This window comes from Psychromonas aquatilis (assembly GCF_038155185.1).
In the GTDB taxonomy this organism is placed as follows: domain Bacteria; phylum Pseudomonadota; class Gammaproteobacteria; order Enterobacterales; family Psychromonadaceae; genus Psychromonas; species Psychromonas aquatilis.
Window position 1 is genome coordinate 1 of sequence record NZ_JBAKAZ010000016.1, and the last position, 54,258, is coordinate 54,258.

45 protein-coding genes and 1 pseudogene are annotated in these 54,258 nt (G+C 38.0%); 35 read left to right on the top strand and 11 right to left on the bottom strand.

From position 1 onward, the window contains the following. Positions 1-430: 430 nt before the first annotated feature. The 18 genes and pseudogenes from V6256_RS05995 (at position 431) to V6256_RS06075 (ending at position 19,060) form a co-directional block, all read left to right on the top strand. The gene (locus V6256_RS05995) at positions 431-1,858 is read left to right on the top strand and encodes an MDR family MFS transporter (RefSeq protein ID WP_341597167.1); all 1,428 of its coding nucleotides are present in this window, start codon (positions 431-433) and stop codon (positions 1,856-1,858) included. Positions 1,859-2,053: 195 nt separating this feature from the next. After that, positions 2,054-3,226: an NRAMP family divalent metal transporter gene (locus tag V6256_RS06000; protein ID WP_341597211.1), complete on the top strand. Its 1,173-nt coding sequence runs from the start codon at positions 2,054-2,056 to the stop codon at positions 3,224-3,226. A 112-nt stretch (positions 3,227-3,338) separates the two neighbouring features. Beyond that, a complete protein-coding gene (locus V6256_RS06005; protein WP_341597168.1) occupies positions 3,339-3,902 on the top strand; it encodes a DUF6795 domain-containing protein in 564 nt (187 codons plus the stop codon). Positions 3,903-4,156: 254 nt separating this feature from the next. After that, entirely contained in the window at positions 4,157-5,506 is a 1,350-nt protein-coding gene (locus V6256_RS06010) for an ABC transporter substrate-binding protein (protein WP_341597169.1), read from the top strand. 29 nt (positions 5,507-5,535) lie between these two features. After that, on the top strand, positions 5,536-6,435 hold the full coding sequence (locus V6256_RS06015) for a carbohydrate ABC transporter permease (protein ID WP_341597170.1): 900 nt from the start codon (positions 5,536-5,538) through the stop codon (positions 6,433-6,435). 6 nt (positions 6,436-6,441) lie between these two features. Continuing rightward, on the top strand, positions 6,442-7,404 hold the full coding sequence (locus V6256_RS06020) for a carbohydrate ABC transporter permease (protein ID WP_341597171.1): 963 nt from the start codon (positions 6,442-6,444) through the stop codon (positions 7,402-7,404). A 2-nt stretch (positions 7,405-7,406) separates the two neighbouring features. Further along, on the top strand, positions 7,407-8,504 hold the full coding sequence (locus V6256_RS06025; RefSeq protein WP_341597172.1) for an ABC transporter ATP-binding protein: 1,098 nt from the start codon (positions 7,407-7,409) through the stop codon (positions 8,502-8,504). 40 nt (positions 8,505-8,544) lie between these two features. Continuing rightward, entirely contained in the window at positions 8,545-9,564 is a 1,020-nt protein-coding gene (locus V6256_RS06030) for a LacI family DNA-binding transcriptional regulator (protein WP_341597173.1), read from the top strand. A 423-nt stretch (positions 9,565-9,987) separates the two neighbouring features. Beyond that, positions 9,988-11,601: a glycerol-3-phosphate dehydrogenase/oxidase gene (locus V6256_RS06035; RefSeq protein ID WP_341597174.1), complete on the top strand. Its 1,614-nt coding sequence runs from the start codon at positions 9,988-9,990 to the stop codon at positions 11,599-11,601. A 279-nt stretch (positions 11,602-11,880) separates the two neighbouring features. Beyond that, positions 11,881-12,690, top strand: a complete 810-nt coding sequence (locus tag V6256_RS06040; RefSeq protein WP_341597175.1) for a helix-turn-helix transcriptional regulator — start codon at positions 11,881-11,883, stop codon at positions 12,688-12,690. A gap of 87 nt (positions 12,691-12,777) precedes the next feature. Next, the gene (locus V6256_RS06045; protein ID WP_341597176.1) at positions 12,778-14,013 is read left to right on the top strand and encodes a Zn-dependent hydrolase; all 1,236 of its coding nucleotides are present in this window, start codon (positions 12,778-12,780) and stop codon (positions 14,011-14,013) included. 2 nt (positions 14,014-14,015) lie between these two features. Then, positions 14,016-14,924: a dimethylarginine dimethylaminohydrolase family protein gene (locus V6256_RS06050; protein ID WP_341597177.1), complete on the top strand. Its 909-nt coding sequence runs from the start codon at positions 14,016-14,018 to the stop codon at positions 14,922-14,924. Positions 14,925-15,011: 87 nt separating this feature from the next. After that, the gene (locus V6256_RS06055) at positions 15,012-15,812 is read left to right on the top strand and encodes a transporter substrate-binding domain-containing protein (RefSeq protein ID WP_341597178.1); all 801 of its coding nucleotides are present in this window, start codon (positions 15,012-15,014) and stop codon (positions 15,810-15,812) included. Between the two features lie 89 nt (positions 15,813-15,901). Next, a complete protein-coding gene (locus tag V6256_RS06060; RefSeq protein WP_341597179.1) occupies positions 15,902-16,111 on the top strand; it encodes a hypothetical protein in 210 nt (69 codons plus the stop codon). Then, positions 16,099-16,500: pseudogene (locus V6256_RS16420) on the top strand (ABC transporter permease subunit); the annotation flags it as partial. The gene V6256_RS06060 and the pseudogene V6256_RS16420, both read left to right, overlap by 13 nt. 168 nt (positions 16,501-16,668) lie before the next feature. After that, entirely contained in the window at positions 16,669-17,430 is a 762-nt protein-coding gene (locus tag V6256_RS16425) for an amino acid ABC transporter ATP-binding protein (protein ID WP_424141049.1), read from the top strand. After that, complete coding sequence (locus V6256_RS06070) at positions 17,430-18,161, top strand: class II aldolase/adducin family protein (RefSeq protein WP_341597181.1); 732 nt, start codon at positions 17,430-17,432, stop codon at positions 18,159-18,161. The genes V6256_RS16425 and V6256_RS06070 overlap by 1 nt, the downstream gene beginning before the upstream one ends. A 5-nt stretch (positions 18,162-18,166) precedes the next feature. Continuing rightward, a complete protein-coding gene (locus tag V6256_RS06075; protein ID WP_341597182.1) occupies positions 18,167-19,060 on the top strand; it encodes a 2-hydroxyacid dehydrogenase in 894 nt (297 codons plus the stop codon). Between the two features lie 31 nt (positions 19,061-19,091). Here V6256_RS06075 and V6256_RS06080 read toward each other — a convergent pair whose 3' ends face one another. Beyond that, positions 19,092-20,015 carry a LysR family transcriptional regulator gene (locus tag V6256_RS06080; protein WP_341597183.1) on the bottom strand — a complete coding sequence of 308 codons (924 nt, stop codon included), beginning with the start codon at positions 20,013-20,015 and terminating at the stop codon, positions 19,092-19,094. Between the two features lie 106 nt (positions 20,016-20,121). Between V6256_RS06080 and V6256_RS06085 the strand changes: the two genes are divergently transcribed. Then, positions 20,122-21,594, top strand: coding sequence for an NAD-dependent succinate-semialdehyde dehydrogenase (locus tag V6256_RS06085; protein ID WP_341597184.1), 1,473 nt, complete (start codon positions 20,122-20,124; stop codon positions 21,592-21,594). 55 nt (positions 21,595-21,649) lie between these two features. Then, positions 21,650-22,927: a 4-aminobutyrate--2-oxoglutarate transaminase gene (gene gabT, locus V6256_RS06090; RefSeq protein WP_341597185.1), complete on the top strand. Its 1,278-nt coding sequence runs from the start codon at positions 21,650-21,652 to the stop codon at positions 22,925-22,927. A gap of 137 nt (positions 22,928-23,064) precedes the next feature. Here gabT and V6256_RS06095 read toward each other — a convergent pair whose 3' ends face one another. Then, on the bottom strand, positions 23,065-23,796 hold the full coding sequence (locus tag V6256_RS06095) for a DeoR/GlpR family DNA-binding transcription regulator (RefSeq protein WP_341597186.1): 732 nt from the start codon (positions 23,794-23,796) through the stop codon (positions 23,065-23,067). After that, positions 23,793-24,506: a glycerophosphodiester phosphodiesterase family protein gene (locus V6256_RS06100; protein WP_341597187.1), complete on the bottom strand. Its 714-nt coding sequence runs from the start codon at positions 24,504-24,506 to the stop codon at positions 23,793-23,795. The genes V6256_RS06095 and V6256_RS06100 overlap by 4 nt, the downstream gene beginning before the upstream one ends. A gap of 286 nt (positions 24,507-24,792) precedes the next feature. Here V6256_RS06100 and V6256_RS06105 point away from each other — a divergent pair, with 286 nt between their 5' ends. The 4 genes from V6256_RS06105 (at position 24,793) to V6256_RS06120 (ending at position 28,729) form a co-directional block, all read left to right on the top strand. Next, positions 24,793-25,815 carry a C4-dicarboxylate TRAP transporter substrate-binding protein gene (locus V6256_RS06105; protein ID WP_341597188.1) on the top strand — a complete coding sequence of 341 codons (1,023 nt, stop codon included), beginning with the start codon at positions 24,793-24,795 and terminating at the stop codon, positions 25,813-25,815. Positions 25,816-26,069: 254 nt separating this feature from the next. Continuing rightward, positions 26,070-26,573 (top strand): TRAP transporter small permease, encoded by a 504-nt coding sequence (locus tag V6256_RS06110; protein WP_341597189.1) that lies wholly within the window; start codon positions 26,070-26,072, stop codon positions 26,571-26,573. Between the two features lie 8 nt (positions 26,574-26,581). Continuing rightward, the gene (locus tag V6256_RS06115) at positions 26,582-27,865 is read left to right on the top strand and encodes a TRAP transporter large permease (RefSeq protein ID WP_341597190.1); all 1,284 of its coding nucleotides are present in this window, start codon (positions 26,582-26,584) and stop codon (positions 27,863-27,865) included. A 69-nt stretch (positions 27,866-27,934) separates the two neighbouring features. Further along, a complete protein-coding gene (locus V6256_RS06120) occupies positions 27,935-28,729 on the top strand; it encodes an HAD-IIB family hydrolase (protein ID WP_341597191.1) in 795 nt (264 codons plus the stop codon). Positions 28,730-28,832: 103 nt separating this feature from the next. Here the strand turns inward: V6256_RS06120 and V6256_RS06125 are convergent, their stop codons facing one another. The 6 genes from V6256_RS06125 to rhlB all read right to left on the bottom strand — a co-directional run bounded on the left by V6256_RS06125 (position 28,833) and on the right by rhlB (position 36,659). After that, positions 28,833-29,615 (bottom strand): DeoR/GlpR family transcriptional regulator, encoded by a 783-nt coding sequence (locus tag V6256_RS06125; RefSeq protein ID WP_341597192.1) that lies wholly within the window; start codon positions 29,613-29,615, stop codon positions 28,833-28,835. Between the two features lie 209 nt (positions 29,616-29,824). After that, positions 29,825-31,357: a glycerol kinase GlpK gene (gene glpK / locus V6256_RS06130; protein ID WP_341597193.1), complete on the bottom strand. Its 1,533-nt coding sequence runs from the start codon at positions 31,355-31,357 to the stop codon at positions 29,825-29,827. Between the two features lie 85 nt (positions 31,358-31,442). Continuing rightward, positions 31,443-32,261 (bottom strand): MIP/aquaporin family protein, encoded by an 819-nt coding sequence (locus tag V6256_RS06135; RefSeq protein WP_341597194.1) that lies wholly within the window; start codon positions 32,259-32,261, stop codon positions 31,443-31,445. Between the two features lie 1,488 nt (positions 32,262-33,749). After that, a complete protein-coding gene (locus V6256_RS06140) occupies positions 33,750-34,367 on the bottom strand; it encodes a hypothetical protein (protein WP_341597195.1) in 618 nt (205 codons plus the stop codon). Positions 34,368-34,483: 116 nt separating this feature from the next. Continuing rightward, positions 34,484-35,401 carry a Ppx/GppA phosphatase family protein gene (locus tag V6256_RS06145; RefSeq protein WP_341597196.1) on the bottom strand — a complete coding sequence of 306 codons (918 nt, stop codon included), beginning with the start codon at positions 35,399-35,401 and terminating at the stop codon, positions 34,484-34,486. Position 35,402: 1 nt separating this feature from the next. Next, a complete protein-coding gene (gene rhlB / locus V6256_RS06150) occupies positions 35,403-36,659 on the bottom strand; it encodes an ATP-dependent RNA helicase RhlB (protein ID WP_341597197.1) in 1,257 nt (418 codons plus the stop codon). 123 nt (positions 36,660-36,782) lie between these two features. On the opposite strand from rhlB, the gene trxA reads away from it, so the two are divergent. The 6 genes from trxA to polA all read left to right on the top strand — a co-directional run bounded on the left by trxA (position 36,783) and on the right by polA (position 45,422). Continuing rightward, positions 36,783-37,115 (top strand): thioredoxin TrxA, encoded by a 333-nt coding sequence (gene trxA, locus V6256_RS06155; protein ID WP_341597198.1) that lies wholly within the window; start codon positions 36,783-36,785, stop codon positions 37,113-37,115. Between the two features lie 164 nt (positions 37,116-37,279). Next, the gene (gene rho, locus V6256_RS06160; protein ID WP_341597199.1) at positions 37,280-38,548 is read left to right on the top strand and encodes a transcription termination factor Rho; all 1,269 of its coding nucleotides are present in this window, start codon (positions 37,280-37,282) and stop codon (positions 38,546-38,548) included. Positions 38,549-38,681: 133 nt separating this feature from the next. Then, on the top strand, positions 38,682-40,148 hold the full coding sequence (ubiD, locus tag V6256_RS06165) for a 4-hydroxy-3-polyprenylbenzoate decarboxylase (RefSeq protein WP_341597200.1): 1,467 nt from the start codon (positions 38,682-38,684) through the stop codon (positions 40,146-40,148). Positions 40,149-40,217: 69 nt separating this feature from the next. Beyond that, positions 40,218-40,913 carry an NAD(P)H-flavin reductase gene (gene fre, locus V6256_RS06170; protein ID WP_341597201.1) on the top strand — a complete coding sequence of 232 codons (696 nt, stop codon included), beginning with the start codon at positions 40,218-40,220 and terminating at the stop codon, positions 40,911-40,913. Between the two features lie 237 nt (positions 40,914-41,150). Next, positions 41,151-42,260: a 1-acyl-sn-glycerol-3-phosphate acyltransferase gene (locus V6256_RS06175; protein WP_341597202.1), complete on the top strand. Its 1,110-nt coding sequence runs from the start codon at positions 41,151-41,153 to the stop codon at positions 42,258-42,260. Positions 42,261-42,623: 363 nt separating this feature from the next. Beyond that, on the top strand, positions 42,624-45,422 hold the full coding sequence (polA, locus tag V6256_RS06180) for a DNA polymerase I (protein WP_341597203.1): 2,799 nt from the start codon (positions 42,624-42,626) through the stop codon (positions 45,420-45,422). Positions 45,423-45,567: 145 nt separating this feature from the next. Here the strand turns inward: polA and V6256_RS06185 are convergent, their stop codons facing one another. After that, positions 45,568-45,996, bottom strand: coding sequence for a transcriptional repressor (locus V6256_RS06185; protein WP_341597204.1), 429 nt, complete (start codon positions 45,994-45,996; stop codon positions 45,568-45,570). Positions 45,997-46,113: 117 nt separating this feature from the next. After that, complete coding sequence (locus V6256_RS06190; protein ID WP_341597205.1) at positions 46,114-47,160, bottom strand: helix-turn-helix domain-containing protein; 1,047 nt, start codon at positions 47,158-47,160, stop codon at positions 46,114-46,116. A 172-nt stretch (positions 47,161-47,332) separates the two neighbouring features. Between V6256_RS06190 and V6256_RS06195 the strand changes: the two genes are divergently transcribed. The 5 genes from V6256_RS06195 to V6256_RS06215 all read left to right on the top strand — a co-directional run. Beyond that, entirely contained in the window at positions 47,333-48,733 is a 1,401-nt protein-coding gene (locus V6256_RS06195; protein WP_341597206.1) for an ethanolamine ammonia-lyase subunit EutB, read from the top strand. Next, entirely contained in the window at positions 48,730-49,581 is an 852-nt protein-coding gene (gene eutC, locus V6256_RS06200) for an ethanolamine ammonia-lyase subunit EutC (protein ID WP_341597207.1), read from the top strand. Before V6256_RS06195 ends, eutC begins: the two co-directional genes overlap by 4 nt. Before the next feature lie 81 nt (positions 49,582-49,662). Beyond that, positions 49,663-51,054, top strand: a complete 1,392-nt coding sequence (gene eat, locus V6256_RS06205; protein WP_341597208.1) for an ethanolamine permease — start codon at positions 49,663-49,665, stop codon at positions 51,052-51,054. Between the two features lie 472 nt (positions 51,055-51,526). Further along, positions 51,527-53,113 (top strand): BCCT family transporter, encoded by a 1,587-nt coding sequence (locus V6256_RS06210; RefSeq protein ID WP_341597209.1) that lies wholly within the window; start codon positions 51,527-51,529, stop codon positions 53,111-53,113. Positions 53,114-53,805: 692 nt separating this feature from the next. Further along, positions 53,806-54,258: hypothetical protein (locus tag V6256_RS06215; protein ID WP_341597210.1), on the top strand; the 453-nt coding region annotated here is incomplete at its 3' end.

The following is a 54,258-nucleotide window of genomic DNA, read 5'->3' on the forward strand; positions in this document are numbered from 1 at the left end:
CTCATACTAGCTCCTTTGTAAGAACCTTAATTAGATCACATATTTATCGGAAATGATATTACCTATAAAATTAATTACCCTGACATTTAATCTACGAGAAATATTATTACCCTCCTTTTACTGTTATGAATGAAAGGGTTTAAGTTAATGTAAGTGCCAATAAGTATGTGGTTTTATCATTTTTAAAATAAACAGTTTAATGAGGCTAACCAAGCCAGTTCTATCGTTATTAGATGAAGTTAGAAGAAATAGGTATCAAGCCAAATAGCAATTTAGTGGATTAGTATTATTTAACTCGGTTATTTATACTGTAAATCTTGTAGTATAAAGTTAAGCAGTATTTATCTTGGGCAATTATCCTATTGCGCTAAAAGTAATTTTATAAAGAGGGCTGGATGTTAAGTATATATTTTAGAGGCTGTTGTCATAAATGAATAAGCCATTAACTCGTAGTACTTTTTTAGTCTTTTTCTCAGCTGTCTTCCTACCTATGTTTTTGGCTGCAGTGGATCAAACCATTTTAGCAACGGCAACTCCTAGTATTGTTGGTGATCTCGGACAGTTACACCTATCCTCTTGGATCGCGATTGGCTATTTGTTAGCAACTGCTGCGTCTGTGCCTATTTATGGTTGGTTAGGTGATCGTTATGGTCGCCGAAATATGCTTCTTTGGGCATTAGGCATTTTTTGTATCGGATCTATTATTGGTGCTATTGCGAGTAATATGAGTGAGTTAATCATGGGACGCGTTATCCAAGGGTTGGGGGGCGGTGGACTGATGAGTTTATCTCAAGCATTAATCGCTGAACTGATCCCACCAAGGCAACGTGCTAAGTATCAAGGTTACTTTGCTTCAATGTTTGCTTGTGCAAGTATTGGCGGGCCAGTGATTGGTGGCTTTGTTGTAACTCATTATACTTGGCATTGGTTATTTTGGGCAAATATCCCACTGGCGATGATTGCCGTGTGGCGTTTGCTTTGTTTAACGCCATCACCGACGCTAGAGCATAGAAATAAACCGATTGATTGGGTTGGTTTAGCAGTCTTTCCGACTCTTTGTACCGTCTTTTTATATTGGGCTTCTGTGGGCGGAGAAAACTTTGCATGGTTTTCTTTAACTAGTGCTCTTTATCTTTTAGTGGTTACTGTATTGAGCATTATTTTCTATCAAAACCAACGCCGCCATAAAACACCTTTCTTACCTAACGAATTACTAGCTAATAGAGCAATATACATTCCCTTAATTACTTCAATGATGTTTGCGGCGTGTATGTTTGCTTTGGTTTTCTTTTTGCCAATATATCTTCAATTAGGTTTAAAAACCAATGCGGCTACATCCGGTTTATTATTACTACCGCTAACCGTTGGGCAAATATCAGGGGCATTGATCAGTGGTCAAATAATGCTAAGAACAGGCATTCCTAAATGGATACCTGTAGTGGGTTTATCATTATCAAGCTGTGGCTTTATTGCGTTAGGCACATTACCTCCTGAGCCGACTTTAGTTGGAGCTTTAGGTCTATTATGTGGTTTAGGCTTTGGTACGGTTATGCCAACCACTCAACTGGTTATTCAAACAATTGGCGGTAAAGCGAATGTAGGGTCAGTGACGGCTTTAGCTTCGTTATCCAGAAACCTAGGTGCTGCTGTAGGAACTGCCTTTTTTGGTGTGTTGATTTATACCCTGTTACCTAATTTTGATCATAATACGAGTATTGAAGTATTACAGAGTGGCCCACAAGCGCCGGTTATTGCTGCTTTTCAAACAAGCTTTTACGTTGCTGCAGTTATTGCTGCTTTAGGGGCAATGAATGCCGCTCGAGCACCGCTTATTCATCTCGCGAATGAGTTGGATTAAGCTTATATTCTGCATTAAACCGCTTAATACGTAAAAATGTGAGTTTTATACATCGAAAGCTATAATTGCTCTTCTTTTAATCGTTTTATTTCTGTATGTTATGGTCCCCCATAATTGTAATATTTAGAGATTTAAATGAACCAGTCAGTAGCAAGTTTAAAATCAAGATTAAATGCTTTTGGTCCCGGCATATTAATGGCGACCGCATCCATTGGTGGGTCACACTTAGTGGCTTCAACACAAGCAGGCGCTATATTTGGCTGGCAATTAATTTGGTTAATTGTCGCTGTAAATGTGCTTAAGTATCCTTTCTTTCGGTTTGGTGTGGAATATACATTAGCAACCGGTAATAACTTAATCGAAGGATATAAAAGTAAAGGACCTTGGTACTTTTACTGTTTTGCTGGCTTAAATGTTATTGCTGCGATAGTCAGTACTGCAGGTGTATTATTGCTTACTGCGAGTTTATTACATTATGCGCTGCCGGTGAATGTCTCTGTTACTTTGTTATGTTGGTTAATACTTGGTGTCTGTTTAATGATTTTGTTACTTGGTCATTTTAAAGCATTAGATAATGTTGCAAAAATTATCATGGTTGTTTTAACCATTACCACGGTTGCCGCTTTTATTATTGCCTTTCATAATGGACCAATGACCCCTGCTGACTTTGAAGGTCCTTCTCCTTATAAATTAGCGATGCTTGGCTTTATGGTTGCACTAATGGGGTGGATGCCAGCACCTATCGAAGTTTCTGCTTTAAGTTCGTTATGGTTAAAAGCAAAACAGCAACAACAAAAGATCACAACCAAACAAGGCCTATTAGACTTTAACGTTGGCTTTTGGCTAACTGCTGCTCTAGCTTTGGTTTTCTTTGGTTTAGGTGTTTTGGTTCAATATGGGCAAAGTAATAGCACAGTTTTAGGTGGAGTTGCTTTTGCACAACGCTTAATTGATATGTATGCATTAACTATTGGTGATTGGTCTCGTCCACTCGTATCGGCTATCGCTTTTCTATGTTTATTTGGTACTACATTAACCGTGTTAGATGGTTACTCTAGAACACTAAATGAATCACATAAGTTATTTGGCTTTAAGCAATCAAAACACAGCTTAAACATTTGGTTACTTATACAATCTGTAGCAGGCATGATCGTTATTTTATTCTTTAAATCTGCGCTTTCACCTATGCTTACTTTTGCAATGACATTAGCTTTTGTAACAACACCAGTATTTGCCTGGTTGAACTTTAGGTTAGTGCGTTCAGAGCCTAGTATTAAGCACGGCCCTATATTACGTATATTAACTTGGGCGGGGATGATTTATCTGGTTGGTTTTGCATTAACCTTTATGGTTTGGAAGTTTTTCTAGCCCCTAACTTCTTTACCAATAGATGCCGCTTTTAAGCGGCATTTTTATATGGCAGTAAATAGCTTATACTCAATGCTAAAGCAGTAGCTTGAGCATACAAAGGAGTGTGGAAATGTATTTACTGACGATAAAAAAATTTATTTTATATGTATTGTCAGTTACGTTACTTTTATGTTTTTCATCACAAGGGCATACGGGCGTGTTTGGTTTTTTTAATAAACAAGACTTTCTATTATCACCTTCTATACAAGGTCGCCTTGTCCGTGAAGGTAAACCTATCGCTGGTGAAACGATATCGAGAAGACTTTTTTATGGTAAAGAATATATCGATAAAGCAGTGACAGATTCAGCAGGGTATTTTTCATTTCCTCGTTGGAGCATTAGTACTTCAAAACCTTCTCGTATGTTTGATGGCGATTCATTGAGTCAGCATATTTATATTGAGCAACCAGATTCAGAAGAATTTATACTGTGGACTGCGCAGTTCTTTTTCTTTGGCGATCAAAACTCTCCGCAATTAGCTAGTATATTCTCAGATTTGCATTGTGATATTAACGCTACTTTAACTACCTACGACATTCCGACTGCAGTAAATCCCGATAAGGAGTTTGTCGCTTATACTTTGTGTGAATTTAATTTTCCAACGGTTACAGAGGCGACTACCAAAGAAAATTAAAGCTATATTTGTTAACAACTTCTTCTATTTATCTTCTTTAATATAAATTCACCTCCCAATTAACACTACTAATTGGTTAAAATTTGACCTCGATCCAATCTATCAAAACCGGTTTTGTAAAAGCTAAATAACGTGAGGCGGTTCAAATATTTAATATGTATTCCGCGTAGACTAAAAAATGAACAATGAAAATATTAATAACTAGTATCACTTTAAATGCATAAATCATGGATTAGTCATATAAGGAAGGCCAGATGAGACTGAATAATTTGATCATAAAACTCGCCGCTGTTGGCGTATCATTTTCAAGTGTCGTAAATGCAACAACTGTTGAGTATTGGACCGTTCAAACACAATCAGACCGCTTACAAACAATTGAAATTATGGCGGATGTGTTCGAAGCTTTAAATCCAGGCATTGAGGTTAACATTATCGGTGTCGATGAGAATGATATGGCGAAGCAAATTGCCGCTGCAGCAGCAGCTAATACTTTACCTGATTTAATTGAAGTGGGCTCAGAGCTTTCATTAGCTTTTGCTGAGGAAGGGATTGTTGATACTACGGCTAATACTGAGGTTATCAATAAAATTGGTAAACAACGCTTCTATAATGGTGCGCTTGGTTTAGTAGAAAACCCTGACTTACAAGAATATGTAGCTGTTCCTTATAGTGGTTGGGTACAAGGGATCTGGTACCGTGCTGACTGGTTTGAAAAAGCGGGATTAGCACCACCAACGACTTGGCAGAATATTGAAAAAGCAGCGAAGTACTTTTATAAACCTGAACAAAACCAATACGGCATTTTAGTGGGTACTAAAGCAGATAGCTATGCAGAGCAATGTTATACACAGTTTGCATTGTCTAATGATGCTGGGCAGTTTAATAAAGATGGTGAATTGATTTTTAATTCAAATGCCCAAAAAGAAGTATTAGATTTTTACAAAAACTTAGCTCAATACAATCCTCCTGGTCCACAAACATGGCGCGCTCGCGATTATTATCTGCAAGGTAAGTTAGCGATGTTCTTTTATTCTTCTTATATTTTAGATGATATTGCATTGGCAGAAGCCGCAGCAAGTTCATTAAGCTCGGAGAACTTTAAAGACCTGAAAGGCGCAACCTTTGATCCAAACTTAGCTAAACATACACGTTTAGCGACAACTATCACTAAAACTTCCCCATCCTCATTCGGCACATTAGTCGGCCTAACCATCATGAAAAATGACAATAAAGAAGAAGTCGAAGCAACCAAGTCTTTTATTGAATATATGAACGAGAAAGATCAAGTTGTTGCTTACTCTCATATGGCTGTTGGTGGACACTTACCAATGTTGCGTGATATTGCTGAAACCGATGAATTCTTAAATGATCCAAAAGGAATCTTTACTCAATATGGGAAGGAATCGATAAAAGAGATTGTTGCAGGTTTCGACAATATTAGAAACTTCTCGGTTGTTGATGGCAAAACGTTTCCTAAATCGGGTGAGATATTCGCTAAGCAAATTATTCCTCGTATGGTTTATCAAGCAACGATAGAAAATGAAGACACACAAAAATCATTAGATTGGGCAGAGCAAGAGATGAATAAAGTGATTGCCGAATAATTTATCTTATATTTGTATAGGTACGCCTAATGATCGGTGTATCTATACAATCGACAGGTGAGTATATGACCCCATTAGAAAAAGCCGAGGCAAGATTTGGGTGGAAGTTGGTTGCACCTACTATTTTGATACTTAGCTTACTTATTTTATACCCGTTAACCTATAACGTTTATTTAAGCTTTTTTGATGTTCAATTAAATGGATCTAAAACCTTTGTTGGTTTTGAGAATTACCTAAAACTAGTTTCAAATCCTGATTACTATGCCGCTATATGGACGACGACCTTATATTTATTTGGAACTGTTGTCGGTACCACGTTATTGGGACTAGCAATGGCTTTGTTATTGCGTGATCCTTTCAAAGGACGCGGTCTCGTTAATGCAGCAATTATGTTGCCCTATGTTGCACCAGTGATCTCAGTTGTATTTGGTTGGCAGTTTTTATTTGATCCAATCTCTGGGGTTGTGAATTACCTTTTTGTCGATGTATTGCCCATTTGGAGTGAGCGAAGTAATTTAATTGGTGATCCTGATTCTGCATTATGGGTTGTTGTTATTTTTGATGTTTGGAAGCATGCGCCCATTGCATACTTATTGATTTTGTCGAAATTAGTTTCTATTTCTTCAGAGCAATATGAAGCTGCTGCTATTGATGGCTATGGACCTATTGGACGTTTTTTTCATGTGACGTTACCTGAATTATATTTTGTGTTAGCAACAGTGGTCTTATTAAGACTGATTTGGAATCTTAACCGTTTTGAAGATGTTTACCTGCTTGCCCCAAATGTAGAAACATTACCTATTTTTACCTATTACCAAGCTTTTACCGGGGTGATTGATCAAGGGTTAGCTGCAGCAACATCTGTTATACAGCTCGCAGTGTTATCCGTATTCATTTGGTTTTATATTAAAAAAGTCATGAAGTGGTGATCTAATATGTTAGGGAAAAAAACAATAAAAGGACGCATTGGTTTCTTATTAGCTATCTTGTTACTTGTCAGCTTTAGCTTGTTACCTTTCGCACAAATCTTATCAACGTCATTAAAGCACCAGTATGATTGGGGTAACCCTTCGCTCATTCCACAAACCATTAACTTTGATGCGTATAAAGAGTTATTAGGTTTAACGGAAGCTAAGCAAGTAGAGATCCCTGCTGCTATTCAAAAAATTCTTAATAACCCCAAGTTACCTCAAGATAAAAAAGAGGCTATTGCGGCTAAATATACGGCTAACGATAATCTATTCCCATTTGGCAAGTACATGCTCAATAGTGTCATTTTCTCTGTAGGCGCGGCGACTTTTTCACTTGTATTTTCTGTTATGGGTGCTTATTCAATCAGCCGTTTACGTTTTAAGGGCCAAGTCGTTATTCAGCGATCCGTGTTATTTGTGTATATGGTCGGTGGCGTTCTATTAATGGTGCCACTTTATCAAATGGCAATGAATATTGGTTTAGCTTCATCGTTATGGGGAAGTGCTTTGTGTATTTTCCTTATCTATATAGTGCAAACCTTACCTGTGGGTATGTATATGCTGGGGAATTATTTCCGAGGCATTCCGTTTGCTTTAGAGGAAGCTGCCATGATGGATGGCTGTTCACGTCAAGAAGCGATTATTAAAGTAGTATTACCGTTATCATTGCCTATGCTAGCCACGGTCTTTATTTATTGTTTTATTATTGGTTGGAATGAGTATTTATTTGCATCCGTATTCCTTAAGCAATATCCAGAGTTCCACACCTTACCATTGGCTCTTCAAGAGTTATTTGTTTCGAAAAATGCAATCTGGGACCGTATTATGGCAGCGTCTATGCTGACATTAGCACCGATTGTTATTTGTTTCTTATTTGCATCTCGCTTTATGAAAGGCGGAAAAACAGACGGCGGGGTTAAAGGATAATTATGGCAGCGATTAAACTCAATAATATTATAAAAAACTTCGACAAGACCGAGGTAGTAAAAGGTATTGATTTAGATATAAAAGACGGTGAGTTCGTCGTGTTAGTGGGGCCATCAGGGTGCGGAAAATCCACTATTTTAAGAATGATAGCGGGGTTAGAGCAAGCGACAGCTGGTGAGATAGTTATTGGTGAAAGAGTGGTAAATGATATTGAGCCACAAAATCGTAATATCGCCATGGTATTTCAAAACTATGCGCTTTACCCACATAAATCAGTTAAAGAAAATATCGTCTTTGCATTACGCCGTTTGAAAGTAGATCAAGATGAAATTGAACGACGTTTAAAAGAGATTTCTGAAATGTTACAACTGGACGCATTATTGGATAGAAAGCCTGCTGATTTATCTGGTGGTCAACGCCAACGTGTTGCGATGGGGCGTGCAATTATTCGTGAAGCAGATGTGTTTTTGTTTGATGAGCCATTATCGAACCTCGACTCCAAACTCAGAAGTCATATGCGCACAGAGATTGGTAAAATTCATAATAAATTTGGACGTACTAGTGTCTATGTGACTCATGACCAAGTGGAAGCAATGACATTAGCAGATAAAGTGGTGGTGTTACACGGTGGGCATATCGCGCAAGTCGGCACACCGATGGAGATTTATTTAAACCCTGTTAATATTTTTGTTGCGCAGTTTATTGGTTCCCCGTCTATGAATATTGTTGAAGGTACTTTGTTTAATGATCACTTAGAAATTGATGGTTACAAACTGCCTAGAAACAAACTCACCAATGTGGCTTATCAATCAAACATTGAAGGCACAGGCATGTTAGTAAAAGTGGGCATTCGACCTGACTTTTTTAATGACAAAGCGCATTTCCCTGCGAGTGAAGAAACCTTTGATTTTAAAAACATCAAAATAGATTTAATTGAGCCAATGGGGTTCGATAAAGAAGTCTTATTCACCTTATCTGGTCAACCGGTTAAAGCAAGGTTAGACTTGCGCTCTGAAATTAAAATAGGCCAAAATATTGATTTGCTGGTGGATTTATCTCAAGTCTTAATTTTTGACAGAGAAACAGAACAGCGCCTTTAATTTAGGCGCTTCAAGCGGGCATTATTTTTATGGAGTTGTAATGTCGATAAAGAAATTAGCTGAATACTTAGGGTTGTCAAAATCGACCGTATCAAGAGCACTTAATGGTTATTTAGATGTGAATAAAGATACGCGAGAAAAGGTACTTAAAGCCGCACAAGAGTTAGGTTATAAAGCCAACCCAACAGCGAAAAGGTTGGCATCAGGAAAGTCTCGCACATTAGGTATTATTCTACCTTCTGATTCCAATATGTTTGTCTCTCCTGCTTTTGCCAAGGTCTTAGTTAGCCTTTCTGAATTTTTAGCACAACAAGACTACCAGTTAATTGTTACCACAATATTTGATTGGCAAGATGAAACACAGGTTTACCTAGATCTTATTACCAGTGGTTTAGTTGATGGTATCTTTATCGCGCGTACTCGCTGTAATGATCTACGCTTAACATTATTAGAAAAGCACCGATTTCCTTATGTTTGTTTTGGTTTCGAAGAAGGGTTCTCTAAAGAGAGTTTTATCGATGTTGATAACCAACAAGCATTCTATCAATTAACACAACGCCAAATATCCTTAGGTCATACTCAAATCGCTTTTATTAATGCGTCTGCTGAGCTTACTTTATCGCAAGCACGAAAAGAGGGTTACTTAAGGGCAATGAAAGAAGCAGGCCTGGTTATTGAAAGTGATTGGATTCTACATGCAGAGTTAAAGCAAGAAAACGCACTGTTAATGACCGAACAACTTATGCAGTCAAATAACCCGCCCACTTCTATCTTATGTGCAGATGATTCTATGGCATTAGGCGCTATTGCTTCCTGCGAAGCATTGGGTTACAAACCAGGTATTAATATCGCGATAACAGGCTATGGGGACTATCAGCATAGCCGCTATGTAAAACCTGCGATTACCACAATTAAGTATGATACTAGTGCAGTTGGTAAAGAGATGGCGAAGTTGATGTTAAACAAGCTCGAGAACACCGCCTTTCATATTCAAAATTGGCATCAAACAGAAATGCTCGTACGCCAATCAGATTGTCACGCTCGCGCATCGAAAATATAGTTTTTAATCAGAGCATAGAATGAGCGCTATTAATCGTTTGTCTAATTGCGAAGTTGTCACCTATTGATTGGAGGTGAAATGTTATTGCAACGTCGCTTGCTCTTTGTATATCAAACCTGCTTTTATCTTCATTTCCCTTTCTTAGACTCACTGTCGATATAATAAGTAACGCAAATCCCCTTATAACAATAAAACCGTCAATAATATCAATTAATCTAGACATTGTTCGCTTTTGAAATTGTCACTGATTGTTATTGCGTGGTCTGATCTCTGACGGTGAGTAATGTTGTTTAGTTAACATATTCGCAGTTTATTGATTATTTTTAATATTAAATAGCGAATCATTATATTAATTAGAAAACTAATGTGTTCTAATTTGAACAATTAAATTGCGTTATCGAACATTATGGTGGGAATTATAGAATGAGCTTCAATCGTGCAAACAACATTAAGCAACTTGCTAAAGAAGAATTAGATGTACTTATTTTGGGAGGCGGTATTAATGGTGCTGTTGCTGCTGCATCTTTAGCGGCCAAAGGAGTTAAAGTTGGCTTGATTGATAAAGGAGACTTTGCAGGTGCAACCAGCTCTAACTCTTCTAATCTTGCATGGGGCGGAATTAAATATTTAGAAAGCCATGAATACAAATTAGTTAATAAATTGTGTAAAAGCCGTAATAATCTAATGAAGCATTACCCTTCATCAGTGACTGAAGTTCGTTTCTTAACAACTATCCAAAAAGGCTTTCGTTTTCCTGTTTGGTTTGTATTTATGGGTACATTAGCTTATTGGTTATTTGGTCGACTGTTTACAATGGCGCCTAAGTACCTAACACGTAAGGCAATTAAACAACTTGAACCTAATATTGAAGTAAGTGGTGCTCAAGCGGGCTTTGAATATTCTGATGCTTTCTTAAAAGATAATGACTCACGTTTTGTATTCAATTTTATTGCCACCGCAGCCAAAAAATCTGCGATCGTTGCTAACTATGTTGAATCGGTAAAAGCTGTTCGTGAAAATAACCAATGGGTTATTGATGCAAAAGATAACACCACAGAAGAAACGTTTACGATCAAAGCGAAAACGTTAATTAATGCTTGTGGGCCATTAGTAGACCAAGTTAATAAAAGTACTAAACAAAAAACATCACACCATCATCTATTTTCTAAAGGTGTGCATTTAACGGTTGAACGTATTTCAAAAGAGCATCGTGTATTAGCGTTCTTTGCTAGTGACGGACGTTTATTCTTTGTTTTACCAATGGGTTCTAAAACTTGTATCGGTACAACAGATAACCAAGTAAAAAGTCATAATGCGACGGTAACAGATGAAGATCGCCAGTTCATTCTTGATAATGCTAATACCTTACTAGCATTAGATAAGCCATTAACGAAAGAAGATATTATTGCGGAAAGATGTGGAGTACGTCCATTAGCGATTGAAGCTGAAGAAGGCGTAGCAGATTGGGTTGCATTATCTCGTAAGCATGCGATTGATGTTAATAAACAAGATAAGCATATTAGTATTTTCGGTGGCAAATTAACTGACTGTATTAACGTTGGTGACGAAGTTGCAGATATTGTAAAAGATCTAGGCGTGTCGATGCAAAAGAACGACTCTCTTTGGTATGGTGAGCCTAGTGATACTGTTAAATCTAGATTTATGAAGGCGATGGTAGAAGTTGATAAGTTGACACCAAAAGGTGCATTAGAGCCTTTATCAACTCGTTTCTGGCGCCGTTATGCCGAAGATGCTTTCACTTTATTAGAAGCAATTAAGAAAGATCCTAGTAAAGCAGAACTTGCTCTTGAGCATACTGAATTTACTTGGGCTGAGATTGATTGGGTTGCTGAGAATGAGATGATTGTAAATCTTGATGACCTATTACGTAGACGTTCTAAAGCAACACTAGTGATTCGTAAAGAAGACTTAGATAATGCCAAAGGCTTAGAAGCAGTAAGCAAACGCCTATTTGGTGAAAAAGCTGAGCAGAAAGTTGCTGAATTCCGTAACTCAACAAACTTTAATAGAATCTAACTAAACAGCTATTTTTTCATGTTATCAATAAGTCACTTATTCATTCTCTTTATGGATAAGTGACTTACTTCTTTTATAAATGCTTTTAATCGAAGCAATACAAAATCCCTTACCTTAGTTCGTTATTATCAACCTCTCCTTTTACCACCTGCATTAAATAACCTATTCATTTTCATACTTGTTTTTTATGAATAGTGTTGAGCCACTATCAAGTCATCAATAGCTAACTTTAAGCTGTCTACTTTACCCCTGTAATTTGTTAAGTTATGGGCAAATGAAATGACGAGAACATTTATGCTTAAAGAACAACTTAGTTTTAATAATATGATCACCTATGGAATTGCTGATCTCATTCTTAATATTGGTGAGTCCACCTTTTTTGATAAGTTAACGTATTTACTTAAATCAGCCGCTAGCTTTGATGATTATGTTATTTTAATTTACCACCCTGATAAATCACCGACTGTACTTAGCTCTTCCTTTGCCAATGATGAATTAGATGTATGGGAGCGTTATCTTGCAGGTGCCTATTTATTGAGTCCTTTTTATGATTACGGTGTTAATCAAGGTAAAGAAGGGTTTGTAACATTGGATGAAATAGTACCTGATGATTTTTACCAAAGTGCTTATTATGAAGATTATTTCCGTCAGTCTAAGCTGGTGGACGAAACTTGTTTTGCTGTACAAGGTAAAGATAATAACGTCTATCTATTGTCCTTAGGTAGAACAAAATCACTGTCTAAGTTTAGTGATCGTGTGTTAGGTCATTTAAGAGAGCTGTACCCTATATTTAGTTCTGCAGTGAAAAAGCATGATCAAACACAACATCTCCCAGAGCGTCAATCGCATTCACAAATTAAAGAATATATTGCCCAGTTTGGCATGGAAGTATTAACACCAAGAGAGCACGATGTGACGTTATTATTGATTCGTGGTCATTCGAGTAAAGCGGCGGCTAGGCTGTTAGATATTTCATATGAAACCGAGCGTGTTCATCGTAAAAATATCTATAACAAGTTAAATGTAAACTCCCAACAGGCGTTGTTAGCAAAGATATTTGATGACATTGTGAACCTAAAACCAAGTTAAAGTCTGTCCATACCACAATTGAGTAATAGTACTACTAATACCCCCTCGCTACTATAGTTTCAAGAATTAGAAACGTAGCGAGAGCAGATGAACACACTACAAATTAACACTGAGCGTTTACTTTCCTTTATTAGCGAAATGGCTCATATTGGCGCCAAAAGCAATGGCGGTTGTAATCGACAAGCATTAACAGAAGAAGACCGTTTAGGACGAGAATTGTTTTTAACATGGTGCCATGCCATTGGTGGCGTGTCTCGGTTAGATTCTATGGGTAATTTGTTTGTTCGATTTGAAGGAACAAACCCAACCAAGTTACCTGTACTAATGGGATCGCATTTAGATACGCAACCTTCAGGCGGTAATTTTGATGGCATTTATGGTGTGTTAGCCGCCCTAGAAGTGATGTACACGTTAAATGATACCAACCAAAAACTTGTTCACCCTGTTGAAATTGTTGTCTGGAGTAATGAAGAAGGTTGTCGTTTTACACCTGCTATGTCGGGCTCAGGTGTATTTTCTGGAAAATTAAAACAGTCTGATATATACCAATCAGTCGATGACCAAGGTATTTCATATCAAGAAGCCTTAATAGCCAGCGCGCAAATGGGGACTGAGGAATGCCAATCTTTTCCATTTTCAGCTGCATTAGAGTTGCATATTGAACAAGGCCCTATTCTTGAAGCGGAGCAAAAAAGCATTGGTATCGTGACCGGTGTGCAGGGCATGAACTGGTACCAAGTTACCGTAAGTGGTGAAACAACACATGCTGGGCCAACACCAATGTTGATGCGTAAAGATCCTGTTCAAGCTTTAATGGCAATACTGCCTAAAATCTACGCTAAAGTATCAGAATATGGTGAGCAAGCACGCATCACTATTGGCAAGTTAACAACGATTCCTTCTTCAACAAATACCGTCCCAGAGCATGTTATTTTTTCTTTAGATTTAAGACATCCCACGCAAAAAGTCTTAGATAGCATGTCAAAAGAGGTCTTAAATCTGTGTCAGGACATTCCTTCAATATTTAATTCAAACATTGAGCAGTTATGGGCATCACCTGCGATTGAATTTGATCCTCGTTGTATTGATGTTATTCGTTGCGCTTCTACACAATTGAATATGGATGCCATGCCAATTGTTTCTGGTGCAGGTCATGATTCTGTTTACTTATCGTCATTAGGACCAACAGGAATGATTTTTGTACCTTGTAAAGATGGTATTTCACACAATGAAAAAGAGCATGTTGAACCTGAACATTTAGTGTCAGGCGCCAATGTATTGCTACATAGTTTAATTTTATTAGCAGAAGAAAAGGAATCATGAATATGGATAGTTTATTGAGTCGCCGTCAGAGTAATGGTGGAACAACAGCATTAACAGACTGGGGAATCGCATCTGAAACCGGACGTTTGAAAGAAGTATTAGTCGGGCCGGTTGACCATTTTGAATGGCGTTCTGGTAATTCAACTTCTCGACGCCATATGGCAGCAGGGGAGCGCTATAACCCACAAGTTGCTAAAGCACAGTATAACGAAATGTTAGATGTTTATCGTCAAGCGGGGGTCAATGTACACTTTTTGAATGCTAAAGAAGAACAACCTTACTCAATCTATGCGCGAGACTCATCTGTGATGACTCCTTGGGGGCCAATCATTAGTCAAATGTATAGCCCATGGCGCCAAACTGAATGGCTAACGGTTCTGGAATTCTACACAAAACAAAACATCCCTATTTATGATGTAGTGACCGCAGGTAATTTTGAAGGCGGTGATTTTATGCTTATCGAACCGGGTGTTGTGCTGTGTGGTTATTCTGGAGAACGTACTAGTGAAGCGGGTATGAACCAAGTAAAAGGTTGGTTTGAAAAAGAGGGCTGGGAATTTCAAGGAATTCGGTTTGATCCGCATTTTCTTCACATGGATGTGCAATGTGTGATGGTGGCTGAAAAGTTGGCCGCTGTGTGTACTGCTGTAGCACCTGATAGTTTGTTAGTTTGGTTAAAGAATAAAGGCATCGATATTATTGATATTCCATATAAAGAAGCGATGGAACTGGGTTGTAATATTGTTTCTTTAGGCGATGAACGCGTACTTATTCCCTCTGATAGTTTGACCTTAAAAGAGCAATGTAACGCACGAGGATTAACTGTGTTTGCCCCTGATATATCTATGATTACCAAAGGTGGCGGCGGTGTACATTGTATGTGCCAAGCATTAAAAAGAGATGAGAAATAATATCCAATCAACTTAGTTTGATGAGTGTTTAACGAAAGCATTCACTCATATTTATAGAGTATATTAATTAACAAGGAAGACGTTTACATGAAAAAGGCAAAGAAGATATTTACCTCTACATTACTTGCAGCAGCAATAGGTATCAGTAGTGTGAGTACGTGGGCAGCAACTGCATTAACAGAAGGAAAAATAACAGTAGGGATGGAGATTGCTTATCCGCCTTTTGAGTCTTATGACGGTGATAAAGTCGTTGGTTTTGATCCAGAGTTAACCGCTTTATTAGCCAATAAAATGGATTTGGATTATACATTTAGCGACAATAAATTTACTGCCTTAATCCTAGGGTTAGCCTCTAATAATTTTGATGTGGTTATTTCTGGTATGTACATCATTCCTGATCGCCTCAAAGCTGCTGATGCTATTCCATATGCTCGTACTGGTGCCTCAATTATGGTTGCTAAAGGAAGTGCTATTCAACCTAAAGCAGGTGAAGAACTGTGTGGGCTTAAAGTAGGGCTTCAACAAGGGACTACATGGGTAAAAACATTACATGAATTATCTGAGTCTTATTGTGTGACAGAAGGGCTAGAGCCTATTCAAGTACAGGAATTCCCAACAGCACCTGAAGTGACGCAGGCAATGTTATCAAAAAATATACAAGTCCAATTGGAAATCGCAGGAGCAGCTAAAATGTTAGTTGAGCGTACCAAAGGGCGTGTTGAGATTGCTTCTACTACACTTGTCTTTCCTCAAACTTTGGGTATCTACGTTAAAAAAGGCAATGACCAGTTGAAAACACAGTTAACCGAAGCAATGGCTGAAATTAAAGCTGATGGTTCATATCAACAACTACTTACAAAATATGAATTAGCCCCTGTTGTTGATTAATCCTAAATAGTGGTGGTAGTTCTACCATCACTTTTTTTATTGTTTAATGTTGTGTTACCTGAAAGCAAACTGCTTTCAGAGGAGTTATTATGAGTTTAGATTGGGAATACTTTTTTTCATTATTTACGGTAGCAGCTTTTTATGAAGCCTGCATTGTCGTCATTGTATTGAGTGCATTGTCATGGTGTTTAAGTACTTTATTTGGTTTTGTGATTGCTTGTGGCAAGCTATCTGAAAAAAATGGTTATCGATACCCACCTCTGTCTTTGTTTGGTTTTTTCGTAGTGTGCCATTATTAATTGTGTTGGTATTTGTTTATAACATGCCACAATTATTTCCTTCTACCGGTGCTTATTTAGGCGTTCCTTTTTTCGCAGGTTTAGTGAGCTTAGTGGTGACTGAAGCAGCTTATATGGCTGAGATTCATCGCAGTGGTTTGTTGTCTGTTGCAAAAGGACAAAAAGAAGCGGGTCATGCGTTAAGTATTGGCTTTTTTGGTATTCAACGAATCATTATTATTCCACAGGCGATACGCGTGTCGATGCCTGCCTTGATCAATGAATTTGTGACCATTATTAAACTAAGCTCATTAGTATCGGCTATTTCCCTCTCAGAAATTTTACAAGTAGGACAGCGCCTTTATTCTCAAAACTTTTTGGTGTTAGAAACCTTACTAGCCGTTGCCGTTTATTATGTGGCTATTGTGACCATGTTCAGCTCATTGTTACATTGGGCGGAGAAAAAAATGGATATTCCATCGCGTTCTCCTGAGGCGTTATCTGACCAACAGTGTGAAGACTTAAGAAAACAATCTAAGCCAGCTGTTCACGCACCAATTGATGCGAACCAAAAAGGCATACCTAAGGCATTATTGTTAAAAGATATTAAAAAGTCATATGGACAAAATGAGGTTTTAAAAGGCATTGATCTTAAAGTAAAAGCAGGAGAGGTGTTAAGTTTAATCGGTCCATCGGGATCAGGTAAAACCACCTTGATTCGTACCATTAATGACCTTGAAAAAATTGATAATGGTGAAATTGTTTTATTTGGTGAAAACTTTATTAAAACTAAAGAACAAACTAATCGTCGTGATGTTTACCAAGGTATCAAGCGTATTGGTATGGTTTTTCAATCATTTAACTTATTCCCTCATAAAACCGTTTTAGAAAACATTATGATTGCTCCTCAATACCATAATAAAAATGATTCAGTAGAAGACACAAAAGCACAGTCGTTATTTTTATTAGATAGAGTGGGGTTATTGGCGCATGCATATAAATATCCACATCAACTTTCTGGTGGTCAACAACAACGAGTTGCCATTGCTCGTGCGTTAGCGATGTCGCCTGATATTATGTTATTCGACGAACCTACTTCAGCATTAGATCCTGAGATGGTGGGTGAAGTATTAAAAGTGATTCAGGATTTAGCTAAAGAAGGCATGACAATGATCATTGTAACGCATGAAATGGAGTTTGCTTTATCAGTCTCAGATCGTGTGATCATGATGGAAAGAGGGGTTATTCAAGTAGATGCGAGCCCAACTGATATTATTGAAAATCCAAATAAAATGGAAGGCGTCGAGCGTGTTAAAGAATTTATGGGGAAAGTAGCTTAATGGATATTCAAGAACAAAAATTACGCCTTGATTTAGCGGCAGCTTATCGTTTAGCTGCTATGTTTGGCTGGGAAGATACACTGTACACACATTTTTCAGTACGTTTACCGGGTGAAGGTGAACCGCGTTTTTTAATTAATCCTTTTGGCTTAATGTTTGATGAGATTACTGCAAGCAACTTAATCGTGGTTGATGGCCAAGGCGAAATTATCAGTGGGGATGCGAAATATAATCCAGCGGGTTTTACTATTCATAGTGCGGTGCACAGTGCACGTGATGATGCTCACTGTGTTATTCATACGCATACTTTAGCTGGTATGGCCGTTGCGGCATGTGAAAGTGGTTTATTAAATGTTAATCAAATTAGTGCTGAATTCCATGAGCAACTTGGTTACCACGATTATGAGGGGGTTGCTTTTAATTTAGAAGAGCGCTCCCGTATTCAAGCCTCTTTAGGTGAGAATATGGCGTTGATTTTAAAAAACCACGGGTTGTTAAGCGTCGGGGAAACAGTCGCTGATGCTTTTCAAATTATGTTTTATTTAAATAAAGCCTGTGAGATCCAATTAGCAGCTGCGCAAATGTCAGGTGTTTCAGCGATAGAACTTATCCCAGATACACTGGCGCAATATGTATCAGGACAATTTCAAAAAGTTGCCCATGAACGACAAATAGTCTGGGATGCTTGGTTAAGAAAGTTAGACCGTATTGATCCATCGTATAAGGAATAATGACAATGAAGCCAATTATACTTATCGCGATCAGTGATTTAGAGCTTGTTGAAAATTTATTGGAATGCGCACCCCAAGTGGCTCCTGATGTTGAATGGGTATTACCTACTAACCCTTTAGCAAAGCAAGCTAAAGTTGCAGCTTGTTGGTATCCATCTGAATCATTATTAGATGATTTTCCTCAACTTGAATGCTTACATTCAGTAGGGGCAGGAGAAGATAACTTAGGCGATTTATTATCATCAGGTTTAAAGATTGAACGCATCATCGATGAAGATCAAAAAGTGGGGATGTTTGAATATGCGTTATGGGGCGTCTTATATTATCAGCGAGATATGGATAAATATCATCAAGATAAAGCGCTAAATCGTTGGCAGGCTCGTCCGCAACGTGCCGCAAAAGACATTAAAATAGGGATATTAGGCCTTGGCGAGATAGGTCGTTTTGTAGCGACTGAGTTTGCTTCTATGGGCTATCAAGTATCAGGGTGGTCGAGAAGTGAAAAACACATTGAGGGAGTTGAGTGTGTTCACGGTGAAAATGCCTTAACCGATATGCTTGGAAAATTAGATATACTGGTTAATTTACTTCCTTTAAATGATGCGACAGTAGGGATTTTAAATAATCAACTGTTATCCAAACTTCCTACTAAAGCCGCTTTAATAAATTGCGGGCGAGGTGATCACTTAATTGAAAATGATTTAGAAAGCTTGTTATCTAAAGATTTATTAAGAGGTGCGATACTGGATGTATTTAAAACCGAACCATTGCCAGTAGAGCATAGTTTATGGGCTAATCAGAAAGTATTTATCACACCTCACATCGCCTCAGCGGCAACCGACCAGTCGATCGCTAAACAAATATCGAGTGTGGCTGTCGGTTATCACAACAAAGCTTAACCATATTGTATTTGATTTAGGATTATTGATCTTATAAATCAAACCCTTGGTTAAAAGCCTGCTGCAACAGCTCTACTTTATTAGGCTCTATCGGAGCCTTTTTAGTGACTAATGACAAATCAAATTGATAGGTTAATGTGCTCGGTTGAATGATCCTAATTTCACCCATATTGAGCTCTTCTTGAATATAGCTTTGTGGCATATAGCCTAAGTATTGACCCGACAATATCATGGTTTTGCGCATATCAAATTGGTACGCTTTAGCATTAAGGTTTAATTTACTTAACTGCTTACGACCATTTTCTTCAATATCAATGCCTGGATGGACCGTGCTGGCAGCAGCTAAATCTTCAGGTGTTATTTGAGTATCTACTTGATTAAAAAAAGGATGCTTTTTACTGCAACAAAGGTAAATAGGTTCGCTGGTTAATGCGCGATAACTTAATCCTTCAACTTTTTGAAAGTTAGGATAGATACCAACATGAGCCTTATCTTTTAGCAATAATTTTTCAATGTTGCCAATAGAATCACCATCTAAGGTGACATGTAGATTTGGGGCTTTTTCATGCACAATTTCTATGCATCGAGCGAGTTTGTTTTGTTTATTTTTATCCAGTTGGTCGGCGCATAAAATAACGATTTCCCCACTCAGTTCTTTACCTAAGGTCCCGACCATCAGTGAGAAATCATTGAGTGAATCAAATAAGCCAATAACAGCGCGATACACTAATTGGCCTTCTTCAGTCAATGCAAACCCACCGCGACCGCGTCTACAAAGTTTTAACTTCATACGTGCTTCAAGGTTGGACATATGTACACTGATCGTTGATCGGGTAATGCCGAGCGTGTTTTCAGCAGCAGAAAATCCACCGTGTTCTACAACAGAGACAAAAATACGTAGTAACCGTAAATCATATTCAGTAATTGGTTTGGGAATAATGGAATGGCTGTGCATAACACCTCTAATGTTTTATTTACTTAAACCTTTAGGTTTATAGTTTTATATTTAACCCGAGATAAATTTAGTATTCAATGGATATATATTAAATCGGAGGATATTTATGCAAAATCATCAAGACCTAGGTTTACAAGATAATCAATTAATTAAACATTTTTCTTATATCAATGGCAGTTGGCATAGTAGTGAATCACAGATCGACGTACTTAACCCTGCTAATGGTGAAGTGATAGCAAAAGTCGCTAATGCTGGTGTTGCTGAAACGGAATTAGCCGTTAAGTCTGCACATGATGCATTCAAAATGTGGTCGTCTAAATCAGCAAATGAACGCGCTAGTATTATGAAAAAGTGGTTTGATTTAATGATGTCACATCAAGATGATTTAGGCCGTATCTTAACCTTAGAGCAGGGTAAACCACTGGCCGAAGCAAAAGGTGAAATCGCCTACGGTGCTGCCTTTATTGAATGGTTTGCTGAAGAGGGAAAGCGTGTTTATGGCGATACCATTCCTGGACCTTCTCGTGATAAACGTATTATCGTGCTTAAGCAACCTGTTGGTGTGGTGGCTTCTATTACTCCGTGGAATTTTCCTAATGCAATGATTGCACGTAAGGCCGCGGCTGCTTTGGCTGCTGGTTGTACGTTTGTGGTTCGTCCTGCAACACAAACTCCACTTTCAGCATTAGCAATGGCTGAATTAGCAGAGCGCGCTGGCGTACCAGCAGGTGTGTTTAATGTGGTTATTGGTGATGATGCTAGAGGCATGGGGGAGGTATTAACTCAACACCCTGATGTGGCTAAATTCACTTTCACAGGCTCAACCGCAGTAGGTAAATCTTTAATTAGTCAGTGTGCAACGACTGTCAAAAAAGTATCGATGGAACTAGGGGGCAACGCACCTTTTATTGTCTTTAAAGATGCTGATATTGATGCTGCAGTACAGGGGGCATTAATGTCTAAATATCGTAATGCAGGGCAGACCTGTGTGTGTACTAATCGTATTTTTGTTCAAAATGAAGTGCTTGAGCAGTTCACTGAGAAGTTTAGCGCTGCTGTTTCTGCTTTATCTCTAGGTAATGGTTTAACTGATGGGGTAACCATTGGTCCAATGATTTCAAGTGATGCCGCTGCAGACGTGGATAAACTAGTGAAAGCTTCTGTTGCTGCGGGTGCGAAACTTGTGTTGGGAGGGAAAACCGATGAAACGGGGGCGGCTTTCTATCAACCGACTATTTTAACTAATGTGACCAATGATATGCCGATTGCTAGTAATGAAATATTTGGCCCGGTTTCGCCAATTATTGGATTCGACAGTGAAGAGCAAGTCGTGGCGATGGCTAATGATACTGAATATGGCTTAGCGGCTTATTTTTATGCACGAGATATTGGCTTAATTTGGCGTGTAGCTGAAAACCTAGAGTATGGCATGGTCGGCATTAATGAAGGTGCTATTTCTAATGCTGCTGCACCATTTGGTGGTGTTAAACAGTCTGGTAATGGTCGTGAAGGGTCAAAATATGGCTTAGATGATTACTTAGAAATTAAATACTTATGCTTGGGTGGTTTAGATAAATAAACGTCAGACATAACAATATACAACGCATTGAAAATAATAGTATTAGGTAAATAAAATGAAAAACGCAGAATTACAAACAAGAAAAACGCAAGTGATTGCACGTGGGCAAGGTAATGTTTATCCAGTTTATGTTGAACGCGCTAAAAACGCAGAAATATGGGATGTTGAAGGTAATCGTTATATTGATTTTGGTACGGGTATTGCGGTTTGTAATACTGGGCATAGTCACCCAAAAGTGGTTGAGGCGGCTAAAAGTCAAATTGATAAATTTAGCCATACCTGTGTGATGGTTAACCCTTATGAAAGTGCTGTAGAGCTAGCAGAGAAACTAACAGCCATTGCACCAGGTGACTCAGAGAAGAAAGCTATTTTTGTTACTACAGGTGCAGAAGCGGTAGAAAACTGTGTAAAAATAGCAAGAGCGCACACTGGCCGTCGTGGTGTTATTGCATTTAATGGCGGATTTCACGGACGTACAAACTTAACTATGGCATTAACGGGTAAAATTACCCCTTATAAACATTTATTTGGTCCTTTTCCTGGTGATATTTTCCATGCCCCTTTTCCAATTGAGTCGCATGGTATTTCAGTTAAAGATTCACTAAAAGCACTGCAAAACTTATTTAAAGTGGATATTAGCCCATCTGATGTGGCGGCAATTATTATTGAGCCTATTCAAGGTGAAGGTGGCTTTTATTCTGCGCCAGTAGAGTTTCTAGTTGCTTTACGTGAGTTGTGTGATGAACATGGCATTGTCTTGATTGCTGATGAAATCCAAACAGGTTTTGGTCGTACTGGTAAAATGTTTAATATGGAATATGCGAATGTTGAACCGGACTTAATCACCATGGCAAAAGGGATTGCTGGTGGCTTCCCACTTTCTGCTGTGGTCGGTAAAAGTGCAATAATGGATGCACCTCTACCTGGTGGATTAGGCGGCACCTATGGTGGTTCACCTGTTGCCTGTGCTGCTGCTTTAGCAGTATTAGAAGTGATTGAAGAAGAAAACCTAATTCAACGCGCAAATGAAATTGGCGCTCTCTTTAATGAAAAATTAACTTTGTTAAAAAACCAGCATCCAACGCTTATTGCAGATGTTAGAAATAAAGGTGCAATGATCGCCATAGAGTTGATCATTGATGGTGATATTGAACAGCCAAATAGTGCATTAACACAAGCGCTTATCGCTAATGCCGCTGAATATGGTTTAGTGTTATTGGCCTGTGGTTTTTACGGTAATGTAATCCGATTTTTACCTGCATTAACTGCTACTGATGAGGTTGTTGAAGAAGGGTTAGCGAAGTTTAGTGAATTGTTTAATTCGCTTACTTAATCTTTGTCTTAGTAAATAGACTGACTAAATAGCCTTATTAAATAATAAGGCTATTGTTTAGCAAAGGTCTCTGTGTATAAAAACATTGATAGTCACTAACACCGTCATTGCCGTTTTAATCCCTTGCTATCTATCACTTATATTGTAGTAACCGCTAGATCATCAGGTAAGTTTGTTTGGTTACTGTAAATTTGATCAAACCGCGATAATGGCGCGACTTTAACTGACGCTGATCTTGACCATTTACTTGCATCTGCTACTAACCAAGTTTGTCGAGAGTTATTTAAAATACTCTGCGATAGCTCAGATTCAGCCGTTTCATGTTCCATTGCAATATGACTTTCAGTAACAGCTGCACAGCCGAATATACCAATATCAGCTTCAAAACTATTAAAAAAGGTTAATACGCTATGACCGACTATATCTTGTTGCTGAGATCTAAATAAACCACCTGCAACATAGACTTCAATCTCCGGGTTAGGCTCTAAGATCTTGACCACTTGTAAATTATTGGTGATCACTCGGTTTTTCGTTTTTAAATAATAAGCAATACGTGTAACAGTGGTACCAATACCCATCATCAGCGTTGCCCCATCGGGGATCGAATTAGCGACTTGTTTAGCGATCTTATCTTTGACATCAAACTCTAAATCACTGCGTAATTGGTAACTGGTATTGGTTAATTGCACTGGTAAACCAACACCACCATGAATACGGCGAGCATAACCTGCTTTACAGAGCTGGTTAACATCGCGACGAATGGTTTGTGTTGTTACTTGAAAATATTCAGCCATTGTATCTATCTGAATATCTTCATTACTTCTTAAACGAGCGAGAATCGTTTGTTGGCGTGCATTTAATTTAATCATGCTTGGGCGAATAGATCCGGTTTATCAGTGATGATCATTTCCACTCCCCAGCTTCTAAATTTACTCGCTTGTTGCAGATCATTTAGGGTCCATATCACTAATTTTAGCCCCGCTTGTAAGATCTCTTTTGCCATCTCTTCAGATAATATTTTGTGATCTAAGTGCATGCTATAGAGGTTTAATTCTTGAAGCTGACTTAACATAGGAAGGGGATCATGTTCAGTGATATAACCTAAACGAACGCTTGGCATTCTTTTACGGCAATGTACTAATGCTAATGCTGAAAAACTAGAAATAATCAATTTTTCATGTGGAAAGTTTATCTCTTCTAGTACTTTAGCAACATGCTCAATTAGCGGGGGTACTTGATGATCATGATGAATTTTAATTTCTAAATTCATTGATAGATCATTAGCCATAAAAAAGGCTAGCGTTTGTGCCAAAGATTGAATTTTTTCACCTGCAAATTCTTCTGAAAACCAGCTACCAGCATCTAGTGCTGTTAATTCGGCAAAAGTCAGATCGGCTACCTTACTTTTACCATTGGTACAACGATCTACCGTTTCATCATGAAAGATAACAGGGATGTTATCTGCACTAAGTTGTGTATCAAGCTCAATCCATTTAACACCTGAATCAATTGCTTTTTGAAAACCTGATAATGTGTTTTCTGGTGCTAGCGAAGCTGCACCGCGATGACCTGCTATCATAAATCTACCTATAAATGTTCATTTGAACTTCTGGAGTAATATATTTCAGAACATATGAAAAAACCAACATTATTACAGGTTGTCATAAAACTTTAACAATTTGCTGTTATTTATATGTCCTAGTCTACATTTTTGTTAACTATTGTTTGCACAATAACGCTTTTCATATGACTCTACAAATGTTCATTTGAATAATATATTGCTTAATAAGCATACAGATTAACAAACAGTTTTTATTTACATATATGCATTAAATAACCTAATGCCATAAACAAAGGTACTAATTATGATAAAGGTCATTGGAACTCTATTAACAGCCGTCACTTTACTCGTCGGTTGTGGCGAAAAAGCAGCTGATACAACAGCATCGTCTAAAGATGTGATAAAGCCTATCGATATCAATATGAGTTTAGTGTTCACTCAAAATGAGCTACTGACACAAGAATTAATTAAAGCGACAGATAAAATCCGCGAACGTACTGATGGTGGCATTAATATTAAAGTTTACCCAGGTGGTCAATTACCTGTTTATAAAGATAACCTTGAGCAAGTTGTTAATGGTGCAGATTGGATTGCCGTTGAAGACTTAAGTTACCTAGGTGATTACGTTCCAGACTTCGCTGCGTTAGCTGGCCCGATGCTATACAACTCATATGATGAGTACTTAGCCATGATGGATACGCCATTAGTTGCTGATTTAACGGCACAAGTAGAAGCTAAAGGTATCAAAATATTGAATGCTGATTACATGTTTGGTTTCCGTCATATGATCACTAATAAAGAAATTAAAAGTGCGGCTGATATGGCTGGAATGCGTATTCGTGTACCGGGTAGTCAATTATTTATTAGCACATTAACAGCGATGGGTGCTGCGCCTGCATCATTACCTTTCCCTGAAACTTACGCTGGTGTTCAACAAGGTGTTGTTGATGGTCTTGAAGGTTCAATCTTAACAATGTACTCAACTAAAATGTACGAAGTTGCTAAAAACATGTCATTAACTAAACATTTCCTAGGGACAGTTGGCCTTTATATTTCACCTACGTTATGGGATAAATTTACACCTGAGCAACAACAAATTGTTAATGAAGAGTTTGCCGCTGGTGCCGCTTCAAATACTAAAGAGTTAGTTAAACTTGATGCTGAATACACACAAAAACTAGAAGAATTAGGCGTTAAATTCAACGAAGTTGATAGCGCAGAATTTAGTAAATTAACTGCTGATGTATATAACCAGTTCCCAGAATGGAGCAGTGATATCCGTAGCAAAATCGGCGCAGAACTTGAAAAGATTCGCGCTGCTGAATAAATATAATGGCGTGATCAGGCTTAATCTTGTACTTAATTAAAGTTATTAACTATCTATAAGAATGAGTAACGCCAAACATATTAGTTAATTGTTTTAAAATAATGCTGTTTTATTGTCTTAACAATAAAGCAGCATCTTTTTTAGAGCTGAATAACGAAAATACCCCTTTATAAACGATGTACTTTCGCAGTCACAAAGTGTCACTAAGCTGGTTGTTTTCAAAGAGAACAATGAGTTAACGAGTAGGAGAAGTCATGGGCTTCTTATTTAAAAATTTTGAAGAAATATTAGCATCTGTTGCTATTTCTATTACCATTTCGATGGTAATTATTAATGTATTTTTACGTTATGGTTTTGGTTTTGTTGTGCCATGGAGCGAAGAGCTAGCGGTTATTTGCTTCATTTGGTCTGTGTATTTTGGTATTAGCTCTTGTTATAAGCATAAGCTCCATATGGGAGTTGATGTGATCATCGCATTATTGCCTGAACAAGCCAAAGTCCCATTTAATATTGTTATTTGTTTTTTCTTATTAGCGATTAATTTAATTCTCGCATACTTAAGTTACGATTACATGATGTTGTCTAACAAAGTCACGCCGGTAATGGGAATGTCTTATTTCACCATTAATGGTGTGCTATTTCTGTGTTTCTCTTTGATGTCTATTCATACGCTTAATTTTATTTTTAAAGACATTAAAAAGCTCCAAAAACCTCAGCAAAGTGGCGATATTGAATCGTCGCAGTCAGATAATATATAGGTGACATCGTGGAAATCTATCTTCCAATTATTATTTTATTCTCGTTATTTTTATTAAATATACCCATTGCATTTTCTTTAATTGCTTCTTCTTTAGTGTATTTTTTATTTATTAATACCTCTATTCCGGTGACATTAGTGATGCAACGATTCATATCATCGGCTTCATCATTTCCCTTGTTAGCCATACCCTTCTTTATTATGGTGGGGTCAGTCATGAACTATTCAGGTATTAGTCGTAGTTTATTATCATTGGCTGATTCATTGATTGGCCATAAAACAGGTGGTCTTGCCCATGTTAATGTTGCCTTAAGTACGTTAATGGGTGGTATTTCAGGATCGGCTAATGCTGATGCGGCAATGCAATCTAAAATCCTAGCACCTGAAATGACCAAGCGCGGTTATGACTTACCCTTTACTGCTGCGATCACCGCCGCATCATCGAGTATAAGTCCGGTTATCCCACCTGGTATTAACTTAATTATTTATGCGTTGTTAGCGAATGTTTCTGTACATGAAATGTTTATTGCGGGCTATGTACCTGCCTTTATGATGGCATTATCTCTCATGGTGACAATTGCTATTATTGCTAGACGTCGGAAATATGCGCCGTCACGTTCAGAGCCTGCGCCAGGTAAAGAGCGATTGCATTATCTAGGTAAAGCAATTCCTGCGTTATTGATTCCATTTGGGATTATTTTAGGGATGCGTTTTGGTTTATTTACACCTACCGAAGCAGGCGCCATTGCTGTTTTACTGTGTGCCATTATAGGTTTCTTTGTTTATCGTGAATTAAAGGTGATACACCTTCCTGCAATCTTCAAAGAGACGATCCAAGGTACCAGTAGTGTGATGTTCATTATTATTGGTGCAATGATATTTGGTTACTACATGACTCTGGAGCAAATTCCACAGAATGTTGCATCTGCCTTAATTCAAGTAACGGATAATAAATTAGTCTTATTAATGCTGATTAACTTACTGTTATTGATTGTAGGAATGTTCATAGAGGGCGGGGCGGCGATGATCATCCTAACGCCACTATTACTACCGGCAGTACTGAATCTTGGTGTAAACCCTGTGCATTTCGGCATCATTGTTATTGTTAACATTATGATTGGCGGGGTCACACCACCATTTGGCTCGATGATGTTTACGGTTTGTTCCATATTGAAAGTAAAACTAATGGACTTTGTACGTGAGGTTGCTCCTTTATTATTAGCATTATTTATTGTGTTAATGATCTTAACTTACTCGGAAAGTCTGGTGATGTTCTTACCTAACTTATTATAAGGTCATGGCATCTGTAAGGTGCCAATAATCAAAATAATAAATGCTTTCAATAATGCGCAAGGAAATACAATGAAGCCATTAAAAGATGCCTTAACCAGCGATTGGAACGAGGTGAAATGGGTACTGACAGATGTCGATGATACTTTAACCTGGCATGGACAATTACCACCTGAAACGTTAATTGCTTTGGCTGAGTTACAACAAGCTGGGCTTAAAGTGGTTGCCGTGACAGGCGCTTGTGCTGGTTGGTGTGATCATATTGCACAACTGTGGCCAGTGGATGCTGTGATCGGTGAAAATGGTGCTTTTATTATGGAGAAAGAGGCTGGTAACTTGACGCTTAAGTCAGGAGTGCCATTGCCAACCATTGCACAAAAACAAGCAACCTTAAAGGAGCAGGTAGAGTCGATTTTAGCTGATTACCCTGAACTTAATTTTACTTTGGATCAGTCTTATCGTTTATGCGAGGTTGCCATTGATATTGGTCAGAATTGTGACCCTGTTGCTGCGCCTATTATCGAGGAGATCGTCTCTAAAATTAAACAATTAGGGGCGAATGCAACAGCTAGTTCAATTCATATTAATAGTTGGTATGGCGAACACTCTAAAAAGGCGACCTCTTTTTCTTTCTTACAGGAAAAAGGCTTATCGACCTCTGAAATTCTTTCACAAGTTTGTTATGTGGGAGACTCATTAAATGATCAATTTATGTTTGCCGCATTACCGAAAAGTGTTGGAGTCGCTAATATTAAAAACTATTGGAGCCAACTTCAGTTTCATCCTGAGGTAATAATGAGCAAATCTGGTGGTTATGGTTTTGCAGAGTTTACGCAGCAGTTATTAGCCATTAAAGCTGATAATTAATAATTGCTCTTGGATAGATCAAGCTATTTTTATTGTGCCTACCCAAGGTCATATCAGTGATAGTGAGAGAGGTTATATAACTGCTCTCACTATTCTTTATAAACTATTCTGGTAGTGCTTCAAAGTCGATTACGTTAAGGGGAATATCGTGCTCTTTAAGGATAGAAACGATTTCATCTGGTGGCGTTAAGTCTGTTATTAACATATCTAATTCACTGATATTACCTAAATTAACCATCGCATTACGGCCAAATTTAGTATGGTCCACAGCCAGAAAAACACTGCGACTATTTTCGATAATTGCTTGTTTAACGCGTACTTCATGGTAATCAAAATCTAACAGTGAACCATCATAATCTATTCCACTGATACCTATGATGCCAAAGTCTAAACGGAACTGCTTGATAAAGTCTAAGGTAGCTTCACCAACGATTCCACCATCTCTATTTCGTACTTCACCGCCGGCAAGAATCACTTTAAAATCTTTGTTGCCCATTAAAATACCAGCGACATTGATATTATTGGTAACAATGCGTAAATCTTTATGTTTTTTAACTAACTCTTTTGCAACCGATTCGGGAGTTGTACCGATATCAATAAATAAAGTGGCGCCATCTGGAATATATTTAACAAGTGCAGCAGCGATACTATCTTTAGCATGTGACTGACGGATTTTACGGTCGCTATATGAGCTATTAACAGAGCTTTGTTGTGTTGTCGCACCACCGTGGTGTCTACGGATCTTATTTTCATCGGCAAGTTCATTTAGATCGCGGCGAATTGTTTGTGGGCTTACATTAAAATGTTCAACAAGACTGTCAGTACTAACAAACCCATTTTTTTGAACAAGATTAACTATTTCCTGATGTCTGGTCGTTTGTTTCACTTTTGTAATTCCTATTATTGCTATTAAATACAATCAGTTTACTGCGCAGGTATGAGAAATAGCAAGAATTTACACTCTTTTTGAGCGTATAGTGAGCCTTAGGTTTCGAACTGCTGTTTAAAGGCTATGAATATGTTGGATTGGTTATTAATCAAATGAAAAAGAGCGCAATAAGCGCTCTTTAATAAAATTAAAATATCACCGACTAATTAAGGCGTATCTTCATTATCTTCGTTATGTAAGTCAGCCCAAACAGTCGCACACTTAACAGCGCGCTTCCAACCGTTATAGCGTTGTTGACGTTTTTCTTGTACAGCAACAGGTTCGAATGAACGCTCAATTGATGCTTTGTTAGCAAGCTCATCTAAACCATCCCAGTAACCTACTGCAATACCTGCAAGGTAAGCTGAGCCTAATGCCGTTACTTCAGTAATAGCAGGGCGATGAACAGCTGTATTTAATACATCTGATTGGAATTGCATTAAGAAGTTGTTGGCTACCGCTCCGCCATCTACACGTAATGATGCAAGTTGGATATTTGAATCGGCTTGCATTGCATCTAAAACATCACGTGTTTGGTAAGCAATACTTTCTAAGGTTGCACGTATAATGTGGTTAGAGTTTGTACCTCTTGTTAAACCTACAATAGTACCGCGAGCATATGGGTTCCAATAAGGAGCACCTAAGCCAGTGAATGCAGGAACAACGTACACACCATTAGATGAACCAACTTTAGTCGCAAAATATTCAGAGTCTTTTGCATCTGATAAGATTTTCATCTCATCACGAAGCCATTGAATTGATGCACCGCCCATAAATACCGCACCCTCTAAAGCATAGCTTGGTTCGCCTCGAGGACCACAAGCTAGGGTCGTTAATAGACCGTGTGTCGACGTTATTTTTTCTTTTCCTGTATTCATTAACAAGAAACAACCTGTACCATAGGTATTTTTTGCTTGGCCTTTTTCAACACACATGTGTCCGTAAAGCGCAGCTTGCTGATCGCCTGCAATACCAGCGATAGGGATACGTGTACCGCCTGTACCACCAATGTTGGTTTTACCATAAACTTCTGAAGAGCTTTTTACTTCAGCCATCATTGATTTTGGAATACCTAGCTCTTTAAGTAGCTTTTCATCCCACTCTAATGTGTTGATATTAAATAGCATTGTACGTGAAGCATTAGTGTAATCAGTTACATGAACACGGCCTTGTGTCATTTTCCAGATTAACCAAGTATCGACAGTACCAAATAATAGTTTGCCAGCTTCTGCGTCTTCTCTTGCGCCTTCAACATTGTCTAAAATCCATTTAATTTTTGTACCTGAGAAGTAAGGGTCAAGCATCAGACCAGTATTTTCACGTACATAGTCTTCTAGGCCTTCGTGTGTTTTTAATTCTTCACAGATAGCAGCAGTACGACGACATTGCCATACGATTGCGTTATATACAGGCTTGCCGGTTTCTTTGTTCCAAACAATAGTGGTTTCACGTTGGTTAGTGATACCGATTGCTGCAACTTGATCACTACGAATACTTGCTTTCGCTAGTGTCTCAGTTAACACAGAGCTTTGTGTTGCATAAATTTCCATTGGATCATGTTCAACCCAACCTGAGTGCGGATAAATTTGTGTAAATTCACGCTGTGAAACACTAACAATATTTGCATCGTGATCAAGAATAACTGCACGAGAGCTAGTTGTTCCTTGGTCTAAAGCCACTATATATTTTTTATCTGTCATGAGTTTTTCCTTTCTACTTAATATTAGTTTTGAGTTATTAATGACGCGTTTAAGTTGCGCTATTAATAGCTGAATTTATTGCTGATTAGTCGCATTCATTTGGGATAGTACAACCGTGTCCAGTTTCTGGTAGGTAAGGTGAAATCACCTTAGGGTATACCCATGCGCCAAAACATGCGCCAAAAATTGGAGCTAAAATAGGAACGATAAAGTAAGGTATCTCTTTCGCACCCGTTAGCGCAAAATCCCATCCGGCAAAGTAAGCAAATAATTTTGGACCAAAGTCACGTGCTGGGTTCATTGCAAATCCGGTTAGGGGACCTAGCGAACCACCGATAACGGCGATTAATACACCGATTAAAACGGGGTTTAAAGGGCCACGTGGCGCGCCATTATTTTCATCACCTAATGCTAAAATCACAAACATTAGGACTGCCGTTATCACAAACTCAACTGAGAATGCACCGAAAAAGCTAAGTGCTGGATGCGGGTATGTTGAAAAGATACCAGCCGTTGAAAGCGCTGCTTCACTGCTACGTACAAAGTTATGAGCAATTTCATAATCGCTAAATAAATTGCTGTATAAGGCATAAATTAATGCTGCTGAACAAAATGCACCTAATAATTGAGAGATGATATATGGGATAACTTTGCTTTTGTTAAAGCCATGAAATAAAGCCAGTGCGATTGTTACGGCTGGATTAATATGAGCGCCAGAAACACCTGCAGTACAATAAATTGCAACGGCAACGCCCATTCCCCACATGATGCTTATTTCCCATTGACCAAAGCTAGCGCCTGTTAATACTAACGCTGCAACACACCCTACACCAAAAAATATCAATAGCGCTGTACCGATAAACTCAGCGATACACTGTCCAATTAATGAATGTTGTTTACTCATTTTTTATTCCTTTAAATTATCATTTCGTTAAAGACTTGCTTTGTTGTGGGCAACGATACTTATCATTAACAAATTTGCTACATAAAAGAATTTATTTTGAGCGTTCACTCTCATTTTGAGTTAATTCGCGCTTATTTTTGTTCGCTAAGTCAGCTATTTTTATTTTTAGATAGCAGCTTATTATGACTTTTATTGTCTATTTTCTCATGTAATTTAATAACTTAAGTTCATATTGTATGATGATTGGGTGTTTTCAGGTATTTAAGCTTATATTATCGTCAAAGTGGAGATGAAATGCGCGATATCGATAGTTTTTATCTAAAATGTTACAAAACCTCACATAAACGCAACACCTGTTAAATTTTTAGTGGATGCAACACCCCATCAAATCTTCAATTTTCGTTGGTCTGTTAATTAAAATGAGCTGAAACGAGAAAGTCTACAATACCAATCTAAGTAAAAATACGATCTAATTGATTTATCTATTGCGATTAAAGCAACTCAAGATAGAGCACATAAAAAAGACAGATTTTAAAGTATTTGCCCGTAAGCAAACTTCATTACAAATGAAAATGCGTTTACTGGCTTTAGCACATTTTCAAGATGGTCATTCACGACCCAAATTGCTCAGTTCCTAAAAACGAGTAGACCTAGTGTTAATAAATAGGTGAATAACTATCTAAGCGGAGTAGTATTGACGTTGACGTTCGCTTCGGGGCGGTGACTTTAGTCTCCCTGCTTGCATCAAAGTAAAAAACTAAAAAAAACTTCATCTAAGTAAAATGCAGCGAAGTGCTTGGTTTTATTAACTGCATTTACAGGGGAGGCTAAAAAAAGGAGTCGCAGAGCTTCTCCGCTCATGAGACTAAGCTGACGCTTAATTCGCCCACCGCCCCAAAGTCAAAACAAGGTTCTTGAAAAGGAGTCGCATAGCTTCTCTGCTCATAATACTAAGCTGAGGCTTAATTCGCTGACCGCCCCAAAGTCAAAACAAGGTTCTTGAAAAGGAGTCGCAGAGCTTCTCTGCTCATGATACTAAGCTGAGGCTTAATTCGTCCACCGCCCTAAAGTCAAAGTAAGGTTCCTGAAAGTGAGTAGACCTAGCGTTAATAAATGGGTGAGTATCTATCTAAGCGGAATAGTATTGACGTTCGCTTCGGGGCGGTGACTTTAGTCTCCCTGCTTGCATCAAAGTAAAAAACTAAAACAAACTTCATCTAAGTAAAATGCAACGAAGTACTTTGTTTTATTGAGTATCTATCTAAGCGAAGATCTCGAAGGGTGAAAAGTATTTGCTTTAGGGATTGGATGAAACTGACCTGTTAATTTTACAGATTGGTATAAAGATCAGTTTGGAGTGAATGGTGTTGATGTTAGTGCGCTATAAGAGGGCCACAATCTGATCATGTTTTACCTGGATTGTCTTGAGCGATTTAACAACTTGAATGACAGCTCTAAAGAGAGCTATCAAATATATGATGATCATATTTAATCGTCGCACTCTCCCTGATAGGTAACGGTGGTTGTCATTGTTTTACCGTTTTCTCCGGGGAAGTTATTAAATAGGGTGGTTAATAAAGGATCGAATACACCCGCTAGGTCAGCACAGCTTCCTAAACTTTTTATGCGTGACTCATAAACCTTACTATTTTCAGAGGTTGTTTCTGTTGTCGCTTTCATAATTTCTAAGGTAATTAACTTATCATATAAGGTAATGGCATCTGTCGATGACGAAACCGCTCGATTTGCTCCTAGGCTAAACGATCGACCAAAGCGATATGAGCCTGTTGCATACACAGGTGATGAAGAGATCAAGGTTTCCCCTGGCGTAATTTTATAATCAATTTCTGCAATATAATCAGCCTGATCAATGCTATTAACAATGTTATAACCAGCATTAGACAGCTTTTCTTCAAACTTTTGTTTGTAGTTCATAAACTCTAAGGAAGTACTTTTTTCTGGGGAGGCAGCTGTCACCACTAAATTACCTGACGGGATAAAGTCACTGACATAAAAGGCGGTGCTATTACTTTTCACTTGCTGCATGCTACAAGCAGTAGATAACAATACTAATATACAAATAACGCTTAGCTTTATACTGTTCATATTCAGCCCATTTTTAATATTATTAAAAATATCAGCATAACACTTTTAACTTTCTTTTAGGTTAGTTAATTCTCTGTGATTTTATTGTTGGGAAAGGAAGTATTAGCGGGTAAAGACTAATTGAAGTCGGTTTGGCCTGTGAACATCATGCTAATTAAACCTTCTCTTAAAGCGCCTCTAGAGAGCTGCATCTCATCAATATCGAGCGACTCAAAAAGAGCAATTAAAATCGCTAAACCGCTAGCAAAAACTGGTTTTCTGGAGTTTTGTAAGCCTACTATATTGATGTTTTCAACGGTTTGGCATTGTATGCATTGTTGTTTGATTTGTTGTAATAATTCAATAGATAAATTTTGACTTAATTGCTGTACTTGGTTTATCTCATTGACCGCTTGAATCGTTCCAGAAGCGCCTAATGTAAGCTCCCACTTAAACTCGATATATTGTGATTTTACTGTGGAAATAACTTGTTTTGCTGCATTTATTGCATTGTTAAAGTTATATTCAGTTAATAACCCATCGGCAAAGTAATGACTTAACCAAGTTACACAACCGATATTAAGACTATTGGCAACATGTATATTATTCGCTTTTCCTAAAACAAGCTCAGTACTCGCACCACCAATATCCAACACTAATAGCTCTTGATCAGTTTGCTCGGTAAATGAGACACCTTTAAAAATAGTACGTGCTTCTTGAATACCAGAAATAAGATTAATTGGTTGGCCAAGAATACGTTCAGCTTTTTTAATGAATATTGGGCTATTTACGGCTATTCTTAGAGCAGCAGTTGCTGTGATGAGTATTGTCACGGGGTTAATCTGATCAAGCAACAATTTGAAATTTTCTAGGCAAGCCCAGCCTTTCTCCATCGTTGCTTTATCGAGTTCTTTATCACCATTTAGGCCAGCAGCTAAACGTACTTTCTGTTTATGTTTTGAAACTACGTTAAACCCATTATCGTGCTTGGTTACCGTCAGCATGTGAAAGCTATTCGAGCCTAAGTCAATAATGGTGTAATTTGCTGCTGTCATATTATCTTTTATGCGACCTATGGTAATTATCTTTACGATTGTTAGGGTTAACTTTATATTTTGTTACTTTCATGACAGGCAATGAATCTAATAATGAATCTTTATCATATTCACTTACTGGAATGTTATGTTTAATATATTCTTCGATAGAAGGCAAATTAAATACGTATTTTTCACAAGCTAAACTAATCGCTAATCCTTTTTCACCTGCTCGACCTGTACGTCCAATACGGTGAACATAATCTTCACAGTCATCAGGTAAATCGAAGTTAAATACATGCGATACCTTAGGAATATGCAAACCACGAGCTGCTACATCAGTCGCAATTAAGATATCAATATCGCCATCGGTGAATTGTTTTAAGATTTGCTCACGTTTTTTCTGTGGAACATCACCTGTTAATAAACCTGCACGATGACCGTCACCGGCTAAATAACCCCATACTTTTTCACAAGCATGTTTGGTATTGGCAAATACGATGGCTTTTTCTGGCCATTCATCTTCCATCAGACTCAGTAGCAATAACATTTTGTCTTCGTTTGATGGGTAGAATAATTCTTCAGTAATATTGGCTGAAGTCATTACTTCAGGTTCAATTTGAACATGTTCTGGGCTATTCATATGTTCAAAAGCAAGTTCTTGTACTTTATGTGACAAGGTTGCTGAAAATAATAAGTTTAAGCGTTGGTTTGCCGGTGGCATGCGACGGAATAAGTAGCGAATATCTTTAATAAAGCCTAAATCGAACATACGATCAGCTTCATCTAAGACAACAGATTGAATAGAATCTAGGCTGATAATACCTTGTTTTACAAAGTCTATTATACGGCCACAAGTGCCAATTAAAATATCAACACCTTTTTCTAGCTTATTCTGTTGAATTTCTACTTTCTCGCCCCCATATGCTAAACCAAGGTGCAGAGATGTTGACTCAGAAAGTGAGATTGCATCTTTATGGATTTGAATCGCAAGCTCACGCGTAGGGGCTAAAATAATAGCTCTAGGCTGATTCTTACGGCGATTTTCAGGTGCTTGATTAACCAATAGGTGATGGAATACAGCAGGTAAAAACGCAAGAGTTTTCCCTGTCCCTGTTTGGGCTTGCCCTGCAATGTCTTTACCTTGTAAAGTGATTGGCAGTGATAAAGCTTGAATAGGTGTACAGTATTCGAACCCTTTAGCGGTTAAACCTGAAAGTAGACTTGCCTCTAGAGGTAAGTCTGAAAATTTTGTTTGAGTTAAGTGTGTTTTATTCATTCGCTGATCATAGCATTTAATACTTGCAATAAATATTGAGATCGATTCAAATAACTAAAATATATTTTATTAGTGACCATGGTATAGTCACTTTTAACTATTAAATCTTTTCTGGAGATAAAAATGAGCGAAAATGAAAACATTGTCACATTAAGTGATGTAACTTTTGATGCAGACGTAATCAATGCATCTAGCCCTGTACTAGTTGATTTTTGGGCTGAATGGTGTGGTCCTTGTAAAATGATCGCTCCAATCTTGGAAGAAGTTGCTGAAGAGTACAAAGGCAAAGTAACTGTTGGTAAATTAAATATTGACGAAAACAGCGCTACACCACCTAAATTTGGTATCCGTGGTATCCCAACGTTATTATTATTTAAAGACGGCAAAGTTGCTGCAACTAAAGTTGGTGCGCTTTCTAAGTCACAACTTACGGAATTTTTAGACGCTAACGTTTAATATATTCATCAGAATGAAGATTAACTTTCGAACACTTGATCTTCATTCTGGACAGCTTTAATTTTTAATGCTACCTTACGTTCAAAATATGAGCAATCCAATGTTCATGTTATCCGAATTCAAACGATCTACCCTTTATCCCAATAAAAACATCAAATTAAACTATGAATTTAACCGAATTAAAAAACACACCTGTACCTGAGCTTGTTGAGCTTGGAACTTCAATGGGGCTAGAAAATTTAGCCCGTCTTAGAAAGCAAGATATCATCTTCGCCATCTTAAAATCCCAAGCTAAAAGTGGTGCTGATATCTTCGGTGCTGGTGTTTTAGAGATATTACAAGATGGTTTTGGATTTTTACGTAGCTCGGATAGTTCTTATCTAGCTGGTCCTGATGATATTTATATTTCTCCAAGTCAGATTCGTCGTTTTAACCTACGTACGGGTGATAGTGTAGAGGGTAAGATTAGACCGCCTAAAGAAGGTGAGCGTTATTTTGCATTGTTAAAAATAATGCAAGTAAACTTCGATAAACCAGAAAACTCACGTAACAAAATCTTATTTGAAAACTTAACACCGATTCATCCAGATGACCGTTTACGTTTAGAAAATGGTAGTGGTAGTACAGAAGACATCACAGCACGTATTTTAGATTTAGTTTCACCAATTGGTAAAGGTCAACGTGGATTGATCGTTGCACCACCAAAAGCTGGTAAAACAATGCTGCTGCAAAATCTTGCACAAAGTATTTCAATTAATCACCCAGAAGCAGAACTTATCGTATTATTAATCGATGAACGTCCTGAAGAAGTAACAGAAATGCGCCGTTTAGTACGTGGTGAAGTGGTTGCATCTACTTTTGATGAACCGGCTAACCGTCACGTTCAAGTTGCTGAAATGGTAATTGAAAAGGCAAAACGCCTTGTTGAGCATAAAAAAGATGTGGTGATTCTATTAGATTCAATAACACGTTTAGCACGTGCTTATAACACCGTTATTCCAAGCTCAGGCAAAGTATTAACCGGTGGTGTTGATGCCAATGCACTACATCGTCCTAAGCGCTTCTTTGGTGCTGCGCGTAATGTTGAAGAAGGTGGCAGTTTAACTATTCTTGCAACAGCCTTGATCGATACAGGCTCTAAAATGGATGAAGTTATCTATGAAGAGTTTAAAGGTACAGGTAACTCTGAAATCCACTTAAATCGCAAATTATCTGAAAAACGTGTATATCCAGCAATTGATATCACTCGTTCTGGTACGCGTCGTGAAGAGCTACTTACTAAGTCTGATGAGTTACAGCGTATGTGGATTTTACGTAAGATTGTACATCCAATGGGCGAGATTGGTGCAACAGAATTCATGATTGATAAGCTAGGTCTAAGCAAAACTAATGATGACTTCTTTGATGCAATGAAAAATCAAAAAACTAAATAATAACCATCCTATTTAGATGGAATAATAACGCTACTCAGGTAGCGTTTTTTTTGCCTTAAATATTACTTGAATGTAGGTGTTTTTCCCTCGTAATATGTAAGACCGTATAATTAATTTGCTGTAGTAGGTGAACATGAAATTTGATGATTTACGTGATTTCTTAAGTCAGTTAGAAGAAAAAGGGTTATTGAAAAGGATCACAAAAGAAATTGATCCTAACCTAGAAATGACTGAAATATCTGACCGTACTTTGCGTGCTGGTGGACCTGCTTTATTATTTGAAAACCCTAAAGGCTATGATACGCCAGTATTAACCAACTTATTTGGTACACCTGAGCGTGTTGCGTTAGGTATGGGCAAAGAAGAGGTTAAAGAATTACGTGAAGTGGGTGAGTGGTTAGCTTACTTAAAAGAGCCTGAGCCACCTAAAGGTATGAAGGCAATGTGGGAAAAGTTGCCTATCTTTAAACAAGTTCTCAATATGCCTACTAAACGCATCAAATCACCTGCTTGTCAGGAAGTGGTGATGGAAGGCGAAGAGGTTGACTTAACTAAATTACCGATCATGAAATGTTGGCCGGGTGATGTCGCTCCATTGATTACTTGGGGATTAACGATCACACGTGGCCCTTACAAAAAACGTCAAAATCTTGGCATATATCGTCAGCAATTAATCTCGAAAAACAAAATTATTATGCGTTGGTTATCGCATCGTGGTGGCGCAATTGATTTTCATGAGTGGCAAGAATCCAACCCAGGTAAACCTTTCCCTGTGAGTGTCGCATTGGGTGCTGATCCAGCGACTATTTTAGGAGCGGTGACACCTGTACCAGATACATTATCAGAATATGCGTTTGCTGGCTTATTACGTGGATCAAGAACAAAAGTTGCTAGCGGAATAAGCAATGATTTAGATGTACCAGCGACCGCTGAAATCATCTTAGAAGGGTATTTAATGCCAGGTGAGGAAGCACCTGAAGGCCCTTATGGAGATCATACTGGTTATTACAATGAAGTGGATGATTTCCAAGTAATGACAGTGACTCATGTTACTACCAGAAAAGATCCCATTTATCATAGTACTTACACTGGCCGTCCACCTGATGAACCGGCAATTTTAGGTGTTGCATTAAATGAAGTATTCGTACCGATCATTAAAAAGCAATTTCCTGAAATTGTAGACTTCTACTTACCGCCAGAAGGTTGTTCATACCGCATGGCTGTTGTATCGATGAAGAAGAGTTATCCTGGTCATGCTAAACGTGTGATGTTAGGGATTTGGTCTTTTTTACGCCAATTTATGTACACGAAATTCATTATTGTTTGTGATGATGATGTTAATGTACGAGATTGGAATGATGTTATGTGGGCGATTACGACACGTATGGATCCAAGTCGAGATACCACATTAGTCGAGAACACTCCGATTGATTACTTGGACTTTGCTTCACCGGTTTCGGGCTTAGGCTCAAAAATGGGATTGGATGCGACCAATAAATGGGAAGGTGAGACCACTCGAGAGTGGGGAACACCAATCGTAATGGATGAGAAGGTCAAAGAAAAAATAGACGATCTTTGGAACGAACTAGATATTTTGTAATAATGTAGCAGTACCTGCAAAGTGTGATAATCATTGCAGTATTATTTCCTTAACATTAAAGAGAAAAAAATGCCTCAAACAACTTGTAATGTAGCTTCAATTGAAAAGCTTAATGCGTTTTTATACCGTATATTTTTAAAGCCAACAAAAAGTGTTTCTTTTAAGGCTGGTCAATATGTTTCAGTGATCATGGGTGAGGGGGATAAGCGCCATTTCTCTATTGCGAATGCGCCTTCAAATGATTTAATTGAATTACATATCGGTGCAACGCCTGAAAATAAATATGCAATGCAAGTTGTTGAAAAAATGCAATCTGGCGAGCCTCTAGAAGTTGAAATTGCAAATGGTGTTGCTTATTTACGTGAAGATTCATCTCGTCCTATTATTTTAATGGCTGGCGGCACTGGTTTTTCTTATGTGAAGTCGATATTAGAAAGCATAGTTGAATTAAACCTTAAAAACCCTGTCCATTTGTACTGGGGAGTAAAAGAGTATTCTCACTTCTATTTCGAAGAGCAAGCAATCGACTGGTCTACTGAACATAGCAATATCAATTTCCATCCTGTTGTAGAGTTACCAGAGGAAGGTTGGTTAGGTAAACATGGTTACGTACATCAAGCCGTACTCGCTGATTTTAGCGACTTATCTATGTTTGATATATACATCGTTGGCCGATTTGAAATGGCTAAAGTAGCGCGTGAAGACTTTGTGAAACAAGGTGCTTTAATTGAACATATTTACGGTGATGCTTTTGCTTTTATTTAAAATATAAGCGATCAATTAACGTTAATGGGTAGTTTAATAGGCTAAAATGATTGTTAAACTCCCATACGAAAATATTAATTAAGTGTTGCTTGTGTAGTTGTTATTTGATTATTTTGCTGTTATTTTGATGTAAAATAATCCTATTATTCAGTTTACCTCGCTTAATCAATAAATCTTATTCGCGATAGCGACTAAAAGTATGTAAAATACGTCATCCATTTTTTAGAGAAATAAACAATGCCAACTAACGTTGATAAATTTAGTGAAATTCGTCCTTACAATGATCAAGAGATCCAACCAGCTATTAAGCGGGTTATTAATAGTGATGAGTTCATGGAAGCGATCCTTAGTTTTCGCTATCCTAAATTATCAAAGTACCTCTCATTTATCCTGAAACCTTTGTTACGCCGTTACTTTTTATACAAATGGTCTGGGATTGATAGCATTGATAAAATGCAACAAGTGGTTGGTAAATACGTTAAATATATGATCGACACTACGACGACAAAATTTAGTTATTCTGGGTTAGAAGGTCTTGATCCTGAAAAAAACTATCTATTTGTGTCTAATCATCGTGATATCGCAATGGACCCGTCTTTTGTAAACTGGGCACTGCGTTTAGAGAATTTTCACACAGTTCGTATTGCGATTGGTGATAACTTATTAAGTAAACCGTATGTTTCAGACTTAATGCGTATGAATAAAAGCTTTATTGTTCAACGCTCTGTTAGTGGCGTACGTGAGATGATGAAGTCATTGCAGACATTATCTGACTTTATTTTTACGTCACTAAAAGAAGATAGCAGTATCTGGATTGCGCAGAAAGAAGGCCGAGCAAAAGATGGCTTTGATAAAACTGACCCTGCGATTATTAAGATGTTTTATGTTCATGGTAAAAAGCAAAAGGTACCATTTCCAGAGTATATTAAGTCTTTAAATATTGTACCTGTAGCGGTTTCATACGAGCTTGATCCATGTGATCAACAAAAAGCGCGTGAATTATATGAAATGGCTGAATCTGGTGCGTATAACAAGTCAGAGTTTGAAGATATTGAAAGTATCGTCAGTGGCATTATGGGCCAAAAAGGCCATGTTCATGTTTCTTTTGGTAAACCTTTAGAAGATGATTACGAAACGGCAGAAGACGTTGCTACAGAAGTCGACTCGCAAATCTATAAAAACTACTTTTTACATCCCTCTAATTTAATTGCTGCAGAACAAGATGTCGATAATATCTCTGCACAGGATATCGCGGCATTTAAAGCACGCATACAAGCGGTTTCACCTGAATTACAGGAAACTGTATTAAAAATGTATGCAAACCCGGTAGGGCAATATATGGGCTAATTAGCCCTAAAATGTGCAAATGTTACTTTTGTTATGCACATTTTACATTTTGATCAATTAACAGCTTTTCATTTGTTTTGATAGTTATTTGTTTTGAAAAACAATAACTTATTGGGATGCTTTTTGTGCCTGTTTTTTTTATAAAAAACAGTTAACAGAGTTATCCACAGAGTATTACAGAACAAAAGTGAATGGATACTTACCTTTTATCGCAACCATAGCTGTCTTTTCTGATTTTTTATCATTCTCCCCTCATTCAGGTAATTAATCGCTTATATACAGTAATAAACTGCAAAAGTGCCTGACTATTTTTTAGTGTGATAGGTATACTATAAGACTATTTTATTTGTTAGGTAGTTATCTATGGCAGTTGTTCCTGAAAATCCCTTTGTCCTTGTTGATGGTTCGTCTTATTTATATAGAGCTTTCTTCTCTCCTCCACATTTAACCAACTCAGCTGGTGAAGCGACTGGTGCTGTGTATGGTGTAGTAAACATGCTACAAAGCTTATTAAAGCAATTTAGTCCAACCCATATCGTGGTTGTCTTTGATGCTAAAGGGAAAACCTTTCGCGATGATATGTATGTTGAGTACAAAGCCAACCGACCTAGCATGCCAGATGATTTACGTAGCCAAATAGAACCACTGCATTCTGTGATTAAAGCAATGGGTTTACCTATTTTAACGGTACCTGGTGTAGAAGCCGATGACGTGATTGGTACATTGGCATTACAAGCGAGTAAAAAAGGGATTAAAACCCTGATCAGTACTGGCGATAAAGACATGGCGCAGTTAGTTGATGAAAACACTTACTTAATTAACACCATGACTAATACCGTCCTTGATGTACCTGGTGTTAATGAGAAGTTTGGTATTCCTCCGGAAATGATCATCGACTACTTAGCGTTAATGGGTGATAAAGTCGATAATATTCCAGGTGTCCCTGGCGTAGGTGAAAAAACCGCGTTAGCAATGTTGCAAGGTCTAGGTAATATGGATTGTATCTATGAAAACTTAGATAAACTTGCACCACTAGGCTTCCGTGGTAGTAAAACCATGGCTAAAAAGATGCAAGAAAATGAAGCAATGGCGCGTCTTTCATACCAATTAGCGACAATTAAATTAGATGTTGAATTAGAGGTGGGTTATGACGACTTCAAACCTATTCCACAAGATACTGATGAATTAATTAAGTTATTTGGAAAATTAGAATTTAAACGTTGGTTAGCGGCGCTTTTATCTGGTGATAACCTAGTGGCGAAAGCTTCTTCAGGCCAAGAGAGCCAAGCAAATCCTGCGTTTGTGGCTGCGAAATCGATGGTTGACCGTGATAGCTACAAAACGATTTATACTAAAGGTCAGTTATTACAATGGATTAAGAAGCTAAAGCAAGCTGATGTTTTTGCTTTTGATACAGAAACCACTAGCTTAGATTACATGAAAGCTAAGATTGTTGGTTTATCTTTTGCTATTCAAACTAATGTAGGCGAAGAAGCAGACCCTATTATTGAAGCGGCATACTTACCGTTAACACACGATTATATCGATGCACCTGCACAATTAGACCTAACAGAAACATTGGCCCTATTAGAGCCTGTGTTATCGTCAGATGAATACAAAAAAGTAGGCCAAAACCTCAAGTATGATCGCAGCGTATTATTAAATCATGGTATTACCTTAGGGGGTATTGCTTTTGATACTATGCTCGAATCTTATGTATTAGACAGTACCGGTAAGCATGATATGGATACCTTAGCGTTGAAATACCTAGGTCATAAATGCATTAGCTTTGAAGATATTGCGGGCAAGGGGAAAAAGCAACTTACCTTTAACCAAATTGCGATTAAAGAAGCCGCGCCTTATGCTGCTGAAGATGCTGATATTACGTTACGCCTACATCTTGAGTTACAAAGTCGTTTACAGGAAACACCTGAGTTATTAAGCGTATTAAATGAAATTGAAATGCCGTTATTAACTGTACTTTCAGATATTGAAAGAGGTGGTGTTGAAATCGATAGCGAGCTACTCAAAGTGCAAAGTAATGAAATTGCTAAGCGTTTATTGGAGTTAGAAGAGCAAGCATACGAAGAAGCAGGTAAACCGTTTAATTTAGGTTCACCAAAACAGTTACAAACTATTTTGTTTGAAGAGTTAAACATTCCGGTGATCAAGAAAACCCCTAAAGGTGCACCTTCAACAGCGGAAGAAGTATTACAAGAGTTAGCACTGACTTACCCTCTGCCTAAGTTAATTATTGAGCACCGTGGACTGAGTAAACTAAAATCGACCTATACAGATAAATTACCATTAATGGTTAACGAAGAGACAGGTCGTCTTCATACTTCATATCATCAAGCAGTAACAGTGACTGGGCGTTTATCATCAAGCGATCCAAATCTACAAAATATTCCAATTCGTAGCAGTGAAGGTCGTCGTATTCGCCAAGCCTTTATTGCACAACCTGGCTATAAAATTGTCGCGGCCGATTACAGTCAAATTGAATTACGTATTATGGCGCACCTATCGCAAGATGAAGGTCTATTAACGGCATTCTCAACGGGTAAAGATATCCATAAAGCGACAGCAGCTGAAGTATTCTCTGTTGAGCTGGATGAAGTGACTGTTGATCAACGTCGTAGCGCTAAAGCCATTAACTTTGGTTTAATTTACGGTATGAGCGCCTTTGGTTTAGCTAAGCAATTAAACATTGGACGTCAAGAAGCGCAAACTTACATGGACCGTTACTTCAGTCGTTACCCGGCTGTATTAACTTACATGGAAGACACGCGTTTATTAGCCAATGAAAAAGCCTATGTAGAAACGATTTTTGGTCGTCGACTACAGTTACCTAATATTAACGCTAAAAACGGTATGCTTAAGAAAGCCGCTGAACGTGCAGCAATCAATGCTCCAATGCAGGGTACAGCTGCAGATATCATCAAAAAAGCGATGATCGACATGGCGGAGTGGGTAAAACAGAAGCCACAAGGTAGCGTACAAATTCTAATGCAAGTACACGATGAATTAGTGTTTGCTATTAAAGAAGAGTCTGTAGAAACCTACACAAAAGAGATTCAAGCAATTATGGCGGATGCCGCTAAGTTAGATGTGCCACTGATTGCTGATGCTGATGTTGGTGATAACTGGGATGAAGCACATTAATAATTTAGTATTATTTTTGAACTTAATTGAAAATAGGAAGACTAATTATCTGAAGTTTTAAATTTTCATGATTTATTCCTTGTTTCCCTCAATATACTTCCATGTATTGAGGGTTTTTTTTACCTATTTTTTGTCCCTCAAAGCACTATAGACACTGATTACAAACGCCATGCGCCTCTAATACTTTGTTAGTGATTTTAAAGCCAAACTGATCTGCTTTAGTAGAGAAAGCATCGTCAATTAACGAGTCATTAAGCTCAACTACCGTTTTACAACTATCACAAATTAAAAGCTGCATCGCATGTTCACAACCAAAGTGGCTACACATCAAATAAGCGTTTAAAGATTCAATTCTATGGATAAAGTGATTCTCTAATAAAAAATCCAGTGCACGATAAATAGTGGGCGGTTTAGCCTTACTGTCAGTTCTTTGTAACTGCTCTAATAATTCATAAGCTGTAATCGCCCCTTTGTGTTCAGCCATTAATGTAAACACCTGTTGGCGAATAGGCGTAAAGCGCACATTGTTTGATTTACAAATATCGATGGCACGAGCAAGTAAAGGATGAGACATAATAACTACTTCTATCGGTAAAATTAATCATCATAATAACATAGCGTTAACAAATTAAAGTACTCAATTTGAGTGCTTAATCGCCCATTTATCTTTTTTAACAATGCCGTGCCTTATCTAAAGTCGCGTAGTGGCTATTTTGCTAAGGACTGGGTGATAGTAATGACTTGCTCGCTGGATTGTTTGTGTCGGCGTTTCTGCAAATAACTCTTTGTAATAAGCATTAAAAGTACTGATATGAAAGAAACCAAAGTTTAATGCGAGATCGGCAATACTATCTTGATTATTTGCACTTAATAACGCTCTTCTAATTTCATTTAAGCGACAATCCCTGATGTATTGAATAGGCGAAACTCCCAACCCTTGTTCAAAGCAATATTGTAATGCACGACGACTGACATTACTGATTTGGCATAACTCAGTGACCGTAAGAGGGTAGTTACCTGTTTCTTGAATATATTCAGTGATATCAGCGATCACTCGCTGCGTTGTTTGTTGTGACACACTGATATTATGCTGCTGATATTCCGTCTGCATTAACAGATCTGCCACCTTAGACGTAATCAAAGGTGTTAAGCGGGTTAGCCTTGAGTGGCTTGCATCCTGAAGTAAGTGAGTGCTCCCCATTGGTGAATTACTGTTGCCTAATAACAAGCTAATTAATTTAGCCAGTTCATAACTAACATAGGGTGCAGGTTGGGATACTTGTAAGTGTGTACTTTTATCCTGCCAAAGGTCGAAGTCAGCCCCAATCATTTCAGTATCTAAACTATGCTTGTTGATCACTAACCCGTAAATATGAAAATCAGGCGGAGTCATTAACTCGAACTCAACCCCTGAAGGTCGGGTCATGATTTGCCCGGCTAAAACATCACTATTATTAATTTTGGGGCGTAAGCTCTGTAAAGAAAACCCTAACCATAAATTATCGTGTTTTACACAACACTGTTGTTGCAGAGTACGATTAGTAAATTCCTCAAAAAAATGCACTCCCCCTAATGTTAACTCATCTAAATAACCGCTAAAGGTGCCATTGCTATGTTGATTATAGCGCTGTTCCCATTGTCTTAAACTTTCTGCCTGTTGATTAACATCAAATGTAAAGGATTTGCACCTCTCTGGTGCAGCGGAAGTATTAACTTGGTGCTGCTGTGAAAATGTCATTTTACCGCCTCCTATAGTCGTGCATTGATTTGATGCATAGCGATTCTAATTATCTGTTTTTAAATGATTTTTATTATTGCGCAATTGCGTTATTTAATTGGAACACTCTTCGCAATTGCTCCTCTATATTAAGTGCAAAGTTTGCGCCTAGTTTTATTTTGAGGTATTAGAAATGTCCAATTATCGCTATCAGCTTGGTAGCCACCTTTATCAATTTGAGAATTTAGCTGATTTAATGGCGAAGGCTTCTCCAATACGATCCGGTGATCAACTAGCTGGGGTTGCAGCGCTTTCTGCAGAACAACGTGCCGTCGCACAAATGTTATTGGCCGAGTTACCATTAAAAACATTTCTACAAGAAACGCTTATTCCCTATGAAAAAGACGAAATTACTCGATTAATTATCGATGAACATGATGCGGCTGCTTTTTCTGAAATATCACATCTCACTGTGGGTGATTTCCGTAATTGGTTATTACAAGAGTCCATTACTGAAGTCGACTTTGCACGCATTCGTGCTGGCTTAACACCGGAAATGGTCGCTGCGGTTAGTAAAATAATGCGTAACCAAGACCTAATCTTAGTCGCGAAGAAATGCAATATTATTACCCAATTCAGAAACACCATTGGTTTACCGGGTCACTTATCAACACGTTTACAACCTAATCATCCAACCGATGATGTGAGTGGTATTGCCGCAACGATTTTTGATGGCTTAATGTATGGTAATGGTGACGCGGTATTAGGGATTAACCCAGCGACAGACAGCGTTTCACAGGCCGTGAAACTAATGAAGTTAATGGACGACGTAATTCAACATTATGAAATCCCAACACAATCTTGTGTATTAACCCATGTCACTAACACCATTGAAGCAATTGAGCTTGGAGCACCTGTTGATCTGGTTTTCCAATCCATTGGTGGAACCGAAGCAACCAACCAAGGCTTTGGCGTTAACCTCAATGTCTTAGATGAAGCACATCAAGCGGCGTTAGAACTCAAACGCGGTACGGTAGGCAATAATGTGATGTACTTTGAGACCGGACAGGGCAGTGCCTTATCTGCAAATGGTCACCATGGTGTGGATCAACAAACCTGTGAAACACGTGCTTATGCAGTAGCGCGTAAATTTAACCCATTATTAGTGAATACAGTGGTTGGTTTTATTGGCCCTGAATACTTGTTTGATGGAAAGCAGATTATTCGTGCCGGCTTAGAAGATCATTTTTGTGGAAAGCTACTAGGTTTACCAATGGGTTGTGATATCTGCTATACCAATCATGCCTATGCAGATCAAAATGATATGGATAATTTGCTGACGCTATTAGGTGTTGCAGAGTGTTCTTTCATCATGGGGATTCCAGGCTCTGACGATATTATGTTGAATTATCAGACCACCTCTTTTCACGATGCCTTATATGCCCGTCAAGCTTTAGGATTGCGTCCTGCACCTGAGTTTGATCAATGGCTTAAAAAAATGCAGATATCGCCTACCAATAACGCCACCCAGTTAAGTAGCGTGTTACCCGATAGTTTTTCAAAACCACTGAACTTGATTAAGGAGCCATTATGAGCAAACCTAATTCAACGGATCAGATAAAACAGCCTCATGCAGTGCACCAAGACCCTTGGGCTAAATTACGTCAATTTACTGATGCACGTATCGGATTAGGGCGCGCTGGTACAAGCTTACCGACGAGCGAGCTATTACGTTTTCAACTTTCTCATGCACAGGCCATTGATGCTGTTCATGTGCCGCTCGATGTCGATAAATTATCAGAGCAATTTCAACAATCATCAGTGCTGTCTGCTTATTTACCGATGCAACGTTTACACAGCAAAGCGACAGATCGCATGGAGTATTTACAACGTCCTGATCTAGGTCGTCAGTTAGATAGCACTTCGATAGAGGCATTAAAAGCCTTGAATGAAGAAACCTATGATCTGGTGTTTGTACTGGCAGATGGACTTTCCTCCTATGCCATTAGCCACCATGCCAAAAACTTTGTTGAGTTGTTTATTAGCCGCTTACAAGAAGAGTCTCCTAAACAACTGAAAATAGCCCCAATTTGCGTAGTGCAACAAGGACGAGTCGCCGTTGGTGATGATGTCTGTGAAGCTTTAAATGCTAAACAGGTAGTACTGCTGATAGGAGAACGACCTGGATTGAGCTCACCTGACAGCATGGGCTTGTATTTAACTTGGGGGGCGCAACGCGGGATGGAAGATTCGATGCGTAACTGCATCTCTAACATTAGACCTGAAGGCCTGAAATATCAGGCTGCAGTACATAAAAGCATTTACTTACTGAATGAATCTCGTCGCTTGGCTTTGACAGGGGTTAATTTGAAGGATCGATCTGAAGATTCATTATTAGAAACGGAGCAAACACAGCACTTTAGCTTAACGAACCTCACTTAACAGTGAGCCATAAAAAACACTTATAAACATATTCATTAAACATTTAATGATAAAAATTAACGATGATAAAAAGGAAGTACTATGTCTGCTAACCAAGAGTATCTTGCTCAAAGACAATTAAAAAAAGGAGCCGCAGGTTGGATCTTGCTTGCAGGCTTAGGGGTTTCATATGTTATTTCGGGCGATTTCGCCGGATGGAACTTCGGTATAGCGCAAGCTGGTTGGGGCGGTTTTGTTATCGCTGCGGTATTAATGGGGCTAATGTATTTAACGTTAGTATTATCTTTAGCTGAAATGTCCGCTGCGATACCGGCTGCAGGCGGTGGTTATAGTTTTGCTCGCCAAGCTATGGGACCTGCTGGTGGTTACCTCACCGGGTTAGCGGTACTAATAGAATATACACTTGCACCCGCGGCGATTGTGATTTTTATTGGTTCATCGGTAAATGAGTTATTAGGCTTTGATGGGCCAATTGTTTATGCCTTGTTCTATTTAGCCTTTATTGGTATTCATATTTTTGGTGCAGGAGAAGCATTAAAAGTGATGATGGTGATCAGCGCATTAGCGGTATTAGCTATTATCGCAACGGGTGTCGTGTTATTACCTGAGTTTAATATGGATAACCTATTTGACATTGCACCATTAGCTGGTGGTACTGACTTCTTACCAATGGGTTATTACGGTGTATGGGCTGCATTACCTTTTGCGATGTGGTTATTTTTAGCGGTAGAAGGCGTACCGCTTGCAGCAGAAGAAGCAAAAGATCCTGCGAAAGATGTACCTAAAGGTATTATCGCCGCGATGATCTTCCTATTATTCACTGCAACTCTTGTTGTTGTATTAGTGGCAGGTGCTGCGGGTGCACAAGTGACAGCGGGTAGTGCTGTACCTTTAGTTGATGCATTAAAAATCACAGGCAACCCTAATCTAGCGACTATGGTTAACGTACTAGGGTTAGCGGGATTAATCGCTTCATTCTTTTCGATTATTTATGGTTATAGCCGTTTAGTATTTGCATTATCTCGTGCTGGTTACTTACCACAACAATTATCGTTAACCAGTAAACGTAAAGTGCCAGTACGCTCGCTGATTTTCCCGGGTATCTTAGGGTTCTTATTATCATTAACTGGTGAAGGTGACTTAATGTTATCAATGGCAGTAGTAGGGGCAACGGTTTCTTATGCAATGATGTCGGGTAGCCATATTTTATTGCGTATCAAGCAACCTAACTTAGCACGCCCATACAAAACACCTGGTGGTGTGGTGACGTCAGGTATCTCGTTCATATTATCATTAGTGGCGTTAACCGGTGTTTATGCTTATGACGTACGAGCGTTCTACTTTACTTTAGTGTTATTTGTTATCGGTATGCTGTATTACGCATTGATTGGCCGTAACAATTTAGTTGCTAAATCAGCTCAAGAAGAGTTTGAATTATTAGTGCAAGCTGAAAGCGAGTTAACTGCTAGCTAATAATATTTATTAAAACACTATTACAAAACTTCATATTTAAACCCACCGCTTGGTGGGTTTTTTTATTGCTGCCGCTTTTATATCTCAATATATTTTATGGTTTTAAGGGCTGGTGAAAGTCAGCAAAGCGTAGCTACAAAAACGCAGCTAACGCCCTCATTTTTAGTTTATTGAGTGGGGTAGGTAAGGCTCAAAATACACAGCATAGGAATCGTAATCTAAAATAGCGGTAGCACTTAGCTGCTTTTTTTAAATAAATTATTCAATGACAAAGTTTCAGTTTATGATTAAAAAACGTTAACCAAGGTACTTGTGTTAAAGTACGCTGCCTGACTTTAGCCTGCAAATGCTAAGGTCATCATCACACCGTTATTTTTATCATCGATTCAATGATAAAAGTAATTAATCAGACATCAATTTAATAGGGAGCTGGTTTTTACTTGTTAGCTTACAAGTACAAACGGCAGAATTTATGGGATTTAAATCAAAAAAATATAGTATCGACTCAACCGATTACCAGGTTGGTCAAGATAACATTACTAAATGGGGAATGGATGTCCATAACATCGTTTTCACTGTGTCTGCAGGCTTATCTATTCTGTTCATCGTGACATTACTATTGCTAGACCCAGGTGTAGCAAAAGGTGCGATTGATTCAATTAAAGGCGCTGTACTGTCTAACTTTGACTTCCTGTTTATGTGGGGAGCAAATGCATTGCTGCTGTTCGCTGTTGCACTGGTCTTTTCTCCTTTTGGTAAAATTCGCCTAGGGGGCGATAAAGCCACACCTGAATATTCAACTTCTTCTTGGATTGCCATGCTATTTGCTGCAGGTATGGGGATTGGTTTGATTTTCTGGGGTGTCGCTGAGCCAACTGCTTTCTACACAGATTGGTATGGTACGCCTTTAAATGTTGAAGCTTTTACACCAGAAGGACGTGAGTTAGCATTAGGTGCAACCGCTTTCCACTGGGGATTACATGCTTGGGCTACCTACGGTATGACAGCCTTATGTTTAGCTTACTTTGCTTATAATAAAGGGCTACCACTATCTATGCGTTCAGTTTTCTATCCACTACTAGGTGATAGAGTATGGGGCAGAGTAGGTGACGTCATTGATGTATTAACTGTATTAGTAACATTATTTGGTTTAGCAACGTCATTAGGCTTAGGTGGTACACAGGCAGCGAGTGGAATAAGCTATGTATTTGGCTTTGAAAACAGCCTTTATCTGCAACTGTTTATTATTGCTTTAATCATGGGATTAGCGATTTTATCTGTTACACGCGGCATGGATGGTGGCGTTAAGCTGTTAAGTAACTTAAACATGGTTATTGCTTTTGTATTTTTAGGGTTAATTGCAGTGTTAAACTTCACCACTGTATTAGATTCATTAGCAACAGCTGTAATTGGTTATGTGAAAAACGTTATCCCGTTAAGCCAAGCGAGTGGCCGTGAAGATACAACTTGGTTACATGGTTGGACAGTGTTCTATTGGGCATGGTGGGTAGCATACGCACCGTTCTTTGGTATGTTTGTGGCACGTATTTCTAAAGGCCGTACCGTACGTGAATTTGTGCTTTATGTATTACTGGTACCAACGGTTGTGACAACTCTTTGGATGTCTATTTTTGGTGGTGTTGCGATTGAGCAGATCATTGATAAAGTCGGCTTACTAGGCGCAGACCAAGGTATTACGGATGTATCATTAAGCCTATTTTACATGTTAGATGCTTATCCTCTTGGTAACATTCTTTCTATTATTGCGGTTGTTTTAATCATCGTATTCTTCGTAACAACATTAGACTCAGGCTCTATTGTTATTGATAGTATGACTGCTGGTGGTAAGCTAGAAGTACCGATGAAGCAAAAAATCATTTGGGCAATTATTTCTGGCCTGATCGCAATGGTAATGTTGTGGATTGGCGGTACGCAATCTATTCAAGCACTGCAATCAATTACTATTATTGCAGCACTACCTTTCACTATTATTTTATTACTTGCTTGTATTAGTTTAGTTAAAGGTTTATTCACTGAAATAGATAAAACCAAAGCTTAAACCAAACAGTAGTAAACGTTTGTATAATTAAAAAATGCCTTCATATCATTATGAGGGCATTTTTTGTTTTTAAGGGGTTATTATTTACACCTTTAAATCAGTTTCTTTCTTCCTTTTAATCTTCTATCTTTTTTATATGCAGAGTGGTTTTTGCTCCATGTTTGCGTTGTTAATTCAAAGTTCTTTCATCTATCTACATGACAACGACTTGATTAATGATCTTCATTAGGTATTCTACAAAAACTTATACAACAGCTCTTAAAAATTAAATTTAGTAAGTAAATATGTTGATAAAATCTAGTATTAAGATAATGTCAGTGTTGAAGAAAAATCCTATTAATTGGTTAGGGTAGTCCTTTTCAAAAATGTATTAACTTTCAAAGAGATAATTCCATTGCTAATAAAAAAAATATATCACTTCGATTCTCAGACTAATATAACGATTAATGATCTTTCTTTTGATCTTTTTAATGTGTTAGTTGGAGTTTCTGGTGCGGGTAAGACTTCCATTATCAACGCATTGAGTGCCATAAGAGCAATATTGAAAGGTCGCAGATGCTCCATCTGAACATTGGAGACTTGAGTTTGAAGATAATAAAGGCAATGAAGTAGTTTGGTCTGGTAAATACTCAGAAGACTCTGAATTCGATGAGGATAATGAAACAACATTTTCGGAATTACTAGAAGAGCAAGTGATTGTTAACGGAGCTCTTTTACTTAATAAACAAAATGGCTCAATAAAGTACGGAGACAGTGTATTACCATCTTTAGATAAATATAAAAGCTTAATTTATCAATTAAGAGATGATACTCAATTGGCTGAAATACATGACTCCTTAGACTCAATTGTCATAATTGATAGTAATTCAAGAAGTTATTCACAGCCTAATGCTATACCTGTTCTGAATAAGAGTATTAACAAGCGAATAATTAAAGAACTAAAAGGTAATGACTTATCGATTCTTGAAATAACCGGAAAATATAAAGATCTTAATTGTCGTGAAAAGTTATATTATGCATACCAATATGATAAGAGCAAATTTGAAGACTTCCTATTTACTTATACTACGATCTTCCCTGATGTAGAGACTTATTCTGGTCTAATTGAACCGGACACTTTAATTCTGGATAATAATATCCACTAT

What these genes read in the sequence shown, in the direction of transcription:
- V6256_RS06040 (WP_341597175.1), top strand. Translation starts at nt 11,881, where the DNA reads ATGACGAGAACATTTATGCTTAAAGAACAACTTAGTTTTAATAATATG.
- V6256_RS06120 (WP_341597191.1), top strand. Translation starts at nt 27,935, where the DNA reads ATGAAGCCATTAAAAGATGCCTTAACCAGCGATTGGAACGAGGTGAAA.
- V6256_RS06015 (WP_341597170.1), top strand. Translation starts at nt 5,536, where the DNA reads ATGATCGGTGTATCTATACAATCGACAGGTGAGTATATGACCCCATTA.
- V6256_RS06005 (WP_341597168.1), top strand. Translation starts at nt 3,339, where the DNA reads ATGTATTTACTGACGATAAAAAAATTTATTTTATATGTATTGTCAGTT.
- eat (WP_341597208.1), top strand. Translation starts at nt 49,663, where the DNA reads ATGTCTGCTAACCAAGAGTATCTTGCTCAAAGACAATTAAAAAAAGGA.
- V6256_RS06060 (WP_341597179.1), top strand. Translation starts at nt 15,902, where the DNA reads ATGAGTTTAGATTGGGAATACTTTTTTTCATTATTTACGGTAGCAGCT.
- trxA (WP_341597198.1), top strand. Translation starts at nt 36,783, where the DNA reads ATGAGCGAAAATGAAAACATTGTCACATTAAGTGATGTAACTTTTGAT.
- V6256_RS06000 (WP_341597211.1), top strand. Translation starts at nt 2,054, where the DNA reads ATGGCGACCGCATCCATTGGTGGGTCACACTTAGTGGCTTCAACACAA.
- fre (WP_341597201.1), top strand. Translation starts at nt 40,218, where the DNA reads ATGCCTCAAACAACTTGTAATGTAGCTTCAATTGAAAAGCTTAATGCG.
- V6256_RS06175 (WP_341597202.1), top strand. Translation starts at nt 41,151, where the DNA reads ATGCCAACTAACGTTGATAAATTTAGTGAAATTCGTCCTTACAATGAT.
- V6256_RS06135 (WP_341597194.1), bottom strand. Translation starts at nt 32,261, where the DNA reads ATGAGTAAACAACATTCATTAATTGGACAGTGTATCGCTGAGTTTATC.
- V6256_RS06195 (WP_341597206.1), top strand. Translation starts at nt 47,333, where the DNA reads ATGTCCAATTATCGCTATCAGCTTGGTAGCCACCTTTATCAATTTGAG.
- V6256_RS06010 (WP_341597169.1), top strand. Translation starts at nt 4,157, where the DNA reads ATGAGACTGAATAATTTGATCATAAAACTCGCCGCTGTTGGCGTATCA.
- gabT (WP_341597185.1), top strand. Translation starts at nt 21,650, where the DNA reads ATGAAAAACGCAGAATTACAAACAAGAAAAACGCAAGTGATTGCACGT.
- V6256_RS06075 (WP_341597182.1), top strand. Translation starts at nt 18,167, where the DNA reads ATGAAGCCAATTATACTTATCGCGATCAGTGATTTAGAGCTTGTTGAA.
- V6256_RS06025 (WP_341597172.1), top strand. Translation starts at nt 7,407, where the DNA reads ATGGCAGCGATTAAACTCAATAATATTATAAAAAACTTCGACAAGACC.
- V6256_RS06095 (WP_341597186.1), bottom strand. Translation starts at nt 23,796, where the DNA reads ATGATTAAATTAAATGCACGCCAACAAACGATTCTCGCTCGTTTAAGA.
- eutC (WP_341597207.1), top strand. Translation starts at nt 48,730, where the DNA reads ATGAGCAAACCTAATTCAACGGATCAGATAAAACAGCCTCATGCAGTG.
- V6256_RS06070 (WP_341597181.1), top strand. Translation starts at nt 17,430, where the DNA reads ATGGATATTCAAGAACAAAAATTACGCCTTGATTTAGCGGCAGCTTAT.
- V6256_RS06190 (WP_341597205.1), bottom strand. Translation starts at nt 47,160, where the DNA reads ATGACATTTTCACAGCAGCACCAAGTTAATACTTCCGCTGCACCAGAG.
- V6256_RS06020 (WP_341597171.1), top strand. Translation starts at nt 6,442, where the DNA reads ATGTTAGGGAAAAAAACAATAAAAGGACGCATTGGTTTCTTATTAGCT.
- V6256_RS06050 (WP_341597177.1), top strand. Translation starts at nt 14,016, where the DNA reads ATGGATAGTTTATTGAGTCGCCGTCAGAGTAATGGTGGAACAACAGCA.
- V6256_RS06035 (WP_341597174.1), top strand. Translation starts at nt 9,988, where the DNA reads ATGAGCTTCAATCGTGCAAACAACATTAAGCAACTTGCTAAAGAAGAA.
- V6256_RS06140 (WP_341597195.1), bottom strand. Translation starts at nt 34,367, where the DNA reads ATGAACAGTATAAAGCTAAGCGTTATTTGTATATTAGTATTGTTATCT.
- V6256_RS05995 (WP_341597167.1), top strand. Translation starts at nt 431, where the DNA reads ATGAATAAGCCATTAACTCGTAGTACTTTTTTAGTCTTTTTCTCAGCT.
- V6256_RS06105 (WP_341597188.1), top strand. Translation starts at nt 24,793, where the DNA reads ATGATAAAGGTCATTGGAACTCTATTAACAGCCGTCACTTTACTCGTC.
- V6256_RS06100 (WP_341597187.1), bottom strand. Translation starts at nt 24,506, where the DNA reads ATGATAGCAGGTCATCGCGGTGCAGCTTCGCTAGCACCAGAAAACACA.
- glpK (WP_341597193.1), bottom strand. Translation starts at nt 31,357, where the DNA reads ATGACAGATAAAAAATATATAGTGGCTTTAGACCAAGGAACAACTAGC.
- rhlB (WP_341597197.1), bottom strand. Translation starts at nt 36,659, where the DNA reads ATGAATAAAACACACTTAACTCAAACAAAATTTTCAGACTTACCTCTA.
- V6256_RS06110 (WP_341597189.1), top strand. Translation starts at nt 26,070, where the DNA reads ATGGGCTTCTTATTTAAAAATTTTGAAGAAATATTAGCATCTGTTGCT.
- ubiD (WP_341597200.1), top strand. Translation starts at nt 38,682, where the DNA reads ATGAAATTTGATGATTTACGTGATTTCTTAAGTCAGTTAGAAGAAAAA.
- V6256_RS06045 (WP_341597176.1), top strand. Translation starts at nt 12,778, where the DNA reads ATGAACACACTACAAATTAACACTGAGCGTTTACTTTCCTTTATTAGC.
- V6256_RS06085 (WP_341597184.1), top strand. Translation starts at nt 20,122, where the DNA reads ATGCAAAATCATCAAGACCTAGGTTTACAAGATAATCAATTAATTAAA.
- V6256_RS06080 (WP_341597183.1), bottom strand. Translation starts at nt 20,015, where the DNA reads ATGCACAGCCATTCCATTATTCCCAAACCAATTACTGAATATGATTTA.
- polA (WP_341597203.1), top strand. Translation starts at nt 42,624, where the DNA reads ATGGCAGTTGTTCCTGAAAATCCCTTTGTCCTTGTTGATGGTTCGTCT.
- V6256_RS06185 (WP_341597204.1), bottom strand. Translation starts at nt 45,996, where the DNA reads ATGTCTCATCCTTTACTTGCTCGTGCCATCGATATTTGTAAATCAAAC.
- rho (WP_341597199.1), top strand. Translation starts at nt 37,280, where the DNA reads ATGAATTTAACCGAATTAAAAAACACACCTGTACCTGAGCTTGTTGAG.
- V6256_RS06030 (WP_341597173.1), top strand. Translation starts at nt 8,545, where the DNA reads ATGTCGATAAAGAAATTAGCTGAATACTTAGGGTTGTCAAAATCGACC.
- V6256_RS06145 (WP_341597196.1), bottom strand. Translation starts at nt 35,401, where the DNA reads ATGACAGCAGCAAATTACACCATTATTGACTTAGGCTCGAATAGCTTT.
- V6256_RS06210 (WP_341597209.1), top strand. Translation starts at nt 51,527, where the DNA reads ATGGGATTTAAATCAAAAAAATATAGTATCGACTCAACCGATTACCAG.
- V6256_RS06055 (WP_341597178.1), top strand. Translation starts at nt 15,012, where the DNA reads ATGAAAAAGGCAAAGAAGATATTTACCTCTACATTACTTGCAGCAGCA.